This window comes from Miniphocaeibacter massiliensis, assembly GCF_900232905.1.
GTDB lineage: Bacteria > Bacillota > Clostridia > Tissierellales > Peptoniphilaceae > Miniphocaeibacter > Miniphocaeibacter massiliensis.
On the sequence record NZ_OCTQ01000006.1, the window covers coordinates 56778 to 100588 of the forward strand.

Annotated in this window: 55 protein-coding genes (1 of these 55 only partly in view); 52 read left to right on the forward strand and 3 right to left on the reverse strand. The window is 30.1% G+C overall.

What is annotated here, in order from left to right:
* The 37 genes from CS899_RS09870 to CS899_RS10050 form a co-directional block, all read left to right on the forward strand.
* A protein-coding gene (locus CS899_RS09870) for a Panacea domain-containing protein (protein ID WP_100066037.1) crosses the window boundary here: on the forward strand, positions 1-107 show its 3' portion. It extends 379 nt beyond the left edge of the window; only the last 107 of its 486 coding nucleotides appear in the window; its start codon lies off the left edge, out of view; it ends in the stop codon at positions 105-107.
* Positions 95-844: a hypothetical protein gene (locus CS899_RS09875; protein WP_100066038.1), complete on the forward strand. Its 750-nt coding sequence runs from the start codon at positions 95-97 to the stop codon at positions 842-844. Before CS899_RS09870 ends, CS899_RS09875 begins: the two co-directional genes overlap by 13 nt.
* A gap of 142 nt (positions 845-986) precedes the next feature.
* On the forward strand, positions 987-2348 hold the full coding sequence (locus CS899_RS09880; protein WP_100066039.1) for a PBSX family phage terminase large subunit: 1362 nt from the start codon (positions 987-989) through the stop codon (positions 2346-2348).
* Between the two features lie 20 nt (positions 2349-2368).
* Positions 2369-3961, forward strand: a complete 1593-nt coding sequence (locus CS899_RS09885) for a phage portal protein (RefSeq protein WP_129582300.1) — start codon at positions 2369-2371, stop codon at positions 3959-3961.
* Between the two features lie 76 nt (positions 3962-4037).
* On the forward strand, positions 4038-4331 hold the full coding sequence (locus tag CS899_RS09890; protein WP_100066041.1) for a hypothetical protein: 294 nt from the start codon (positions 4038-4040) through the stop codon (positions 4329-4331).
* Between the two features lie 188 nt (positions 4332-4519).
* A complete protein-coding gene (locus CS899_RS09895; protein ID WP_100066042.1) occupies positions 4520-5008 on the forward strand; it encodes a hypothetical protein in 489 nt (162 codons plus the stop codon).
* A 10-nt stretch (positions 5009-5018) separates the two neighbouring features.
* The gene (locus tag CS899_RS09900) at positions 5019-5810 is read left to right on the forward strand and encodes a hypothetical protein (protein WP_129582301.1); all 792 of its coding nucleotides are present in this window, start codon (positions 5019-5021) and stop codon (positions 5808-5810) included.
* Between the two features lie 125 nt (positions 5811-5935).
* On the forward strand, positions 5936-6721 hold the full coding sequence (locus CS899_RS09905; RefSeq protein WP_100066044.1) for a DUF5067 domain-containing protein: 786 nt from the start codon (positions 5936-5938) through the stop codon (positions 6719-6721).
* Positions 6722-6823: 102 nt separating this feature from the next.
* On the forward strand, positions 6824-7567 hold the full coding sequence (locus CS899_RS09910; protein WP_100066045.1) for a hypothetical protein: 744 nt from the start codon (positions 6824-6826) through the stop codon (positions 7565-7567).
* 82 nt (positions 7568-7649) lie between these two features.
* Complete coding sequence (locus CS899_RS09915; protein WP_129582302.1) at positions 7650-8261, forward strand: hypothetical protein; 612 nt, start codon at positions 7650-7652, stop codon at positions 8259-8261.
* A 112-nt stretch (positions 8262-8373) separates the two neighbouring features.
* Positions 8374-8706, forward strand: coding sequence for a hypothetical protein (locus CS899_RS09920; RefSeq protein ID WP_100066047.1), 333 nt, complete (start codon positions 8374-8376; stop codon positions 8704-8706).
* A gap of 88 nt (positions 8707-8794) precedes the next feature.
* Positions 8795-9331, forward strand: a complete 537-nt coding sequence (locus CS899_RS09925) for a hypothetical protein (RefSeq protein WP_100066048.1) — start codon at positions 8795-8797, stop codon at positions 9329-9331.
* 130 nt (positions 9332-9461) lie between these two features.
* Positions 9462-10316, forward strand: a complete 855-nt coding sequence (locus CS899_RS09930; RefSeq protein ID WP_100066049.1) for a hypothetical protein — start codon at positions 9462-9464, stop codon at positions 10314-10316.
* Between the two features lie 385 nt (positions 10317-10701).
* On the forward strand, positions 10702-11151 hold the full coding sequence (locus CS899_RS09935; protein WP_100066050.1) for a hypothetical protein: 450 nt from the start codon (positions 10702-10704) through the stop codon (positions 11149-11151).
* A gap of 411 nt (positions 11152-11562) precedes the next feature.
* A complete protein-coding gene (locus CS899_RS09940; RefSeq protein ID WP_100066051.1) occupies positions 11563-12408 on the forward strand; it encodes a hypothetical protein in 846 nt (281 codons plus the stop codon).
* Positions 12409-12705: 297 nt separating this feature from the next.
* Entirely contained in the window at positions 12706-13272 is a 567-nt protein-coding gene (locus CS899_RS09945) for a capsid assembly scaffolding protein Gp46 family protein (RefSeq protein ID WP_100066052.1), read from the forward strand.
* 22 nt (positions 13273-13294) lie between these two features.
* Positions 13295-14209, forward strand: coding sequence for a phage major capsid protein (locus CS899_RS09950; protein ID WP_242491903.1), 915 nt, complete (start codon positions 13295-13297; stop codon positions 14207-14209).
* A gap of 20 nt (positions 14210-14229) precedes the next feature.
* On the forward strand, positions 14230-14571 hold the full coding sequence (locus tag CS899_RS09955) for a phage head-tail connector protein (protein ID WP_100066054.1): 342 nt from the start codon (positions 14230-14232) through the stop codon (positions 14569-14571).
* Complete coding sequence (locus CS899_RS09960) at positions 14568-14870, forward strand: hypothetical protein (RefSeq protein WP_100066055.1); 303 nt, start codon at positions 14568-14570, stop codon at positions 14868-14870. The genes CS899_RS09955 and CS899_RS09960 overlap by 4 nt, the downstream gene beginning before the upstream one ends.
* Positions 14867-15199, forward strand: coding sequence for an HK97-gp10 family putative phage morphogenesis protein (locus tag CS899_RS09965; protein ID WP_100066056.1), 333 nt, complete (start codon positions 14867-14869; stop codon positions 15197-15199). Before CS899_RS09960 ends, CS899_RS09965 begins: the two co-directional genes overlap by 4 nt.
* Positions 15200-15208: 9 nt before the next feature.
* Positions 15209-15595, forward strand: a complete 387-nt coding sequence (locus CS899_RS09970; RefSeq protein WP_100066057.1) for a hypothetical protein — start codon at positions 15209-15211, stop codon at positions 15593-15595.
* 75 nt (positions 15596-15670) lie between these two features.
* Positions 15671-16489, forward strand: coding sequence for a DUF5067 domain-containing protein (locus CS899_RS09975; RefSeq protein ID WP_100066058.1), 819 nt, complete (start codon positions 15671-15673; stop codon positions 16487-16489).
* Positions 16490-16642: 153 nt separating this feature from the next.
* Positions 16643-17059: a hypothetical protein gene (locus tag CS899_RS09980; protein WP_100066059.1), complete on the forward strand. Its 417-nt coding sequence runs from the start codon at positions 16643-16645 to the stop codon at positions 17057-17059.
* 63 nt (positions 17060-17122) lie between these two features.
* Positions 17123-17635 carry a phage major tail protein, TP901-1 family gene (locus CS899_RS09985; RefSeq protein WP_100066060.1) on the forward strand — a complete coding sequence of 171 codons (513 nt, stop codon included), beginning with the start codon at positions 17123-17125 and terminating at the stop codon, positions 17633-17635.
* A 359-nt stretch (positions 17636-17994) separates the two neighbouring features.
* Positions 17995-18363 carry a tail assembly chaperone gene (locus CS899_RS09990; RefSeq protein ID WP_100066061.1) on the forward strand — a complete coding sequence of 123 codons (369 nt, stop codon included), beginning with the start codon at positions 17995-17997 and terminating at the stop codon, positions 18361-18363.
* Positions 18364-18407: 44 nt separating this feature from the next.
* The gene (locus CS899_RS09995) at positions 18408-18695 is read left to right on the forward strand and encodes a hypothetical protein (RefSeq protein WP_100066062.1); all 288 of its coding nucleotides are present in this window, start codon (positions 18408-18410) and stop codon (positions 18693-18695) included.
* 119 nt (positions 18696-18814) lie between these two features.
* Positions 18815-19675 (forward strand): DUF5067 domain-containing protein, encoded by an 861-nt coding sequence (locus CS899_RS10000; RefSeq protein WP_100066063.1) that lies wholly within the window; start codon positions 18815-18817, stop codon positions 19673-19675.
* A gap of 112 nt (positions 19676-19787) precedes the next feature.
* On the forward strand, positions 19788-23408 hold the full coding sequence (locus CS899_RS10005) for a phage tail protein (RefSeq protein WP_100066064.1): 3621 nt from the start codon (positions 19788-19790) through the stop codon (positions 23406-23408).
* Between the two features lie 11 nt (positions 23409-23419).
* On the forward strand, positions 23420-24256 hold the full coding sequence (locus tag CS899_RS10010; protein WP_100066065.1) for a distal tail protein Dit: 837 nt from the start codon (positions 23420-23422) through the stop codon (positions 24254-24256).
* Positions 24256-25518 (forward strand): phage tail spike protein, encoded by a 1263-nt coding sequence (locus tag CS899_RS10015; RefSeq protein WP_100066066.1) that lies wholly within the window; start codon positions 24256-24258, stop codon positions 25516-25518. Before CS899_RS10010 ends, CS899_RS10015 begins: the two co-directional genes overlap by 1 nt.
* Before the next feature lie 42 nt (positions 25519-25560).
* The gene (locus tag CS899_RS10020) at positions 25561-26634 is read left to right on the forward strand and encodes a hypothetical protein (protein WP_100066067.1); all 1074 of its coding nucleotides are present in this window, start codon (positions 25561-25563) and stop codon (positions 26632-26634) included.
* A 27-nt stretch (positions 26635-26661) separates the two neighbouring features.
* Complete coding sequence (locus tag CS899_RS10025; protein WP_100066068.1) at positions 26662-28089, forward strand: hypothetical protein; 1428 nt, start codon at positions 26662-26664, stop codon at positions 28087-28089.
* 53 nt (positions 28090-28142) lie between these two features.
* Positions 28143-28649 (forward strand): phage holin family protein, encoded by a 507-nt coding sequence (locus CS899_RS10030; RefSeq protein WP_100066069.1) that lies wholly within the window; start codon positions 28143-28145, stop codon positions 28647-28649.
* Positions 28649-30040 carry an N-acetylmuramoyl-L-alanine amidase gene (locus CS899_RS10035; protein ID WP_100066070.1) on the forward strand — a complete coding sequence of 464 codons (1392 nt, stop codon included), beginning with the start codon at positions 28649-28651 and terminating at the stop codon, positions 30038-30040. Before CS899_RS10030 ends, CS899_RS10035 begins: the two co-directional genes overlap by 1 nt.
* Position 30041: 1 nt before the next feature.
* Positions 30042-30413, forward strand: coding sequence for a hypothetical protein (locus CS899_RS10040; protein ID WP_100066071.1), 372 nt, complete (start codon positions 30042-30044; stop codon positions 30411-30413).
* Between the two features lie 73 nt (positions 30414-30486).
* Positions 30487-31197: a polysaccharide deacetylase family protein gene (locus CS899_RS10045; RefSeq protein ID WP_100066072.1), complete on the forward strand. Its 711-nt coding sequence runs from the start codon at positions 30487-30489 to the stop codon at positions 31195-31197.
* Positions 31198-31452: 255 nt separating this feature from the next.
* Entirely contained in the window at positions 31453-31653 is a 201-nt protein-coding gene (locus CS899_RS10050) for a cold-shock protein (protein ID WP_100066073.1), read from the forward strand.
* A gap of 53 nt (positions 31654-31706) precedes the next feature.
* Here the strand turns inward: CS899_RS10050 and CS899_RS10055 are convergent, their stop codons facing one another.
* Together CS899_RS10055 and CS899_RS10060 are read right to left on the reverse strand one after the other, a co-directional pair.
* Positions 31707-32255 carry a CD3073 family putative ECF transporter S component gene (locus tag CS899_RS10055; protein WP_100066074.1) on the reverse strand — a complete coding sequence of 183 codons (549 nt, stop codon included), beginning with the start codon at positions 32253-32255 and terminating at the stop codon, positions 31707-31709.
* 4 nt (positions 32256-32259) lie between these two features.
* Complete coding sequence (locus tag CS899_RS10060; protein WP_100066075.1) at positions 32260-32742, reverse strand: CD3072 family TudS-related putative desulfidase; 483 nt, start codon at positions 32740-32742, stop codon at positions 32260-32262.
* 312 nt (positions 32743-33054) lie between these two features.
* Here CS899_RS10060 and CS899_RS10065 point away from each other — a divergent pair, with 312 nt between their 5' ends.
* The 11 genes from CS899_RS10065 (at position 33055) to CS899_RS10115 (ending at position 39833) form a co-directional block, all read left to right on the forward strand.
* Complete coding sequence (locus CS899_RS10065; RefSeq protein WP_100066076.1) at positions 33055-33492, forward strand: DUF2712 domain-containing protein; 438 nt, start codon at positions 33055-33057, stop codon at positions 33490-33492.
* A 64-nt stretch (positions 33493-33556) separates the two neighbouring features.
* The gene (locus CS899_RS10070; RefSeq protein ID WP_100066077.1) at positions 33557-34231 is read left to right on the forward strand and encodes a DUF5027 family lipoprotein; all 675 of its coding nucleotides are present in this window, start codon (positions 33557-33559) and stop codon (positions 34229-34231) included.
* 7 nt (positions 34232-34238) lie between these two features.
* Positions 34239-35111, forward strand: a complete 873-nt coding sequence (locus CS899_RS10075) for a hypothetical protein (RefSeq protein ID WP_100066078.1) — start codon at positions 34239-34241, stop codon at positions 35109-35111.
* Positions 35098-35943 carry a hypothetical protein gene (locus tag CS899_RS10080; protein WP_100066079.1) on the forward strand — a complete coding sequence of 282 codons (846 nt, stop codon included), beginning with the start codon at positions 35098-35100 and terminating at the stop codon, positions 35941-35943. The genes CS899_RS10075 and CS899_RS10080 overlap by 14 nt, the downstream gene beginning before the upstream one ends.
* Positions 35944-35952: 9 nt before the next feature.
* Positions 35953-36621 (forward strand): ABC transporter ATP-binding protein, encoded by a 669-nt coding sequence (locus CS899_RS10085; protein ID WP_100066080.1) that lies wholly within the window; start codon positions 35953-35955, stop codon positions 36619-36621.
* Entirely contained in the window at positions 36622-37209 is a 588-nt protein-coding gene (locus CS899_RS10090; RefSeq protein WP_100066081.1) for a DUF5028 domain-containing protein, read from the forward strand.
* 236 nt (positions 37210-37445) lie between these two features.
* The gene (locus tag CS899_RS10095; protein ID WP_100066082.1) at positions 37446-37817 is read left to right on the forward strand and encodes a DUF5412 family protein; all 372 of its coding nucleotides are present in this window, start codon (positions 37446-37448) and stop codon (positions 37815-37817) included.
* 127 nt (positions 37818-37944) lie between these two features.
* On the forward strand, positions 37945-38202 hold the full coding sequence (locus CS899_RS10100) for a hypothetical protein (RefSeq protein WP_100066083.1): 258 nt from the start codon (positions 37945-37947) through the stop codon (positions 38200-38202).
* Between the two features lie 39 nt (positions 38203-38241).
* Complete coding sequence (locus tag CS899_RS10105; RefSeq protein WP_100066084.1) at positions 38242-38499, forward strand: hypothetical protein; 258 nt, start codon at positions 38242-38244, stop codon at positions 38497-38499.
* Positions 38500-38811: 312 nt separating this feature from the next.
* Positions 38812-39207: a hypothetical protein gene (locus tag CS899_RS10110; RefSeq protein ID WP_100066085.1), complete on the forward strand. Its 396-nt coding sequence runs from the start codon at positions 38812-38814 to the stop codon at positions 39205-39207.
* A 119-nt stretch (positions 39208-39326) separates the two neighbouring features.
* Entirely contained in the window at positions 39327-39833 is a 507-nt protein-coding gene (locus tag CS899_RS10115) for a flavin reductase family protein (protein WP_100066086.1), read from the forward strand.
* 26 nt (positions 39834-39859) lie between these two features.
* Here the strand turns inward: CS899_RS10115 and CS899_RS10120 are convergent, their stop codons facing one another.
* Positions 39860-40288 (reverse strand): hypothetical protein, encoded by a 429-nt coding sequence (locus CS899_RS10120; protein WP_100066087.1) that lies wholly within the window; start codon positions 40286-40288, stop codon positions 39860-39862.
* Between the two features lie 260 nt (positions 40289-40548).
* Here CS899_RS10120 and rpsL point away from each other — a divergent pair, with 260 nt between their 5' ends.
* The 4 genes from rpsL to CS899_RS10140 all read left to right on the forward strand — a co-directional run.
* On the forward strand, positions 40549-40959 hold the full coding sequence (rpsL, locus tag CS899_RS10125) for a 30S ribosomal protein S12 (RefSeq protein ID WP_100066088.1): 411 nt from the start codon (positions 40549-40551) through the stop codon (positions 40957-40959).
* A gap of 136 nt (positions 40960-41095) precedes the next feature.
* Positions 41096-41566 (forward strand): 30S ribosomal protein S7, encoded by a 471-nt coding sequence (gene rpsG / locus CS899_RS10130; RefSeq protein ID WP_100066089.1) that lies wholly within the window; start codon positions 41096-41098, stop codon positions 41564-41566.
* A gap of 30 nt (positions 41567-41596) precedes the next feature.
* Positions 41597-43678 (forward strand): elongation factor G, encoded by a 2082-nt coding sequence (fusA, locus tag CS899_RS10135; RefSeq protein WP_100066090.1) that lies wholly within the window; start codon positions 41597-41599, stop codon positions 43676-43678.
* Between the two features lie 18 nt (positions 43679-43696).
* On the forward strand, positions 43697-43811 hold a 115-nt coding region (locus CS899_RS10140; protein WP_129582303.1), incomplete at its 3' end, for a GTP-binding protein.

Sequence of the window (43811 nt, forward strand, 5' to 3'; positions counted from 1 at the left end):
AAACTCATAATGAAGCTCCTTGGGAAAGTACTAAAAGAAGTGATATTATTGAAAAATGTAAAATAAGAGAATATTTTAAGGATGAAATATCGCTATGGGAGTATTAATATATAAAGAAGGAATTGGTGAGAAATTAAAACTTACAGATAGCGATGAATTTAGAGAAGACGAAGAGTATAAAAATCAATGTAAAAGAGAGATAATTTTATTTTATTGGGGTATAGATAAAATTAAGTATAAACATTATTACTCAGAGATATCTGATTTTGTTTATGAAGCTAAAAGTGAGAGTGTAGAATATTTAATAGAATGGTTAGGAGAAATAAAGGATAAGAATGAACAGAAACTACAAGCATTAAATAAGTTATATGATCATTTAATATTAGAAAAAACAAGGAAAGAAAGAACAGATAAAGAATTTCGTGAGTATGAAAAAAAGTTAATAATGGCAGAAAATAAACTGAAAGAAACTATTAGTAAAAATAAGATAGCTCAATCAGAAATAGAGAATAAATACAAAAAAATAGAAAAAAATTTGGAGAAACATAGTATAGATGTTATAGGTGTAACAACCTTAATATTTACAGCATTTACAATAATCTCAGTTAATGCATCAATATTTGCAGGATCATATGAAAAATTTGAAACTATTTATAATGTTATAGGTGTAATGGCTGCTACTAATATTATATTAATAATTAGTGTATATACTATATATAGCATAATGAGAAAAATTCATGGAGATATAGAAGAAAATAGACTTAAAAAGATATTGGATTTTTCAATATTTAGTTTAATTATGGTACTAATAACAACTTATATACTATCTATTATTATTGGATAAAACAACCTACAATGGTAGGTTGTTTTTTTAATGACCTAACACGACTTGAATATTTTGCAAGGCGATGTAGGTCAGATACAGCGAAGTCCAAATCTTTGATTTGGTTAACGAAGCTGTGAATTATAAAAGTGAGGTGATATGAATGCATAATATTAAGAAGCGTAAGACGTTGGATTTTATTTTTTCTGACAAGCACAAAAATTACATAAGAAATTGCAGGGGAAATACTTACAATATTGCTGAGGGTGCTGTTAGGGCGGGTAAGACTGTTGACAATGTTTTTGCTTTTGCTAATGATATTATGCGGTCAAGTCAGCGTATTCACCTTGCTACTGGTTCTACTGTGGGTAATGCCAAGTTAAATATTGGTGATTGTAACGGTTTTGGTTTGGAGAGTATTTTTCGTGGACAATGTAACTGGAGCAAGTACAAGAACAACGAGGCTCTTATTATTAAGGGGGCTTCTACTGGTTTCAAGGAAAAGATTGTGGTTTTTGCTGGTGGTGCTAAGGCTGACAGTTACAAGCGTATTAGGGGAAATACTTACGAGAAGGTTATTTCTACGGAAGTGAATTTACACCACAAGGATTCTATTAAGGAGATGATTGCTCGTACTTTGGTGTCTAAGGAGAGAAGGTTTTTTTGGGATTTAAACCCTGACCATCCTAAGCACTGGATTTATGAGGACTATATTGACAGGTTTTTGGATTTACAGAAACGTGGGGAGTTTCCTAGTGGTATTAATTATGAACATTTTACTATTAGGGATAACAACACTTTGACTCCAGAGCGGGTTTTGGAGATTGAGTCGGAGTATGATTCTAATAGTATTTGGTATAAAAGGGATATTTTAGGTTTAAGGGTTATTGCTGAAGGTCTTATTTACAGGTCTTTTGCTGATAGTCCTGACGATTTTACAGTTAGTGAATGTAACAATTTAATGTCTATTAATATTGGCGTGGATTTTGGCGGGGACAAGTCGAAACACGCTTTTGTTGCGTCTGGCATTACCAAGGGGTTTAGGAATTTGGTTGTTCTTGACAGTGTTCGTGTTGAACCTGGTTCTCCTGAGGATTTAAACAGGGATTTTATTGATTTTGTTAGAAAGATTTTAAATTGTTATGGGTTTATTTCTTCTATTAAGGCTGATAATGTTGAGTCTGTTTTGATTAGGGGAATGAATAACGCTTTGGCTCGTGAGGGGTTTAGGCTTGTTGTTGAACTTGCGAGAAAGTCTAGTGTTATTGGTAGGATTAGGGCGGTTAATTCTTTAATTGCTCAAGGTAGATTTTTTGTTGTTAAGGGGTCGGACAGTTTGGTGGAGGCTTTGTGTATGGCGAGTTGGGATCCTAAAAGATTGGAGGATTCTAGGCTGGACGATTTTTCTTCTGATATTGATACTCTGGATGCTTTTGAGTATTCTTTTGAGGATTTTATTGGTAGGCTTTTACCTACTTCGGACGGTTTAGGCAATGAGATTAAGTTAAGAAATATTTTTGGATAGAGGGTGAAGTTTTGTATAAAGTGAATGAATGGGAAAGAAATATGAATATTCCAAAGAGCTTGTTTACTAATGTGTATATTCCTGAGGGTAGTAACGAGCTTTTTTTATATTCTAATGTTGAGGATTTGTTAAGTAATACTAAGGATATTGAAACGTTTGTTGAGAGGTTTTTAAATGTTGAGGTTCCAAGGTTAAAGATTTTGGAAAGTTATGCTAATGGTAAGAATTACGGTATTATGCACAGGCTTTCGAGAAAGAACAGGGAAAGGGCAGATTATAGGGTTGCTCACAATTTTGGTGGTTATATTTCTAAGATTAACACTGGTTATTTGTTTGGTATTCCTGTTAAGGTTACTAACAAGAAGGTTGGCTCTTTGGAGGATGAGGAGAAAGACGGTAATATTAACGATGAAGAGGCTGATGTTTTAAAGGAGGTTTCTGAGGTTAATAATATTGACGAGTTAAATTCTTCTTTAGGGTACGACTGTTCTGTGTATGGCAGGGCTTTTGAACTGCATTATAGAAATGAAGATGACGAGGACAAAATTTCTAAGTCTTCTGTTTTTGAAACTTTTATGATTTATGACAATACTGTTGAAAGACGTCCTATTATGGCGGTTCGTTGTCCTAGGTATGTTAAGGACGAAAAGGAAATTATTAATATTGAACTTTACACTAAGGACGCGGTTTACTATTGTAAGGAAACTACGACTGATAATGTTGAGGTTTTTATTGACGAGGAAAAGACTCAGGAAAATATTAGGGAAGAGATTCAAATTATCGACTGGTTTAATAATGAAACTAGGACTGGGGACTTTGAGGAAGTTTTAACTTTAATTGATTTGTATGATTTTGCACAGGCTGATACTGCTAATTATATGACTGATTTTAATGAGGCTCTTCTTGTTATTAGTGGGGACTTGGACAGTACTGGTCTTAAGTATGACAAGGACGCTAATATGTTAATTTTAAAGAGTGGTGTTTCTGTTGGCGGTGGCGGTAACAAGATTGACGCTAATTATATTTACAAACAGTATGATGTTGCTGGAACGGAAGCTTACAAGAAAAGGCTTGAAACGGATATTCACAAGTACACTTTAACTCCTTCTTTGGACGACGAGAGCTTTTCTCAGGTGGCAAGTGGTGAGGCTCAAAAGTACAAGCTTTGGGGTGTTGAGCAGTTAAGGTCTACTAAGGAGAGTTATTACAAGAAGGCTATTAAAAAGAGGTATGGTCTTATTAATGCTGTTAAGTCTAAGGTGAGTGAGTTTTTTGTTGACCCTAAGGATTTACAGATTGAGTTTACGGAGAATGTTCCTAAGGACTACTGGAGTGAGGTTAAGTCTTTTGTTGATTCTGGTGGTGAGCTTTCTAAGTCTACTTTAATTTCTCTACTTTCTTGGGTTGATGATGTTAAGGACGAGTTGGACAAGTTGGAGTTTGAGAAAAACGGTGAAGAGGAAGAACTTGTTGTCGAAGAAGTGAAAAATGAAGGTGAAGAAGTAGAAAATGTAGAGGTAAAGGCTAAAGAAGAGCCTATTAATAAGGAAGTAAAAGAGGAAAAGGCAGTGGATAATTCTAAGGATATTAAAAAAGAAAAGGTTAAAAAATAGTTAAGACTGTAAAATAGTATTTATTTTAAAAAGGTATTTGGATATAATTACTAGGAAGTAAAGTTTAGGAGGAAGCATGGTTTTTTTAGCGATTTTAACTGGACTTTTAAGTCTTGGTAATTTTTACATTAATGCAAACTGGAATTTGTCAGAGAGTGCTGTTTTCTTAACTCTTATTGCTCAAGTTGTGTTAACTATTTTAACTATTTTTGCAGCTTTTGGCTACAAGGGTAGGCGAGAAGTAAATGGATATAAGGGATATAAGATTTGGACTTTTAGGTTTGCTATTATTATGGTTTCGGTACTTGGAAACATTTGTGTTTTAGCGACTATAGGTCTAAACAAGTTTGGTATTATTAATATGTTTTAAAGAAGGGTTGGATTTATTTTCCGACCTTTTTTAGATATAAGTTAAAGGTTGTTTTAGAATTTAATATGATTTATGAAAAAATACTTTTAAATAATAGTATAATTAGGTGCAGCGATGAGGTTAATAAATTATTTTTATGTTAGAATAAGCTGTTGAAGGTTATATTTTAATTTAAGCAGAGGTATTTTATGGATATATATAAGGGGTTTTTAACGAAATTATTTAAGAAGATTTTAGTGCTAATTATTGTTGTGTTTTCTTATTTGTATGTTCCGTTTTTTCTTTTTACAGTAGCAACTATGTTAACTATTTATACTATTTGCAAATATATCTATATAATAAGGAAGGATAATTTAGTAGAGTGTAAGGTTGTTGGCTTGGAAAGTAAAGGTAGTTTGAGATATGGAAGGCAACATTACGCTTATGTAAAGAGAGAAGGAATCGACAAAGTTGACAAAATTTCTTTTAAGACTAGAAGAGGTGCTGTAAAATTTTATAATAACAAAGAGAATTTATTGTATTTTTATGCTGGTAAGAAGAGGGATTCAATTATACCTAAATGTAAAGTTTTAAGTGATATTTTATTTTTGACTTTTATTATTATTCCATTACTAATTATTATAATGGTTATTACATTTTCTTATTCTGTAGGTAATATTGAGAAATTATTTTATTAAGGGAGTTTTTATGAAGAAAAGATTGTTATTTTTAATATTTATGATGGTATTTGTGCTTTCTTTTTGTAATAAAGATGCTAAAAAACAAGGTACATCTAATAGTACAGAGTCTAGGACTGAATCTTTGGAAAGTTACAAAAGAGAGTATACTGCTGCAAAAAACGACGAACTTTATGCAAAGTTTTTGGAGCTGAAAATAGATGAAATGAGCAAAGAAGATGTTGATAAAATTTTGGGTGTAAAACCAGAAGAATATGGTTATGATGAAGATACAGTTTATTTTACTTATGAATGGAATATAGATGTAGGATTTAAGTACGACAAACTCTTTGAAAAGAACAAACTTTACAATCAAATTCAAGGAGAGGATATTTTTTCTAAAAAATTTGATGATTTAAAAGAGGGAATGTCTAAAGACGAAGTTGATGAAATATTGGGAAGAGAGGGAGAAGGTAGAAATTACAAATGGAGTATTACGGTTTGTTTTGATGCAAATGGAAAATTATTCTATAAATCACAAGATGGTTTTCACCAGTATCCTAAAAATGATATTTCGAAAGAAAAGTTTGACAAAGTAGAGATTGGAATGACCAAAGAAGAAGTTGAAGGTATTTTAGGTGAAGGAGTTCTAGTTATTCAGGATTCTTACAGAGATAGTGAGTTAAAGGATAGTTCACATCATATTAGTAGTGGTTATGACTATTATAGTAATGACGGTTCTAAAACTGAAGATAAACTTTACTATGGCCATGTTATTTATGGAGATGGAAAAGTTATAGATGTTAGTAATTTTATGGAATAGCTACCTTAAAGGGTAGCTTTTTTTATGAAAATTATTATTGAATATATATGTGAATTCTAAAGATGAAAATATTTTCCTGATATGTTATATTATAATTGTAGAAAAAATATCGAGGAGGTTTACATATGAAGAAGAAATTATTGATTTTAGGATTAATAATGATGATGGCACTTACTGCTTGTGGTGGTAAGAAAGCTACGGATGAAGAAAAAAAGAAATTAAACGAGTATGCTGAAAAATTAGAGAAGGATGCAGATGGAATTTTTAAGTTTAAGTTTGACGAAGAAAAAGGAACTTTTGATATGATTATTCCAGAAACTACCCAAATAATTAACTTGGATTCTCTTAGAGAGAATGTTGAAACATATAGTAATCACATTTCAGAGAAGATAGGGGAAGATTTTGAAGTTACCGTTTATTATGAAGATTTAAAAGATTCTATTATAGTATCTGGAAAAAACGGTAAAATTGAAAAAGATAATACAGAAGACTTCTTTAAAGAACACAAAGATAGATATAAGCCAAATTCTTATGAAACAGATGATTCTTATTATAAATTTGAAGGTGCAGAAATTTCTAGAGAAAAATATACTGGAGATAAGATAGTGGTATTGAAGATGACATATAAAAATAAAAGTAATGAAGCCATGAATCCTTGGATTTCTTTTATTACTGACTTAAATGTTGTTCAAGATGATGGTTCTACTGTTGTTAATTTGCAAGATGCTAGCGGAAGTTTACCTAGTTCTTACGGAGTAAGTGCTTCAGATATTCTTTCTAAAAAAATTAAACCAGGAGCGGAGATAGACCTTATTGTAGGATATAAATTATCTGATGATACTTCTGATGTGAAGATTATTGATTTGTGGTCAGAAGGAGATAAGTTTGAAAAAATTTATACAATAAATTAAATTTTAAGCTACCAATTAAGGTAGCTTTTTTTATACAATTTTATAGAAATTATATTTGCCTTTTCTGATATAATAGTATTTATTATACAGGAGGGGTTATTTTTGAATAGAAAATTTTTAACCTTAGGTTTAATTTTAATAATGAGTTTAACTGCTTGTAGTAGCGGTAAAGATAGTAGTGAGCCTTCAGAAACTTCAAAAAGTACTGAACAAGTATTAAATAAGGAAAGTGAAATTTCAGAAAATCAGCTAAAGGTTGCTAAGGAGTATTTAAGCGAGTACAGTTCTTCTTCTAATGGTTTAATTAAGACAAAGTTAGATGAAAAGAACAAGGTTGTTGAAGTTGTTATACAGCGTGTTGCTGCTATAGAAAACCCTGATGATGTAAGAAATGGAATTAAGAGTATTAGTGAATTTTTCAAAGGTGCTGTTGGTGAAGGTTTTACTATAAGAATGTATTATTTAGACGATTCTAATAGTAATTTAGTTGTGGCTAAAGATGGAGAGATAGTAGAGGATAATTTAGAGGAGTATTTAAAAAACAATCCTTCTAAAAAATCTGATGCTAATACTTTTCTTAAGCAGTATGTTGAGGGAGCTAATTCAACTAGTATAGATTTTGTTAAGACTGAGTATGACGAGAACTCTAATACGTTTTTTATTGTTGTTGAAGAAGGTAAGAATGTCGATAGTGAGATGTTAAGACAAGCTGTAACTGTTTCTACAAATGATATTTTTAATTATGTTGGAGAGGGGTATTTTGTAAAACTTGTTTATAAGAACAAAAAAGATAATCCTTTGATTCTTGCAAAAGATGGCAAAATTGTACAGGACATATTGAAGTAGACTCATTAATAGAGTATATTTTTTTGCTAAAGTATTATACAATATGAAGTATAGTTTGATTAATATGGTTGGAGGTATTCTTTTGAAGAAGTATCTGTTAATTTTGGCAATGACAATGTCTATGGTGTTTGTCGTTACAGCTTGTAAAGGCAAAGATGACAATGATAATATAAAAGAAACTTTAGGGGTAAAAGAAACTAAAACTAGTGAATCTAGTGTAGTAGATAGTACTGAGAGTTTGGAAGATATTAAAGAGAGAGAAAAATATCATGATATATGTAGTAAGTTTCTTTATTTGAAAAAAGACATGAAAAAAGAAGAGGTTGATTCTATTCTTGGTGAAAAAGGCAAGGAAACACTTAAATCAAAACGCTCTACTATTTATGAGTACTATGGAAAGGTTCAAGTTACTTTTAGAGATGATAAATTGTGTGGGAAGAATCAATCTGATTTAATTACTAGTTTTGTAAATGCCAGTAACCACCTTAGTTTAAAGATGTTTGAACAAGTTAAAGAAGGTATGTCTGTTGATGAAGTTAAAGATATTTTAGGTGATGGAGTTTTAACTTCTGAAGATTATTTAAATAATTTTACTACTTCTGCTTATGTGTATTATGGTGAAGATAATACTAATATAAGAATTTCCTTTAATGATGGAGTTGTTGCTATTAAGACACAACTTGGATTAGAGTAATTTATAGAAAACAGTAAATTTAATTTGATATTAAGCTACTTTTGAGTAGCTTTTTTAGTAAAAAGAGTTTTAATTGTTTTATGATTATGGATATTATGTAAGGGAGAGTTTTATGAAAAAAGTTTTTAGAATATTATTACTTACTACTATAATAGCAGTTGTTTTTAGCGGATGTGGTGACAAGGTAAAAAGAAGCAAGGGAGATGTTCCTACCGAAGATGAAGTTGAAGTTGCAGAGTATTATTCAGAAATTTTAGAAAATGCAAAAAATGAGTATATAGATAAAGGTTATAGCGAGAGTTCTTCAGATGAAACGGCTAATATACTTGAAAAGATTTCAAATGATGCTCAAGAAAAAGTTGGTAAGAAATACGATTTAGAACCTAAGGAAGTGGAAGAAATATTCTTGAAAGTATTTAGCCATAAATATAAAGAAGGTAAGTAGTAAGGACTATGGCATATATTTTGTTTCATGTAAATATAGAAAAGATATGGTATAGTAGTGATATATAACAATTATTGGAGGTTAATACATGAAGAAGAAATTATTGATTTTAGGATTAATTATGGTTATGGCTTTTACAGCATGTGGCGACAATAAGTCCAAAGATGAAGATCCTACTAAAGTTGCTGAAAACAAGAAGGAAGATGGTAAAAAAACTTCAAAAAAAGAACTTAAAGCAGGAGAAACTTGGGAGGTTGAAGGTCAGTGGAAAGTAACAGTTGATTCAGTTACAGTTACAAAAGAAAGAAATGAATATTCTGATAAAAAACCTGAAGAAGTTGTAATAGTTAAGTACACATATGAAAATTTAGGGTACGAAAGTGATATTCAAGATTTGTTTATTACACCTAGTGGAGTTATAGACGGTAAAGGTGAGATGGGTGAAATATACCCAGCTAATATTAGTGTATACCCTAAGCCAACTCCAGTTGGAGCAAAGACAGTAGATGCAGAAGAGGCTTTTGGTATAAACAATGCTAGTGATACTGTAAAAGTAATATTTGAAATATATGATGTTAATTCTACACAACATAAAGCTACTTTTGAATGTCCAGTAACTAAATAAATTTTAAAAGCTACTATTTATAGTAGCTTTTTTATTGCAGAATTGTTAACCAAGCGATAAAATATATAATGTAAATATTTATTTTATATGATATAGTGATATAATAGAGTAATTATTGGGAGGTTAATATATGAAAAAGAAGTTGTTGTTTTTAGGGTTAATTATGATGTTCGTTTTAACTGCGTGTGGAAAGGATATAGAAGGTTATAAGAAAGAGATTTACACACCTATAAAAGAAAATGTTGAAAAATTAGATAAATCATTAGGCGATTACATAGCAAAAGTAGAAGAGCTTAGAAATTCAGCAGACAGCATAACATTATTAGATACTGATGAATTTTCGACAGACTTAAAAAAGATTGAAGAAAATGTCAATAAAATTAAAGATTTAGAATCTTTTGAGGATGAACAGAAAAAACAGCTTAAGGAAATTAAAAGTGATTTTAAAACGGTTGTAGATGACATTTCTACAGCAAGGTTGGATGCAAAAGAAATATATCAAACAGTAAATTCAGAAGCAATGAAACCTGAATATAATAAAAAAATTAAGTCTATAAATGAAAATTTAGATAAATTGTTAGAAAAATTTACTAAGCTTAACAAAGAATATGAAATTACAGATAAAATTGAGATAAAAAATAAAATTGGAGAATTTAAGGAACCAGACAAAGTTGCTGGACAGTTAACTGCAAGAGAAGATAAAATAATGGAAAATTATCTAACTATCTTAAATTCCGAAAAAAATTCTCAAAAAGGTCTAAAAACAGAACTTGATAAGGATACTAAAACATTATCAATTGTTTTTGCAAATAATTATTATATAGCAGATAAAGGTGCGGCAAAAACTTCTGCTGAAAGTATGTCTAAAACTTTGTCTACTCTAGTAGGTAAGGGATTTACTGTACAAATAGTACAGGATAATAAAAGAGATAATCCATTTATAGCAATTAAAGATGGAGAAATTGTAGTAGATAATTTAAAATAATAGATTAAGCAATTACCAAAAGGTAGTTGCTTTTTTTATGACCTAACAGAAATCTATGATTTCGTGGTAGGTCAGCAGACTGTTAAAACCAAATCAAGATTTGGAAAACAGGTTGCATCAGTTCTATAAACAAAATCGTAGATTTTGATAGAACTAGAAAACACAAAGCTTTCCAAAGAGCAAAGCGATTTGAAGAAAGCGACTGCGTCTTGTGGTGAGTTATTACATAGAATGTATCAAGGGTATATCTTAAGTTATGACCTAATCCATTTTATGAAATAGACTATTAAAATCAAAGATTTTTATTTATTTGAAGGTATGTAAATATAAAAAATTACATTAATGTGGTATATTAATACTATATATAATCGTAGGGGGATAACTAATGAAAAAGAAATTTTTGATTTTAGGGTTAATAATGGTTATGGCATTTACAGCTTGTGGAGATAAAAAAGACAAAGAAACTGAAAATCCTTCAGGCGTTAATGAAATAACTAGTGAAGAAGAAAAAGATATTAATGAATTTTTAGAAGGATTCAACAAAGATCCAAATACTTTATTTTCAGCAGAATTAGTAAAAGAAGATAGAACTATAAATATTGAGATTTTAAGTCAAAAAACAAAGCTTAATGTAGAAGTACTAAGAAACTCAATTAATAATATTAGCAAGGCTTTTGTAGGAGAAATTTCAAAGGGCTTTACAATAAAACTTTACTATAAAGGAGAAGAAAATACTCCATTAATGATTGTCAAAGACGAAAAAGTTATAGAAGACAATTTTGAAGAATATCTTAGAAATAATCCAGATAAAGAAGATAAAACAAAAAAAGAATAGTTATTACAAAGCAGTTACCAAAAGGTAGTTGCTTTTTTTATGATCTAACAGAAATCTATGATTTCGTGGTAGGACAGCAGACTGTTAAAACCAAATCGAGATTTGGAAAACAGGTTGCATCAGTTCTATAAACAAAATCGTAGATTTTGATAGAACTAGAAAACACAAAGCTTTCCAAAGAGCAGAGCGATTTGAAGAAAGCGACTGCGTCTTGAGGTAAGTTGTTACATAGAATGTGATAAAAAGGTGGTTTAGTAAATAAAAATTTTTAACTTTGTAGTAGGGTAAGCATAAAAAACTTTATTAAACGAACAATGTATTTTATAAATTTTATAAAAAAGTATAAGAATGTAAAAATATATCAGTATGGTATAGTAATGTTGTATATAAAAATACTGAGGAGGTTTACATATGAAAAAAAAGTTGTTAATCTTAGGTCTAATTATGATGATGGCTTTTACAGGATGTGGCAAAAACACAGAAGAGTATAAGGAAAAGATTTATACTCCAGTAAAAGAAAACGTTGAAAAATTAAATGATATTATGGGTGATTATCTTACAAGAACTGAGGAAATGAGAAAAGGTAATGATAATACTGAAGAAACTACACTAAAAGGATTTTTTGAAGAACTTGAAGCAATTGAAAAAGATATGTCCAAAATAAAACCGATAGATTCTTTCAAAGACGAAGAGAAAAAAGAATTTGAAGAAATACTAAGTGAATTTAAAAATGGAGCTGAAAGTATTAATGAAACAGCAGGAGATTTAATTTCATTATATGTACTTGGTGGAACAGATAAACGAATAGAAGAATACGAAGAAAAGAGCAAGGCTGCAAATGACTCTTTAGATAAATTTTCAAAGAAATTCAATGAATTAAATAAAAAATTTGATATTAAAGAAGAAATAAAAATAGAGAATAGAACTACTGAGTATAAAGAAAAGGAAATTACAAAAGTACCATTAACTGCAAAAGAAGAACTTTTAATGGGAGCATATTTAGAAGGAATGAACGAATCTAAAGATAAAGGAATTAGTGCGGAATTTGACAAGGAGAATAGAACATTTTATGTTGTATTTAGAGATGACCTTAATATCACCGATGCAGAAATTATAAGAAAAACCACTAGAACAACATCTAGCACTATATCAAATCAGATAGCAAAAGAAGTTACTGTTAAAATAGTGTATGATGGTAAGAGAGATGAGCCATTACTGACGGCATTAGATGGATTAATAATAGAAGATAATATATAGTAAAAATATAGATTAAGCAATTACCAAAAGGTAGTTGCTTTTTTATTTTCAAATTCTTTGTAACAAATTACTACAAGTACGCAGTAGACTTATACAAAATCAGAGATTTTGGAAGTCTTTGCGTTTGACCTACCTGTAAAATCATAGATTTTGGGTTAGGTCATAAGCCCAAAACTACTGTATGGCTATAAAAGAATGTAGGAATTACAGTCAAACAAGACTTATGCGTACATGCATCTGACCTACTTTTGTTTTCTTTACAAACAAAGTTAGGTCAAGAAAAAAGGAGGAATTATTATGAATAATTTTTTACCAATGGATTTACAGCTTTTTGCTGAAAGCACAGAGGGGGCTGCAGAACCTGAAGTAGCTAAGGCAGAAACGACTGAAGATGTCATTGAGGGAAAAACTTTCACTCAAGACGATGTTAATGGCATTGTCAAAGGTAGGGTTGAAAGGGCAACAAGAGATTTGGAAAGACAAGTTAACGATTTGAAAGCTAAGTTAGGTATTCAAGAAGGGTCAGAAGAATTTAAAGAAAATATTTTACAAGAGAGTGACAGCGAACTTGAAACTTTGAGGCAGGAAAATCTACAACTTAAGTTAACTAATGTTGCAACTAAGGCTTTAGAAGAAAAGGGTTTTGACGTGGATGAGAAAATACTCGGCATTGTCGTAAGAGAAGACGAGGAATCTACAAAGGAAGCGGTTAAGACTATGAATAGTCTTGTTGAAAGTTTAGTTAACAAAAAAATCAAAGAAAGCGCTAGGGAGTCTACTCCAAAGGCTGGTAGTGGTACTTCTGGTGGTGCAAGAAAATTTAGTATGAGCGACTTTGCAAGCAAACAAAGAATAGCAAAGTAGCTTAAAAAAGGAGAGATGAATTTTGACAATACAAACTTTTAATCCTGACCATACTTTGGTCAGCGATTTTAGAGAGGGAAGAATTCCTTCTGCACAAGGGGAGTTAATTTTAAAAGACGTAATAAGCAATTCTGTTATTATGCAATTAGGTAAGTACGAAGAAATGAAAGATGCAGCAGGTAAGCCTGTTATGAAAAAGACTTTCAGTTATTTAGCTGAAGGGCCAGGAGCTTACTGGGTTAATGAAACTGAGAAGATTAAAACTTCAACTGCTAAGTGGTTACATGTTGATATGGTGGCTAAAAAGTTAGCTGTTATTATTCCTATTTCTAAGGAGTTTTTATATTATACTGTAACTGACTTTTTCAACGAAATGCAACCAAAGATAGCTGAGGCTTTTTATAAGAAATTTGATGAGGCGGGTATTTTAGGAATTAATAATCCATTTGCTCAGTCTATTGAAAAGTCTGTGGCTAGTTCTTCAAATAAATTAGTTGGTGACATTTCTTATGACAATGTTTTAGCTTTGGGAGATTTAGTTTTAGAAGATGACATTGAGCCAAATGCTTTTATTTCTAAGGCACAAAATAGAACTGCTTTAAGAGGGGCAGCATTAGTTGAAAATGGAGTTATTCAAGAAATTTATGACAAAACAACTGACACTATTGACGGACTTCCTTCTGTAAACTTAAAGTCTGCTGAAATGAAGAAAGGTACACTTTACACAGGAGATTTTGACCATTTATACTATGGTATTCCTTGGGAATTAGAGTATACAATTTCAGAAGAAGCTCAGCTTTCTACTATAACTAACGAAGATGGTACTCCTGTTAACTTATTTGAACAAGATATGGTTGCTTTAAAAGCGACAATGCACGTTGGGTTAACTATCGTTAAAGATGAGGCGTTTGCTAAGTTAGAGCCAAAAGCTGAATAAGAAGAAATAGAGGTAGTAACATGAACCAAATAGGTGAAAGAATAAAGGTACTACTGGGAGATGTTGACGAAAATCAGGTTAATGTTTTAGTTGAACTGGTTGAAAGTCAACTTGTTAATAAATTAAAAGTCTATAACGAAGAGATTAAAGCTATTCCACTTTGTCTAGAGTATATAGTTGTAGAAACTGTCATAGCTAGGTTTAACTACTTGGGAAGTGAAGGCATGAGTTCAGAGTCTGTTGAGGGACATTCTATGAGTTTTTACGAAAACTATCTCAATAGATTTGACGATGATATAAAACTATGGGCAGAAGTAGAAGGTCTTACAGATAATGGTAAGGGAAAAGTGATGTTTCTATGAGATGTGATAAATTAATATACCTTTGTATAAATGGTGAAGAAGTTTACGATGAAACAACTGGTGATTATGTTACAAAAGAGCCTGTAAAGTACAAAAGATATGCAAATATTAACGATATGGGCGATGAAAAAATGGATATGTTACTTGGTAAAATCACAGTAGGAGCTTTGACTATTAGACTGAATAATGCTTTTGATGAAGACATAGACTACATTGAGTACAACGGTGAAAATTACGAAATTAAACAAAGGAAGAAACTTGGAAACAAAGAGAGTTTTCAAGTGGTAAAAAAGGCGTGAAAATTACAGGTTTAGACAAACTATTAGAGGGGATTTCTAACAGGCAAAAAATAGATGAAAAAGTAAAGAGTGTCGTTAGTAGAAATACTTCTGAAATGAAACAAAAAGCTGTAAACTATGCACCAGTTGACACTGGAGAACTTCAAAGAAACATAACAGAAGAAAGCATAAACAGTGGTTTTACTGGAATAGTTTCAAGCAATGTAGAATATGCAAAAGCACAAGAGTATGGTACTAGGTTTCAAACTGGAACACCACATATTGGACCAGCATTTCACAACCAAAAAGACAAATTTATTAATGATTTGAAAAATGTTATAAAAGAATAGAGGTGGTTTATGTATTCACCACAACAAGAAATATTTACGCTTTGCAGGCAAAAAGCTATTGAAGTAATAGGGAAGGACAACGTCTACGATTATCTACCAGGTACAGTTAACTATCCTTTCTTTTTTATTGGAGAGGCATTTAGCCAAGACAAAGCAAACAAAACTGCCGTGTTTGGTAAAGTTCAACAAACAATACACTTGTACCACAACGACTACAAAAAGCGTGGTACTTTTGAAAAATTAATAGTAGAATTAAAAACTAAGTTGAGGGAAGTAAAAAATACACCTCATTTTTTTGTGTCAATTTTAGATATAACAAGTAGAATTTTACCAGATAACTCGGCAAGTTCTCCACTTTTACACGGAGTGATAGAAGTGGAGTTTAGGTTTTACTAGATTTAAATTATTAAAATTCAAATAATCTTCTATGTTATAATATAATGGAAAATATATTATACATAGGAGGATGTTGTGAAAAAGAAAGTATTGATTTTATGTTTAGCGATTGTGATGTTATTTACGGCTTGTGGAGGAAAGGACAAGACTAAAGAAACAGAGGGAATTAAAGAAACAGAGGTAAATGCAAGTGAAGATGAAGAAATCGTAGCATATTTTAAAAAGCTAAATGATGAAATAAATGCAGATGAAGAGTCTTTAATAATCTTTAGTTATGATAGTTCTACAAAGACTGAGATAGTAAAAGAGAAAGATAATGTTGATGTTCCTTTAACAGAGAAATTGAAGAATAGTATTGTTGGAATGTCTGAAGCCTACATGTCTGAAATAGGTAAAGGATATAAAGTAGAGTACAGAAATAAAAAAGATGAAGTTTTACTACAAGTGTTAGATGGGAAGATAACAAAAGAAACTAAGACTAAGGAAACTTCTAATAAATCTGAAAATACCGAATTAGTAACTAATGACTATAAATTTGAATTTAAAGATTTTGAAGTATTAGATAGTAAGTTTGGTGACGGTAAAAAAATGCTAGTAATTACCTTAAATTATACTAATAATAGTTCAGAACCTCAAGATCCTTGGACAGCTTTAGTATATTCCGCAGTTGCTGAGCAGGAGACAGATATATCTGTTGAAAGTTTAAATGGAGGAAACTCATATATACCAGATAGCTATAAACCAGAAGCTGTTGATTTATGGATGACCAAAATTAAACCCAATACAACAGTTGAAGTGGTGTTATCATTTGAACTTGTAAATACTAATCCTGTGAAAATAATGGATAGAACAACTAAAGGAAGTAAATTTATAAAAGAAGTAGCAGTTCAATAAAACAAAGATTATTTTAAAGGATACTTTTATTACAATAAAATAAGTTAAAAAAACAATTGCTTTAAGCAGTTGTTTTTTATTATATACTATCAAACATAAAAATATTAATTCATATGATATAATTAGTATAATATATTATACTAGGGGGAATTTATGAAGAAAAAAATATTGGTTTTATGTTTGGCTATAATGATGTTATTCACAGCTTGTGGTAACGGAGATGAAAAAAAAGAAACTAAAGAAAAGACGACAGCAGAGGCTACAACTAAGACGACAGAAATTGCAACAAATGAAATGGAGCCTTCTACAGAAGTAGATAAGCCAACAGAAGAAGAAATAAAAATTTTCGATTATTACAGAGGAAAACATAGCGAATTATCTGAAACCTTGGCAAAGAAATACGCTCAAAAAGGAGCTTCAGCAGATGTCCTTAAACAAATGCAAGAAGAAGTAATAAAAGAAGAAGAAGTTTTAATGGAGCAAGTAGCAAAAGAATATGGTAAAACAATAGATGAAATTAAAGATATTTTATTTAAAGTTGGAAGATACCAAACAATTAGCGAAGAATAAATATGAGAAACTATCCGAAAGGGTAGTTTTTTTAATACAAAAAATTAAAGGAGAGATAAAATTATGGCAATAGTAGCAAAACAAGGTAAAAATCAAGTATTATTATGGAGATTATTAGAAGAGGCAAGCACAAAAGTAGCTGCTAAATTAGCGTTCCAAGAGGAACATTCAAAAGAAGGTTCTGTTGAAGGTGGAGATACAAAAGTAACAAAAGATGGTCCAATAGCTGGAGAAGGAACAATAACAGAAGAAGTACCTTTTACTTCAACTATGGGAAAAGGAGACCCAACAGCAGAAATGTTAGAAGAAGCATTTTACAGCCAAAAATTGTTAGAGCTTTGGGAAGTAGATGTAACTGAAAAAGACGCTGAAGGAAAATACCCAGCAGAATATAGACAAGGAAGATTAAATTCATTAACAATATCTGCATCTGTAGAAGACACAGTAATGTTAGAAGGAACTTTCATAACAAATGGAACAAGACAAAAAGGTGGAGTAACACTATCTTTAGACCAAGAAGAAGCAATACAATACGCTTTCAGAGATACTGATAAACTTGGTGGAACTGAAGCCTAAAAGAAATAAGAGAATAGGGAAGAATTAAAAGGCAATTACTTTTTGGTAATTGCCTTTTTAATACAAAAAATGAGTAATAGGTACAGCAGCTTCCTAGCTAAATAAAGCTTGGGGAAGCCTTGCAAATTCTTGTTCCATCAAAATCTTTGGTTTTGTTTATGGAACAGATGCAACTTGTTGCCCAAATTTTAATTTGGTTGCAACAGTCTGCTAACCTATCTACTATTTACTTTGTGAATAGGATTAGATTAATAACAGTAGCTTCCTAGCCAAGTAAAACTTGGGGAAGCCTTGCATATAACCTACCTACTATTTACTTCATAAATAGGGTTAGGTCAATAATAGGAGAGTGTAATTTTATGATTTTAAATATAAATGGAAAAGACTATGAAATAAGATTTGGATTTGCAGCAATAGACTATTTAGATAAACAGTATTTTGTTGAAGCTTCAGGAATAAAACTAGGACAAGGTATAGGTATGGCGTACACTTACCTAAACGCACAAAGTCCAGTAGCTATTTTGCATGTAATAAGAGCAGGTACAATAACAGAAAAACAACAACCATCAACAGCAGACATAGAAAAATTTGTAGAAGAAACAGCAGAAAAAGATGGAATAAGTAAACTATTTAAAGAATTGGCAGCGGAGCTAAAAAAGCAACCTCTTACCAAAGCAACCGTAGCAGCGTACGACAAAAACATGAAAGAAGCAGCGAAGAAGGCTTAACCTATTTCGAGGCGTTGGTAAGTGTCCTTAGGTATTACCCAAACATGACAGTTTTAGAAGCAAGACGAGTTACACTTGCGGAGTTTGAAGTAATGACCGAAGCTCACATGCTACGGAGAGTGGACAATCAGTTTGACATTCATTTACAAGCTTGGGCAAATGCGCAAGCACAAGCAACAGATAAACGAGGGAGAGCTTATTTCAAAACCTTTGATAAGTTCTTTGACTATGAAAAAATGTTGAAAAAAGTAAAAGGAGAAGACGAAGTATTTGAAATTAATAAAATAAATACAGACTTTTATAAAAAATTAAGTGAAATAAACAAGAAATAATATTCTAAAGTAAGATAATAAATGTTTTATATACCTTAATTAAAAGTTTGTACATATGGTTTTTCCTTCAATGTGATATGATAATATTATATCATTTTAAAATAGGAGGAAGATTACATATGAAAAAGAAACTTTTGATTTTAGGTTTAATTATGACTTTTGCACTTACAGCTTGTGGTGGAAAAGATAAAGAGGATATAAAAACTTCAGCAGAAGTTACCGAAAAAAAAGAAAAATTAACAAAAGAAGAGATAGAATACATTAATTATTGTATAGAGGTATATAATGAAAAAGAAACAGGACAAGTTGTAAAACTTGATGAAAAAAATAGAACTGTTAATTTTATATTAGATTCTTCTTTAGTAATTACAGATGCTGAAGGTTTAAAAGAATCTTACACTAATTTAGCTAAAGTCTTCTCAGCAGACATAAAGGACTTTAATATAAAATTTTACTTTGAAGATGATGTGAAAAATCCTTTATTAGTGTTCAAAGATGGAAAAATATATAAGGATGATTTTGATAAATACTTAAAAGAACATCCTGAGAAAAAAGAAGAAAATCAACTAGGATTAAATGGAAAAGATAAAAATAAATATGAAACAAAATTTGCCAACTTTGAATTTATATCTTTTGATGTTATGGAAAGTAATTTAACAAACAAAGCTCCATTAATAGTTTTAACTATAAATATTACAAATAACCAAGATGAAGAAATGACTCCGGTTATTTTGATGAGTGTGGTCTTTGACTTATATCAAAAAGATTCTAATCTAGATAATGCAGAATTATTCGCTGGAAGTCCAGAAATTCCTAAAAGTTTTAAGCCGGAATTGCATAAATATAATGAAAAAATAAAACCAGGAGAAACTTTTGAAACTGTTGTTGCCTATAGCTTATTTAATACAGAAAGAGTAGTTAAAATTATAGATTCAAAAACTAGTGGAAAGGATTTTAATATGGCAGTTAAAATTAAATAAAACAAAGAAACAATTACCGAAAGGTAGTTGTTTTTTTATTGCAAAAATAAGGGAAGTGAAAATATGAAAAATAAAAGAAAACTTGCCCAAGTAAAAAAGGAGGTGAAAAAATATGTCAGATTATAGTGTAGAGGCTATATTAACTGCTGATGTAAGTAGTTTTGCAAAAGGTTTTAAAGAGGCAGGGAAAACTATAAAATTATTTGATAAAATTTTTTCTAATAGTTTAAAAAACCTAGAAAATATAGAGAAAACTATAAATAAAAACTTAATTACACCTATTAGAGCTGTTGATATAAATGTAAAAAAATTATCAGGGAATTTTAATAACTATATGACAAGTATAAGTGGGAGCATAGGAAAGGTTAGCAGTAGTTTTAGTATGCTTAGAATTAATGTTATTAGAGAAGTTGACACTATGAAATCAAAAGTAGGAGAATTATCTAATACTTTAGAAAATCTAGGAGTTGATACAGAAGTTTCAGGAGGAACTATAAATCTTATATTTGTAGGTATTGGAACAACTACAAAAGATGCTACAAAGATAATAGGAGATTCTACGACTAATATGGCTTCTTATATAGGAGGAAAACCAGTTGATGCTTTGGGAAATTTAGATGGAGGATTTTTAGATGTTTTAAATACGTCAGGAGATGTAGCGGGTTCTTTAGGTAATATTCTAGGTCTTATTAAAAATTTTCTTCCAGAAGGAATGAGTTTTACAGAAATAATAAAAAAGATACCAACATTATTAAGCAAAATTCCACCACAAGCAATTTTGGGGGTAGTTGCAATTGCTGCATTAATGGCAGTATTTACAAAAGCTTACGAAGATGGAAAAAATAAAGTTATAAGTTCATCAGATATCATTAGTGATAAAGTATCGGAAACAAGTAAATTGGCAACAGAAGATTTTTTACTTATGTCTAGTACAGCTAGAGAATCGTTTAACTACTTAGCTAAAGATAGTGAAGGATTTTCTGAAAGTATGAAAAATAGCGTTATGGATAATTTTACCACAATGAAAGAAGGAGTATTAACAACTTTAGATGAGCAACTAAATAAGTCATTAGAGCTTGAGAAAAAATCACTTGAAAAACAAAAAGGATTAACTAACGAGGAAAAGGCGAATAGACTTGCAAGCATAATAGATACTTACGAACAGGAAAAATCTATAGTAGAAAGCGGAAGTAGTACAATAAATAGCATTTTAGAAAAAGCTAGTCAAGAACATAGACAACTTACAGAAGAAGAAAAAGAAAATGTAAATGCTATTCAAGAAGAAATGTATGAGGCAGGTGTAATTAGTTTAGCAGATAGTGTTAAAGATGCAGATAATATTAGGAAAGATGCTAATAAAAAATCGGAAGAAACAACGGCATTAGGTTTGGAGAAAATTCTTGAACTAGAAAAAAGCAAAAGAGATGAGACTGTTTCACTTGCCAAAGAAAGTTATGAACAAAAGTTAAAGGAAGCAGAAATAGGATTAAATTCAGAAAATGAAAGCATAAGGAAAGCTGCTGAAAATAAGAAAAAATCTGCAAAAGAAACAAAAGATACCATAATAAATGCAGCAAAAGATGAATATACAAATTTACTTAACTATGCACGAAGAAAAACTGATGGTTTAATTAATGAAGATGGGAAAATTATGACAAGCCATGAAAAGATGCAACAATCTTTTGCAGAAAGCATGGAAATTTCTAAAAGAACACAAACAGTAGATGTTACAAATCGTAAGAAAGCAGCAGATTTTATAAAGGAAACTACTAGAGATGTAGTAGAAGAAGTAAGATTTGGAAATGAAAAAATGGCAGATTCTACTATAGATTCAAATGAAAAAATATTAAATTCTTATAAAAAAGAATTTCCTGCAATTGCTGAAGTTACTGATGAATCTTTAGAAAAAGCAGAAGCAGTTATGAAAGGAAAAGATTACTCTTCATCAATGCAAAATTTAATGAATACAGCGGTAACGGGTGGAGAGATAGGAATAGAAGATTTGGGAGATATAGCAGATATTCCACTAGATGAATTAATGAATACCATTTTAGGCTCAGATTATTCATCATCATCAAGTGAGATGACAGGGAAAATAGTTACTGGAGCAGAAGATGGCATTTCAGATTTAAACCCTATTATTATGGATGAGATTAGCAATGTTGAAACTAGTCTACAAGGAAAAGATTTAACTGATTCAGGGACTCAAACAGCTACTTCTTTTGTTGATGCATTTATCCAAAAGTTAGGTGAACTACCTAATAAAATTGCAGAGGAACTTAATAAAGTAACTGAAGATATTAAATCTAAGGCTGAGTCTTTTAAAAGTGCAGGTACTTCTATTATTGAAGCAATAGTTAGTGGAATTGCTTCTAGTGATTCTTCTTTAGGAACTGTTGGAAATAAAATTGTTCAAACTATTTCCAAATCTATTATTTCTAATTCTTTAGCATTAATGATTGTAGGAGTTAGTATTATTACTGCGATTTTAACGGGAATTACAATGAGTGTTCCACTTTTAATGACATCTGGGGTTACTATTATTACAGCGATTATAAGTTCTATTACTTCTCAAACTGAACTTCTTACATCAACGGGAATTTCTATTATAAGTTCTATTATTACAGGTATTATAACAGCGACACCTATGCTAATGGTTGTAGGTGCTAGTATTGCTACAGTTATTTCTACTGCTATTATTTCACAGTTAGGTTTGCTTTCTACTGTTGGGGTTTCCATTGGTCAAACTTTAGTTAGTAGTATTATGAATGGTCTTACTACTTTACCTATTATTGGGATTTACGTTGCATCTGCAATTTCTACTGCTATTTCTTCAGCAAAGGCTGTCGCTATGAGCGGTGGTATTAGTGTTGGACTTACTACTAGTAAGGGTATTTCCACAGGAATTACTAGCGGAAGTGGAATGATTGTTGGAGCTATGAATTCTTTAAATTCTAAGATTACTTCAACTATGACTAGAACTGCAAGTCAGGTTAAATCTCAGTCTAGTCAAATGATGAACGGAATGGCTCAAGCTGTTAGTCAAGGAGCAAGTAAAGCTACAACTGAGTTTACTAAACTTTCTAGCAAGAGTATTCAACAAATAAACCAAATGTCTAAAAATATTACTCAACAAGTTAAGACTATGATGTTACAGTTTAATAATAATATTAAGTCAGGTATGAGTTCGGCGGTTTCAAATATTTCTTCAGGAGTTAATAATATGGTTAGTAAGGTAAGGTCTTACTATTCAAGTTTTAGTTCCGCTGGAAGTTATTTAATGAGTGGTTTAGCAAATGGTATTAGTAGTGGAAGAAGTAAAGTTATATCTGCTGCAGTAAATGTTATGAACCAAGCTGTTGCAAGAGCAAAGGCTGCAGCGGAGATTCATTCTCCTTCTAGAGTTATGATGGAAGTTGGTAAGTTCTTTGATATGGGTCTTGAAAAAGGTATTGATAAAAATGGAAAAGGTGTAGTTGGTGCTGCAGAAAGTTTAATGGACAGTCTTGTTAGGGTTTACAGCGGAGAAGATTTTGATTTTGCTGGTAAACTTGGTAATTTAAATACCGACTTTAACAAAGATATTACTCATAGACTTGCTGACAATAGAACTAGTCCTCAACCACTTGAATTTGTTTTACAAATGGGAAGTAAGGCTTACAAGGGGTTTGTTAAGGATATTAAGAAAACAAGTGACGATATTGTTCACTTAGAAGAAGTTTACGGATATTAGGAGGTGGTAAATTGTATAAATTTGTAGATATTGACGAAGCAGCTAATAATAGTGATATGTCTATTCAGACGATAGTAAATGGTTTTAACTTGGATAAGACTATTAATGGGTTTACCACTCTCAAGGTAAACGGAAGAGAGTTAATTGGTAGAAATATTTCTACTCAAGATTTTAAAGCTGTTTCTGGTGGAGGAAAAAGAGAAACTTCTAGAAATTACAAAAGTGGTTCTTTTGGAACTAACAGATTTCTAGGTAGTTCTCTACCTTCTAGAACTATAGAAGTTGAATTTATGTTAAGGGCTGAGAGTAACAAGGAATTTAGACAAGTTTGCGAAATGTTGAATTTCTACCTTCACAATGAACAAATGTCTGTTCAGTTTACAGACGACTTGGCTTATGAATATATAGGTACTTTGACTGCTGTGTCAGATATTGACGCTGTTAGTAATAGTATTGTTGGTAGTTTTTCTATTGAATGTTCAGAACCGTTTAAATATTCGGCGAATGAGAAGGTATTTGAATTTGATACTACAGGTAAATTTAATTACAAATCATTATATCCTGTTATTATAAATAAGATAATTGTTGAAGTAGAAGGAGAGAGTGAGTATTTTAGAATAATTAACTATACAACTGAAAGTAGTGTAGTTATAGATACACCAATAAAAAAAGGTGATGTCGTTGAAGTAGATATGAAAGATCAAACTGTTCTATTGAATTCTGAAGATGTTATTTCAAAACTTGCTTTAGACAGCCAGTTAGAAGATTTTCTCATTTTAGGAGAAGATAATATCGTTTGTGATTCACCTTGTAAAGCTAAGATTTTCTTTGTGGAAAGGAGATTGTAATGCTTTATCTATTTGACAGAAAAGAAGTGTTAAGGGTCAAACTAAAAAGAGATGACTTGTTGGAGTGTATTCAAGTAGAGGGGATTAACGAAACTACAACATTATCTTTTTCTATAAGGTTAGATGCTTTATACAAAATGGAAAATATTGAAATAGTTGGTCACGAAGATGTAAATAACAATGGAACATACCAATTATACAAGATAATTGAAAGTAAGATTATAGAAAACAGGGTTGACTATCAAGGTATATTATTACCTTTTTATGAATTGACAGGATATGGATATGTGGCAGATAAAAAAGCGGATAATATTAAGATAGAAGATGCTATGGAAATGGTGTTAGCCGGTTCAAGATGGGAAGTTGGGATAGTAAAAACAGAAGAAAAAGGTGCAATTAATTTTTATCGTACAACTAGATTAGAAGCAATATCTAAAATACTTGAAACATGGGAAATAGAACTTAATTATAGGGTTTCAATAGAAGGTAGTAAGATAGTTAATAGATATGTAGATATATATAAAGAACGAGGTCGAGAGACAAATAAAAGGTTTGTTGAGGGACATAAAGCATTAGAAATTGTTAAAGAAATTACAGATGTTGATTTGTATACTGCAATTTTGCCAAGAGGTAAAACTTTAGACTCTGGTAGTGATAAATCTGACAAAAGAATAGAAATAGGAAGTGTTTCTTGGAGCACTGAAAATAAAGATCCATTAAATAAACCTGTTGGACAAATATGGTTGGAAGATTATGAAATGACAGAGAAGTATGGGTATTCCGACAATACTCCTAGGTTTAAAATTGTAGAATATAATGATATTGAAGATGCTACTGAACTAATAAATGCTGCATATAGAGATTTAAAGCTAAATAGTAGTCCGAAGGTTCAATTTAGACTTAAAGCTATGGGAGCAGAAGGTTTAGAAATAGGAGATAAAGTAGGAGTAATTAGAAGATCTGTAAATATTGTTTACACAACTAGAGTATTTAGAGTTACAAGAGATTTAATAGGTGGAGAAGTAACAGAAATTGAATTTGGAGACAATATTGACTACTCTCAGTCAGTAAAAAACAAAAGATTATTAAACAAAATAAATAAAGCAGCTTCTATATCACAAATAAGTTCTATTAGAGCTATGTTAGAAACTAATAATGTTGAAATAAGCAATAATATTGAAACAATAGAATTTATTCAAGGGGAAGTTGGTAAATTAAAAACAGAATTAGAGGAAATTAAGAATAAGATTAGTGATGATTAAACACCTTTAAGGTGTTTTTTTATTACAAAGGAGGTTTTAAATATGGGAGTAATGCCAGAATTTAAAAGAACTATATACGAAGTGAGGTTTGATGATAGTTACACACAACCCTTATATGCTATACAGGGAGAAACAGGAAGAACATATCAATTTATACCTGTCGGATTAAATGATTTTACTATAGATATAGAAAATATTGGACTTAAAATGGCTATAAAAGTTGAAGATGTAGAGGTTGGATTAATAGATGGAAAACCTGACGGTAAAGGTAGCTTTGAAGTTAAAATACCAAGAGGCTATTTGAATAAATCTGATATGCATGCCAAATATCAATTATTTTTGATAAATCTTTATGAGAAAGGCGAAACTTTAGGATCTGTTGCAGGAGATTTTAGAATATACCCTAATGAATACTACACAGGTAGTGGCATTAACACTTTAACAAACTTGGAAGAAGTAGTAGCTATATATGAAAATGTTATGAATATTGGAGAAAATCTAGAATCTGTAGAAGATATATCTGGTAAAGCTAAGGAAATAGACGCTTTAATAGTATTACTTAAAGATATGTATAACAACAGCGATATAACGGCTATCAATAATAGATTTGACGAAGTTTATCGCCAAGTACAAGAGGTTAAAGGTATAGCTAATTCTTTTACAGAGGGGATAAATGAAGAAATACAAGAATTAAAAACATCTATAGATGGTGCTTTAAAAGTAGTGAAGTATGAACAAATTCCAAGAAAGAATGGATATTCAGGATACTATATTGTTTATAGTAATGGATATTGTAAAGCTTTGATTAAAAGAAAAGAAAAGAGAGCTTTTAATGTAACCGCAACCAACTCTGGGACAACAACAACTATTTATACTGGAGATTATATTTTAAAATTTCCAGTTATTTTTAGAGAATATCCTTTTACAAGTCTAGCTCGTTCTAAATGGGGAACTGGAAATAGTTGGGGGTTTGTACAAGATAGCAATAGTAAATCACAAGTTGAAATAAGAGCTATAGAAAACTTTAAAAGAACAGCTGATACAGATATGAGTTTAGAAATAATGGTTGAAGGATTTGTGGATTTAAACACAAATTATATAAATACAAATTTTTAAATAGAATACTGAGAAAAAGGAGGAAGAATGATAAAACTTAAAGTCAATCACGAAGGAAAACTTACAAATGAAATAAAAACCTCAGGGCTTCAGCAAGGTGAACAGCTTTTTAGAACTATACAAATAACCACTCCTAAATTTATACAAGGAGTAGATATTAGTGGGTACGATGTAAAATTAATAATGAGGTTAAATGGAGAAAAATATACTTTTGACTTAGAACTTCAAAAAGAAAAAACTGACTCATTAAAATACAAATACGATGTTTTTCCAGGACTTACAAGTAGTGTTGAAGAATTTGAAATATGTGTACTTTGGGTTTACGGAGGATATCAATATATTTCTAATATACTAAAAATTAAAGTTAATAAAACTCTACTTTCTGGAGAAATAAAAGACATTAATGAATACCTAAAAGATTATAAATTTGAGATTGAAAATATAATGAATATTTCAAAAATAGTAAAGGAAGAAGAAGGTAAAAGAAAAATTACATTTGATTCATGGACTGAAGAATTTGATGGTTTTGTAGAAAGAGATAAAGAATACAAAAACAATGAAATTCTGAGAATAGAAAATGAATATAAAAGAATATTAGATGAAAATAAAAGAATAGCTGAAGAGAATACAAGAGTTTCATCTGAAAAAAATAGGGTTTCAAATTTCGATACTTGGACGACAAAATTTAATGAATTTGTAGAGAAAAACAAGGGCTATGAAAATAACGAAACTCAAAGAGTAGCAAATGAAAACTATAGGGTTTCAGCGGAAAATACAAGACTTGGTTCTGAAGAGAACAGAATATCTAATTTTAAATCTTGGGCATTACAATTCCAAGATTTTATTACTAATGATGCAAATCATACTTATAACGAATCTCGAAGAATTGAAAAAATGAAAGAGATTATAACTATTTGGGAAGAGATTAAAAGTGAATTATCAGGTGGAGATTTAGGAGATATAGTATTAGAACTTAGCAAGATAAAAAACACTATTTCAAACCATGTAAAAACAATGGCTGTTAATAATATAGACAATACTATAGAAGTTTTTTTGGAAAAAGACACCGCTACACCGACCTTTAAATTGAATTTACCAAAAGGGTTTAGTGGTAGTTATAATGATTTGATAGACAAGCCAGTTTCGTCAATATATGAAGGACCAAATTCAACTATGCATAGATTTGGTAATTTAGTAAATTTAACAGTAAGATCAGGTACAGATATAGCAACGTTAAGAACATATGTGTTTCCAATAATTTATAGACCTTCTATAAACAAGTATGCTTCCGTTAGTTATCATAATACAACAACATCTATAGCTATATATAATTTTGAAATAACGACAGCAGGAAAAATAAATGTTGATTTTACAACAATTGAAAATACTGGTGTTCAAACTAATAGAACAACTGGACAAATATGGAAGAATTTGTCAGTAACATATTCAATTTAGCAAGATATTAATATTTTATTAAATACGATTTATAGAAAGGAGGAAACAAGGTTATGATAAATTTTACAGAAATGTTTAAAAATATATGGTTACAAGTAATACTTGCGTTAATCTTATTAGATATATTTACAGGAGTATTTAAAGCAGTTAAGTATAAAAAGTTAAACAGCAGTTTTGGAATACAAGGGCTAGGTAAACACCTAGCCTTTTTCTTTGTAGTAATTTTTGCAACATATGTACTTAAAGTTACAAAACTGGAGATTTGGTTATATGCAATTTACATTATATATGCTGTATTTTATTCAACATCAATTTGTGAAAATGCATATGAGGCAGGCTGGAAAATACCAAAGTTTGTATTAAAAAATTTATTAGTTTATCAAAAAGCAATAGACGAAGGAGATTTAAGTATAGTATTAAACGTTGTAAACAAGACAAACAAAGGTATTATTACAGAAAAAGATATAGAAAAGAAAACAACCTTAACAGAAGAAGAAAGTAAAAAGCTAAAAGAATTACTAGAAAAAGCAAAGCTTGTAGAGTCAGAGGTGAAAAATTAATGACATACACACCACCATATAATGTATGGACAGATGGAAAAATAAAAGTACTACTAGACCCAGGACACGGTAATGACGATAGAGGTTATATTGATGGACTGTACAAAACAGAGGGAGAAAGTAACTTAGCCTTTGCAAAAAAATTAAAATCAGAACTAGAAAAGTACGGAATAGTAGTTGGAATGACTAGGACAACTCTTAAAGAAGACCCTAGTCTTGCAAAGCGTGGTCAAATGGGTAAAGGATATGACTTACTTCTATCAATACACACTAACGCTTTTAATGGTACTGCAAATGGAACAGAAACCTATGATGATACAAACTCAAAGTTTTCTAACAAAGAATTAGCAACACTTATTAACAACACAATAGTTAAAGTGTTAGGAACTAAAGACAGAGGAGTAAAGTATTGGAAACTATCTAATGGTAAGAATTATTTTGGTGTACTTAGAAACAATTCAGCTATTAATGGAATGTTAATAGAACACGCTTTTCACGACAATAAGTCAGATGTTAAAAAATGGGAATCCAACCAAAATAAACTAGCTAGTGAACTAGCTAAATCACTTGCTAGTTACTATGGTTTAACAGTTACAACAACACCAAGTCCTACAACAGCGGACATTAACATAATAGGTAAAACATCACTTACTAAATACCAAATGTTAACCTACTGCAATTCTAAAAATACAGCTCCTAAGTTAAATACTAATTTAGACAATCTAATAGACCTATACATTAAAGAAGGAGAAGTTGAGGGAGTAGATGGAGCGGTAGCATTTGTACAAGCGATGCACGAAACAGGGTACTTTAAATTCGGTGGAGACGTAGACTGGAAACAAAACAATTACGCTGGAATAGGAGCAACAGGAAACGGTGCAAAAGGAAATACTTTCTCTAATCCACAAATAGGAGTAAGAGCACAAATACAACATTTAAAAGCATATGCAAGTACAGAGTCTTTAAAACAAGAATGTGTAGACCCTAGATTTAAGTATGTAACTAGAGGAACATCTCCTACAATATTTGGACTTGCTGGAACATGGGCTGCAGATAAAGACTATGGAACAAAGCTACTAAGTATATACAACCATACAAAAGCAGTAGAAACAGTAGACAATCAACCAATACCAGAAGAAGAAAGGTTGAAGGGCAGAGTATTTGTAACTTACGACAATACAGTTGATAAAGTTCAAGCAGATAGAATGCAAGCTCAACTAGGATACTATCCAGTAGACTTAAATAGTCCAAATGATTTAGTAAATGCCGACTATATTATTCACGTTGGAGGGGGAACTTCTCATAGTGCAGATATTACATTAACAGGAGTTAATAGACTTGAAACTGAAAACAAAGTAACAGAATTTATAAAGAAACAAAAAGGAGCATAGTATGGATATATTTATGGATATATTTGGCGGAACAATATTTTTAGCGACAATTCTTTTTATATTATTCTTGTATAAGACAATTAAAAATGAAGGTGTTAGAATTAATAACGAAATAGCAAGTAATGTACTAGATGATACAGTAGAAATAGCTTTTAGAGTAGTAGTGAATTTAACGCAAACAACAGTAGAAGAGCTTAAAGAAAATGACCGTTGGGACACAGGAATGGCAAGGGGAATATTTAAACAAGCGCTTCAAGAAGTAAAGTATCAACTTGGAGAATATAAATTAAAATTACTAGGAGAAAAGGTAGTGGATACAGATGCATATTTGAGCTCGCTAATAGAGTCAATTGTATATGAAACTAAAGTTTAAAATAATAATGTAATAAATTTAGTTTTTCTGTAAACTAAAATATTAAAATAATATACTATATGCTGACTACATTATGAAAAATAGATTTGAAGAATATTACAAATTATTAGAAGACTTTCTTAAAAATGATTTTGAATTTATTACAGTACAAGATTTTTACAGAAAAAACTACAATGTAGACAGTAAAATAATTATACTAAGACACGACATAGACTCTGACATAAAAATAGCTAAGAGAATGTTCGAAATAGAAAAAGCATTTGGTATTAAATCAACATATTATTTTAGACTAAAAACTGTAAATAAAGAATTTATGAAAGAAATCTACAATAATTCTAGCGAGGTAGGATATCATTTTGAAGAAATAGCTACATTTGCTAAAAACAATAATTTAAATACTAGAAAAGATGTAGAAAATAATAGAAAAAATATACTTGCTGAATTTAGGAAAAACATAGAATACTTTAAAGAGTTAGGATTTCCGTTAAGTTCAATCTCATCACACGGTGACTGGAAAAACAGAGAACTTGGTATTCGTAATTTAGAGTTAATAAACGATGATTTATTAGCTGAGTTAAATATTATAGAAGCCTATAGTGTAGAAGAAGATTTAGATTATAGAATAGCAGACAATATCTATCCAGTGTTTTGGACAGGTGGAAAACCTGAAGAGATTATACAAAAAGATATTAAAAAAAGCTTAATACTCTTGCATCCTAGAAATTGGGGAAGTTGTATCCCGACAAGACTGGCAGAAGACTTTGGGCGTTTAATGAAAAAATAAGTTGTAATTTATTTGTGATAGAATATAAACTATTTCAAAATAACGTGATAATTAGTTAGATATACTTAAAGATATGGGAAATAAATTGGAATATTATTTACATTTATTAAATAAAGTTATAATAATTGTTGTTTTATATTTATATATGTGATATGCTTAAGCAAGTGATTTTTATGGAATTTAATAATGTGAGTATTTGAATACCCCTTTATGAATTTATGATTGTTGCAATATTTTAATAAGGAGGTATTTTAAATGAACACAGGTACAGTTAAATGGTTTAATGCTACTAAAGGTTTTGGATTCATTACTCAAGATAATGGTGAAGATGTTTTTGCACATTTCTCACAAATTCAAGGAGATGGATTTAAAACATTAGAAGAAGGCGAAAAAGTTACATTCGACACTGAAAATGGTGCTCGTGGCTTACAAGCTACAAACATTAATAGAATATAGTTAATCGAATATTAAAAGCGATAGGGTAAACCTATCGCTTTTTTTTTATTTGTTTAATTCACAGATAAAGCTTTGTTTATTTCAGGTTTTTTAAGTAGCCAAGCAACTAATAGGCAAGATATTAATTTATCTACCAAATTACCAGCAACAGCCCCCCAATACACAGAAGTTAGCATTTCCTTTCCTGCTGATTTTAAGGCTATAATGACTAAGTCTGTACCAGAGCCTGTGAAACCTCCAAATAGTACAAGTCTTATAGGTGCACCAATCATTGGAGCGACAAAAGCAAGTATCAAACCAGCTATAATAGCTTTTTTGTAAGTGAAATCTTTTCTTGAAATTAACGCTACAACTATAGCTATTGCAACATTTACAAAAGCAAATGGAATTGCTGTTGGTCCAGAAGTTACACCCATTAAAAGATTTGTAGACGCTCCTGTCAAAATACCATAAAACATTCCGAACTTCGCAGCGATTAGAATAGTACCCACTGTGTCTAAGAAGAGTAAAGGGATTTTAGTAGCAGATACCAAAGTTCCTACAACTACATTTATAACTACAGCTATTGCACAATAAACAAGAATTTTAGTTTTATTGTTCATAAAATTACCTTCTTTCAATAAATTTTATTAAATTTTCTAGACTTTCATCTTTACTGCCCTCGTTGTACCAAGTAGGTATTTCCGAATAGTCAGTATTAATTGAATATTCTTTACATAATTTAAAGTATTCCTCCATAAAAACTCCACGTTTTCCAGAAATAGAGCAGTTTGGACTTTCATTAATTCCAATCACCCCTAAAAAATCATAACCATTGTCTATGTATGACTTAATTTGTTTAATTATTGTTATTAAAATAGAATTGCAAAAATTTCGATAATCTGGAATTTTATCATAGTCGTCATAGTCCATAGGTGGACGGTTAATACCCAAGTAAAGAAATTCTGGACAGGGGAGTTGAATTATTCCTATCTCCTTTTCAATAATAAACTTGCTAATAGGAAAAGCACCTTTAGCACGCTCCCAGTCGTTAATTACTGAACTTTGATTAAGTATACAATGAGATAAAAGAATTATTTTTTTCCTCAATTAAACTTACCTCCTCGACTATATATTAATGGATAACTTTTAAAAAATTAAAAGTTAAAACTTTGTTATTTATTATACTAACGATAGGTATAATAAATAAATTGAATATAAAAAATTATGATAAAACAGGAATAAATTGATATTAAATATAGAAATACAACATAGTTTTTAATTTTATTATTTTTTTGTAACAAAAACTGCTCTATATTTGTATATATTTATGGGGCATTAAATATTGTCTAAAATTATGAAAGGAGTATAAAGATATAAGTTGTTGTAAAAAATAAATAATAGAAAACTTGGAGGAAAAATATGAAAAGAAAATTAATAGCATTATCACTATCGATGGTAACAGTACTTACAATGGGAACAACATCACTAGCTAAAAATAATTCAGATTCAAATTTACCGGGTCAAATTATACGTGATTTACCAACGGCGTTTGTTACAATGAAAGGAACTGCTCAAACAAAGACAAGAGCAAAAGAAGATAAATCAGGACATTATATTAATAATACTTCTGGAATGGTTCTCAGAGTTTCATCTCATGCTAGTAGTGGACAAAACACAACAGGGGGTGGAGACTCTACCAAGGTAAGCACAGGTAAATGGCGTATAAGTAATTATGTGAAAGAGAGAGGTTATAGTAAATGTTATCTTAAGATTAATACTTATAATTTTGGAGTAAGAGGAATGTTAAGTGGCAAGTGGAGTCCAGATAGTGCTGGTTCTTATCCTTATGCAAAATAATAAAATATACATAGTAGTAGTTTGTATTTATCAACTTACTACTATAATCTCAAAGAGGTGAGTAATGTATAATATAAAACATATAAAATTAAAAGATGTAATTTTTTTTGTTTTATTAATATCAATAATAACGATATTTACAGGGTGTAGTCTAAAAGATGTTGTTATGGGAAATAATACAAAAGAAGAAATATATGAAATAGGAAAAAGTAAAGTATATAAATTAGGAGAAGAGATAGAAGTTAAAAGTCCTACAAAGGATGGAGAACTTACAGTTGGATACAAATTTAAAATTAATTCTGCAAAAGTTTATAATACTCCAGAAGAAGCTGGAATAGAAAAAGATAAATTAGTATCATCTGACTACTATGGAGTTAAAAAAGAACCGGTAATTAAAACTATAGATGAAATAGCAAAGGGCAAAACACTACTTTGTGATATAGATATTACAAATATTAATGAAGAAAGTGAAAATAATATAACTTTTTTAGATTTAGTTCTTGAAAAGGGCGATAAGGAGTTAAATAGTGTTGGTCTTCCTATCTATTTATCAAATAGTATAGCAGTAAGTCCAGAAGATTCAAATCAATACCATTTTAAGCTAGAAAAAGGAAAGAGTACAAACTTACAGGTGGCATTTCCTGTAGATGAGGAAGTATTAAAATCTGGGAAATTATATTTAGCAGATGGTTTTATGGGGGACGAAGAAACTGTGTCCTATATAGATTTAGGGTTGTAGGTGAAAAATGAAAAATATATTAAAAATGGAATTAAACAAAGGTATAAAGAATAAGTTTTTTGTTTTATCTATAGCTATAGGAGTTTTTATTGCAGTATGGGGGTTTTTATATAATTACTACTCTTATACCGACCAGATTGAATTAATGGAAAGTTTAAAGCTGAAAGACCCAAGTTTTCTTAAAGATTTTGTAGCAGAAAGGACAGTGTTTAACAGCTGGATTGGAGGAGAAGCTTTTTCTCTAGCTTCAGTAATTTACTTTTTTGTATTTCCAATTTTAATAGCGATACCTTACGGCTGGTCTTATGCAGAGGAAAAAAATAGTGGTTATGTAAAGAATATTGTTGTAAAGACTGGTAAAAAAAATTATTTTTTTGCTAAATACATATCTGTTTTTATAACAGGAGGACTTGCTATGGTTTTACCCTTAATTTTAAATTTTTTAATGATTATGTTATTTATTCCGTCAATTACTCCGCTTCCAGAGTATTTAACAAGTTATGGTGTAGTAGGAGGGGATATAATGGCAAAACTATATTATACAAAACCGTTTTTGTATGTGTTTTTGTATCTTTGTGTAGATTTTTTATACTGTGGAATACTTGCATGTATAAGTTTAGCAGCAACATCATTTATAAAACAAAAATGGGCAGTAGTTATAATTCCATTTTTTTACTGTTTAGCAATTGAATTTTCCACGAAATTTGTATATACAAACTTAGAGACTTCTTACAAAGAAATATCACCTTTTTATTTTTTAAAACCAGTAACTGGAAGATATCAAGGTTCTTGGATTATTATTTTAGTTTCGGGATTTTTAATTTTAACAGCTACTTTAGGTATTACTATGGTATTGGAGAGAAAACGTGAAATTTATTAAAAATGTAATTTTCGATATAAAATATGGCACTTTAAAAAATGTAAAATTATTTTTAATGCCAATTATTATAGCTGTTTTAATTTTTGTAGATATATTTAATAACTCTAAAATGGTTAGTGAAATAGCTGAATTTAGCTCTAAAATATCTTTAGGAGATTTCATTTTCTATACTTATGGAGGTATAGAAGAATACATTCCTTCACCAGATAATCCATTTGTATTTCCTGTTGTTTGGATGGTGATTTACTTGAGCATATCTTTTATATTGTTAAATTATCCAGTAAAGGATATGCATAGTGTAGGTTCGCAAATTTTATTAAGGTCAAATTCCAGAGTAAATTGGTGGTTGTCTAAATGTATGTGGAATGTATTAAGCACAATTATTTATCATGGTATTATACTTTTCATTTTTATATTATTGTGTTCAATAAAAAAGATACCTTTAATTAATGAAGTAAATCTAGACTTACAGTGGGTGTTATTAAAATTTAGGTCAGATGTTATAATGAACAACTTAGTAATAATACCTATTAAAATATTTGTGAATATACTATTATTATCAATTTTCATAAATTTATTACAAATGACAATGTCGTTATTTATAAAGCCAGTTTTTAGCTTTTTAGCAGTAGCAATAATAATGTTATCATCTTCATATTTACTATCTCCAGTAATGGTAGGTAATTATGGAATGTTTCTTAGGTATAACTGGATTTATGAAGGAGGAGTTTCCTTCAATACAGGAGTAATTGTTTTAGTTTGTTTGATTTTTACAACTGTAGTAATAGGTTTAATTCGCTTTAAAAAATATGATATTTTAGACAAGGACTAGGAGAGTACGATGACAGAAATAATTATAGATAATTTATCTAAGACTATAAAAAATAATGTGGTTTTAAAAGATATATCATTAGAAATGAAGTCAGGTTTAATTTATGGACTTCAGGGAATTAACGGTTCAGGAAAGACTATGTTAATGCGTTCAATTCTAGGTCTAATTAGGGCGACAAAAGGAACTGTAAAAATCAATAGAAAAGTAATTGGAAAAGATATAGAATTTCCAGAAGATGTAGGATTTTTATTAGAGAGTCCAACATTTTTAAACAGATACTCAGGCTTTAAAAATCTTAAAATGTTAAATTCAATAAAAAATAAAATTTCGGATGATGAAATTAAAGATGTTCTTAAACTCGTGGGACTTAGTGAAGATGCTTGGAACAAAAAATATGGGAAATATTCATTAGGAATGAAACAACGTCTAGGAATAGCTGCTTCCATTATGGAAAAACCGGATATTGTAATTATGGACGAACCCACAAATGCTTTAGATAGTAGCGGAGTAGAACTTGTAAAAAATATTTTACAAGAACAAAAGAAAAGAGGGGCATTAGTTATAGTTTCTTGTCATGATACAGCTATTTTAGAAAAACTTTCAGACGAAATCATAAAAATGGAAATGGGAAGTATTATAGATCATTTATATTTAAATAATAATGAGGAGTTAATGTAAATGAAAAAGAAAATTATAATTTTAGTAATCGGAGTACTTTTAATTTCATTATTTTCAGTAAGAGTTTACGCCATAAACAAATACTTGGACATTCCCAAAACTGTAGAATATGAAAAGGGAGAAGTTGTTCCTTATGGTAAAGACGGAACACCTATAGATGGAGATGTTAAGGACGGGTATACTGTTAAAGTTTTAGAATCAGAGATAGTATCTAAACAAGATTTAATAAAGAAATATAAAATTGAAGAAGAAGGAATAGAAAATATCTTAGGAGAATATTTTTATAATGTAAGAATTATTTTTAAAAATGAAAGCAACAAAGAAGGGCAAGAAAACGGAATAGGATTATTACAACTTAATTTAACGGGAATAAATTATTATGCAATGATGGATAGCTTAGTTTTTGAATTTATGAACCCAGACATGCCAGGAGATTCTTTTTCTATAAAAGAAGGCGAAGAAGTAGAAGTTGTAGTACCGTTTGGTATTATTCCAAGTTCTCATGATACCTACGAAGGGTTATTAAAAAATCCACCTAAATTACAAATTACAGGCTATCCAAATAGAAAACTTATATCTGTAAATTAATAATTTACAAAAGCTGAAATAATGAAGTGTTAAATCAGCTTTTTTTATTTTGAAATTAAAATCTATAACTATAGTACAGTACCAAAAATAGCGTAACGATTTTTAATAATACATACTCAACAACTGGTATTAAAGAAAATTCAATAAGGAGAAATTTTTGTATTATATTTGTAACAAATATTTATAAAACATTGTGTATAATAAACAAAACGAAATCACAAGGTAGGAGAAAATAAATGAAAAAGACATATCTTTATATTTTTACAATATTATTGTTATTTACACTAGTTGGTTGTTACAATACACAGAGGTTAAAACCAGGAGAGTTGAAAAGTAGTAAAGAGTCTTCTAATGGAAAATATACAGTTAAACTTTATCGAAATAATGGTGGTTCATTATCTCATGATGCAATGCTTGGAGTGCTTACAAATAATGAAACTAAAGAAAACAAGAACATATACTGGATGTACAAAGAGTATGATTTTGACATTGAATGGGTGGATGATGTTACGGTGAAAATAAACGGTATGGAGCTTAACGTAGAAAGGGATGTTTACGACTGGAGAAAAGATGATGAGTGGGAAGAAAAATATAATAAAGAATATTAAAATTAGTAGTAATTTTTAATAAGAAATACTTTAAATCGTAGAAAACTTGTAACTATATTAGTGTAGCAAACATAGTATAATAATTTTTAATAATATATATTTAGAAGTTTACTAGCAAGGGGATTTTATGAAAGAGAAAAACGAAAAAATTTTTTACATATTGTTTTTTGTTGTATTTTTAGTAGTTAATTATTTTATAAGAGATGAATTTTGGATGTTTGTAGGAGGATTTGAAGTAGTTCCAGCAACTGCAATAGTATATCTTTTATTTAATTTAATTATAGATTCAAATTCTTCAGAAGAGAAAGTATTAATAACAATAACATTCTTGTCTGTATTCTATTTATTTCTACTATCTTTTTTATATTCGATAGGAATATATTAATGCTAGACTTTTAAAGTGAATAAGCCATTAGGAGAAAATATGAAAAATAAAAAAAGTTTATATCTTATAATTTTTACTGCTGTTTTAATAATATTTAATTATCTTTTTATTTTAATTCCTTTAGAAGTACAGTCTGCTACTTACACTGCTCTTGCATTTGTTGTAGCTCATTTTATAATAAGTTCTAAATTAAGCAATTTATCTAAATTACTACTTGTTATATTAACTTTGGTAGGATATGTTTTACTATACTATGTTCCAGTTGGAAATCTTTTTGGAGATGGTAATTTTTGTTAATAAATGATTTTACTACTATAAATTATATAATTAATTTGTACTACTTATAGTTATAATATTAAGCACGGGTATGAAATTAAGGAGAATATGTTTTATGAAAAACTAATTGATATTTTTAGTGAAGTTGGAGGCATGAAGAGTTTCAAAAGCATATAAAAGAAAAAATAGATAAAAGACTAGTCTTTTTTTGTTTAAGAGTATTGTTCTAAATAGAAGGGTAAAATAAATATACAAGGAAGGCATTAGAAAATCAAAGAAAACTTTAATTAGAAGTAACACAAAATAGTTTGGGTAAAACCAAAGGAGTTAGTTATGAATAAAAAATTAAATAACATATTATTAGCACTTTTCCCACCAGTAGCTTTAATAGTTCATGGATACTATAACAGTATTATGAAAGAAAATATGGCTAGAATGTACAAATTTAATCCAGTATTTTTAATAGGAATATTTTTGTACTTTATAGTATTTGGAATTTTTATGTATAATTTTTTAGTAAAGGATAAAGACTTTAACTTGGTAGCTTTAATAGTAGGGGTGTTATTTATAGTAACAATTTTAGAACCTAGATTATTCTTTTTTATACTATCAAAAAAAATATTGCCAGGAAGTTTTGCTAAGATTTATTCTGAGAATACATTTTATATGGGCATGGTGATTTTTACAATTTACGTTTTAATTGGAATAAAGAAATTCAAGAAGAATTAAAAAGATAGTGTTTAAATATTAATTAAAGTTTTTATATTTCTAAATCTTTAATATTTAAGTCTAAGTTCATTAGAGTAAATCTAGTGATATAATTAGCTATATATTAAGGAGGGGAAATTATGAGCTTTAAAGAAATCGACATAAAGGAAATGAGTTTTAATCCATTTAATATGATAGGTGATGAGTGGACTTTAATTACAGCGGGAAACAATGAAAAGTATAACACTATGACAGCAAGCTGGGGGAATATTGGTGTAACTTGGAACAAGAATACTTTAGTTAGTTACATTAGACCTCAAAGATACACTAGGGAGTTTGTAGAAGATAATGAACTTTACACTGTGTCTATATATAATGAAGAGTTCAAAAAAGACTTGGAGTATTTGGGAACAGTTTCTGGTAGAGACGAAGAAAAAGTTTCTAAAACTTCGCTAACCCCATTTTTTACAAATGATACAGTAGCCTTTAACGAAGCAAACACTATTTTCATATGTAGAAAGTTGTATTGTGGGAAAATAACTCCAGAAGGTTTTATAGATAAAAATATAATAGAAGAATCTTACCCTGACAAAGATTTTCACTATGTATATATTGGTGAAATAGTAAAAGTTTTGGTAAAAGAATAAAAATAGACCTATCACTAGGTCTATTTTTATGTATTAAGTTCATCGTTAAGTTTGCTTTTTACAAATAGTACAATAAATAATGCGATAATAAAGAGTATATAAGGAAGTATAAACATTAAAAAGTACTCTATTGCCTCCTGCTTTGTATGTACAGCCATACCTGCAACAATATGGAAAGGAAAGGCTATTCCCAGAGAAAGACATAATAGAATTTTCAGTAAATAATATTTGTAGAAAAATAATACTACAAATAAAATACTAATAGGTATAAAAATTGGAAATATAAAAAATAACATATCTAGTAATACACTTTGTAATGAACTAGGTATATTAATATCCAAAAAGGCTGTAATAAGTGGTGGATATATTATAAAAATCAATAATGCAGATACCAATGTTTTGAATTTACTATTTGAATTAATCTTTCTATAAAGTTCTAAATATTTATTTTTCATAAACAACCTCCAAATATAGTTAAGCTTTATTTAGTTTAAGTATAGCATGTAAATAATTGAAAATAGTTACTAAAATATTAAATAAATATATGAATAAAACATTAAAATAATTGAATGTTAATAATACATAGTCATACAGCTATAAAATGTTGAAATTAGTTGACTTTTTAATATTCTAGTGGTAAAATGAGTTGGTGCAAAAAAGAAGGCGGTTTTCCGTCTATTTGTTGTGCTTATTAAAAATTTGAGGAGGTGGAATAATGCCAACAATAAACCAATTAATTAAACAAGGTAGAAAGTCTAGAACTTACAAGTCTAAATCTCCAGCTTTAAGCGTGAATTACAATACTTTAAACAAGAAAACAACTGAAGTAAATTCACCACAAAGAAGAGGTGTTTGTACATCTGTAAGAACTGTAACACCTAAAAAACCTAACTCAGCACTTCGTAAAGTTGCTAAGGTTCGTTTAACAAACGGAATGGAAGTTACTGCTTATATACCTGGAATAGGACACAACCTACAAGAACATAGTGTTGTACTTATTAGAGGTGGTAGAGTAAAAGACTTACCAGGGGTTCGTTACCATATTGTAAGGGGAGCACTTGACACTGCAGGAGTTGCAGACAGAAAGCAAGGACGTTCTAAATATGGAGCAAAAAGACCTAAATAATTAAATTAACGATGCTTTAATGTAATAGAATTAATATGATAAATACAGTAATTTATACTTTAATATATACATTCGAGCACAGCGGCGAAAGTCGAGTACCAATGAAATTACTAAAAATGGTAAGGAGGGAAGTAAAGTGCCAAGAAAAGGACATGTGCCTAAAAGAGAAGTAATGCCTGATCCAATTTACAACGATAAGGTGGTTACTAAACTTATAAACAATATAATGCTAGACGGTAAAAAAGGAACTGCACAAGCAATTGTGTACGGAGCTTTTTCACAAGTAGCAGAAAAATCTGGCGAGGATGCTTTAGAAGTATTCTACAGAGGCTTAAATAATATAATGCCAGTATTAGAGGTTAAATCAAGAAGAATTGGTGGAGCAAACTATCAAGTTCCTATTGAAGTAAGACCTGAAAGAAGACAAACTCTAGGCTTAAGATGGTTAACAAAATATTCAAGAGCTAGAGGAGAAAAAACTATGGTTGATAGATTAGCAAAAGAAATTTTAGACGCTTCAAACAACACTGGTGCAAGTGTTAAGAAAAGAGAAGACGTTCATAAGATGGCTGAAGCTAACAAAGCATTTGCTCACTATAGATTCTAGTTCATAGCAAGGAAGGAGTAATTTAAATTTATGGGAAGAGAATATTCTTTAGCTAATACCAGAAATATCGGTATAATGGCTCATATTGATGCAGGTAAGACTACAACAACTGAGCGTATTTTATACTATACTGGTAAAATCCATAAAATTGGTGATACTCACGATGGAGCTGCTCAAATGGACTGGATGGTTCAAGAGCAAGAAAGAGGTATCACAATAACTTCAGCTGCTACAACTTGTATATGGAATGGTACTAGAATTAACATTATAGATACTCCAGGACACGTTGACTTTACAGTAGAAGTTGAAAGATCTTTAAGAGTTTTAGATAGTGCAATAGCTTTATTTGACGCTAAAAGTGGTGTTGAGCCTCAATCTGAAACTGTTTGGAGACAAGCTGATAAATATGGAGTTCCTAGAATCTGTTTTATAAATAAAATGGATGCTACAGGAGCAGATTATTTTGAATCAATAAAAACAATTAAAGATAAATTAGGAGCTAATCCAGTACCTATAGAAATTCCTATTGGTGCAGAAGATAAATTTGTAGGAGTAGTTGACTTAATAACTATGAAAGCTACAGTTTATAAAAATGATTTGGGAACAGAAATAGATGTTACTGATATTCCAGATGATTTAAAAGAATTAGCAGATGAATATAGAAATAACCTTCTAGAAAATATAGCAGACCATGACGAGGACGTTATGATGAAATATTTAGAAGGAGAAGAAATCACTGAAGAAGAAATTAAGAAAGCAATAAGAACTGCTACTATTAATTTATCTATAAATCCAGTATTATGTGGTTCAGCGTACAAAAACAAAGGTGTTCAGCCTCTACTTGATGCAATAATCGAGTTTATGCCATCACCATTAGATGTACCAGCTATAACAGGAACTAATCCTGACAATGAAGAACCAATGGAAAGACAATCTTCAGATGAAGAACCATTCTCAGCTTTAGCATTTAAAGTAGTTGCAGATCCATATGTTGGAAAATTAACTTACTTTAGAGTGTACTCAGGAAAACTTGAGTCAGGTAGTTATGTATATAACTCAACAAAAGGCAAAAGAGAAAGAATGGGTCGTATCTTAATGATGCATGCTAACAAGAGAGAAGAAGTTGAAGCAGTTTACGCTGGAGATATAGCAGCGGCTGTAGGACTTAAAGACACAGGAACAGGGGATACACTTTGTGACTCAGATAATCAAATTATCTTAGAAAAAATGGAATTCCCAGAACCAGTAATCTCTGTAGCAATAGAACCAAAAACTAAAGCTTCTCAAGAAAAAATGAGTGTTGCTTTACAAAAATTAGCAGAAGAAGATCCTACATTTACAACTCGTACAGATGAAGAAACAGGTCAAACTATAATTTCAGGTATGGGTGAATTACACTTAGAGATAATCGTAGATAGACTTTTAAGAGAGTTCAAAGTAGAAGCTAATATAGGTAATCCTCAAGTATCTTACAGAGAATCAATTACAAAAGAAGCTGACGCTGAAGGTAAATACATTAAACAATCTGGTGGTCGTGGACAATACGGTCATGTTAAGATTAAAGTTGCACCTCAAGAGCCTGGTAAAGGATTTGAGTTTGTTAATGCAATTGTTGGTGGAGCTATTCCAAAAGAATACATTAACTCTGTAAACCAAGGAATAGAAGAAGCTTGCCAATCAGGTATACTTGGTGGATATCCAGTACTTGATATAAAAGTTACATTATATGATGGATCTTACCATGATGTAGACTCATCAGAAATGGCTTATAAAATAGCAGGTTCAATGGCACTAAGAGCAGCACTTGCAAAAGCAGGTCCAACACTATTAGAGCCAATGGAAAAAGTAGAAATAACTACTCCAGACGAATATCTTGGGGACGTTATGGGTGATATAAACTCTAGAAGAGGAAAAATTCAAGGAATGGATCCTAAAAATGGAGTTCATATACTAGATGCTTATGTACCATTATCAGAAATGTTTGGATATGCAACAGACTTACGTTCAAATACACAAGGTCGTGCAACATATTCAATGCAATTCGATCATTACGAACCAGTACCAAATTCCATAGCAGAAGAAGTGCTAGGAAATAAAAATAAAACTAATTAGTTAGGGGGCCAAAATAAAATGGGAAAAGAAAAATTTGAAAGAACGAAACCACACGTTAATATAGGAACAATAGGTCACGTAGACCATGGAAAAACAACAACAACAGCAGCGATAACACTAGTATTAAACAAAA

What these genes read in the sequence shown, in the direction of transcription:
- CS899_RS09875 (WP_100066038.1), top strand. Translation starts at nt 95, where the DNA reads ATGGGAGTATTAATATATAAAGAAGGAATTGGTGAGAAATTAAAACTT.
- CS899_RS09880 (WP_100066039.1), top strand. Translation starts at nt 987, where the DNA reads ATGCATAATATTAAGAAGCGTAAGACGTTGGATTTTATTTTTTCTGAC.
- CS899_RS09890 (WP_100066041.1), top strand. Translation starts at nt 4,038, where the DNA reads ATGGTTTTTTTAGCGATTTTAACTGGACTTTTAAGTCTTGGTAATTTT.
- CS899_RS09895 (WP_100066042.1), top strand. Translation starts at nt 4,520, where the DNA reads ATGGATATATATAAGGGGTTTTTAACGAAATTATTTAAGAAGATTTTA.
- CS899_RS09900 (WP_129582301.1), top strand. Translation starts at nt 5,019, where the DNA reads ATGAAGAAAAGATTGTTATTTTTAATATTTATGATGGTATTTGTGCTT.
- CS899_RS09905 (WP_100066044.1), top strand. Translation starts at nt 5,936, where the DNA reads ATGAAGAAGAAATTATTGATTTTAGGATTAATAATGATGATGGCACTT.
- CS899_RS09920 (WP_100066047.1), top strand. Translation starts at nt 8,374, where the DNA reads ATGAAAAAAGTTTTTAGAATATTATTACTTACTACTATAATAGCAGTT.
- CS899_RS09925 (WP_100066048.1), top strand. Translation starts at nt 8,795, where the DNA reads ATGAAGAAGAAATTATTGATTTTAGGATTAATTATGGTTATGGCTTTT.
- CS899_RS09930 (WP_100066049.1), top strand. Translation starts at nt 9,462, where the DNA reads ATGAAAAAGAAGTTGTTGTTTTTAGGGTTAATTATGATGTTCGTTTTA.
- CS899_RS09935 (WP_100066050.1), top strand. Translation starts at nt 10,702, where the DNA reads ATGAAAAAGAAATTTTTGATTTTAGGGTTAATAATGGTTATGGCATTT.
- CS899_RS09940 (WP_100066051.1), top strand. Translation starts at nt 11,563, where the DNA reads ATGAAAAAAAAGTTGTTAATCTTAGGTCTAATTATGATGATGGCTTTT.
- CS899_RS09945 (WP_100066052.1), top strand. Translation starts at nt 12,706, where the DNA reads ATGAATAATTTTTTACCAATGGATTTACAGCTTTTTGCTGAAAGCACA.
- CS899_RS09955 (WP_100066054.1), top strand. Translation starts at nt 14,230, where the DNA reads ATGAACCAAATAGGTGAAAGAATAAAGGTACTACTGGGAGATGTTGAC.
- CS899_RS09960 (WP_100066055.1), top strand. Translation starts at nt 14,568, where the DNA reads ATGAGATGTGATAAATTAATATACCTTTGTATAAATGGTGAAGAAGTT.
- CS899_RS09970 (WP_100066057.1), top strand. Translation starts at nt 15,209, where the DNA reads ATGTATTCACCACAACAAGAAATATTTACGCTTTGCAGGCAAAAAGCT.
- CS899_RS09980 (WP_100066059.1), top strand. Translation starts at nt 16,643, where the DNA reads ATGAAGAAAAAAATATTGGTTTTATGTTTGGCTATAATGATGTTATTC.
- CS899_RS09985 (WP_100066060.1), top strand. Translation starts at nt 17,123, where the DNA reads ATGGCAATAGTAGCAAAACAAGGTAAAAATCAAGTATTATTATGGAGA.
- CS899_RS09990 (WP_100066061.1), top strand. Translation starts at nt 17,995, where the DNA reads ATGATTTTAAATATAAATGGAAAAGACTATGAAATAAGATTTGGATTT.
- CS899_RS09995 (WP_100066062.1), top strand. Translation starts at nt 18,408, where the DNA reads ATGACAGTTTTAGAAGCAAGACGAGTTACACTTGCGGAGTTTGAAGTA.
- CS899_RS10000 (WP_100066063.1), top strand. Translation starts at nt 18,815, where the DNA reads ATGAAAAAGAAACTTTTGATTTTAGGTTTAATTATGACTTTTGCACTT.
- CS899_RS10005 (WP_100066064.1), top strand. Translation starts at nt 19,788, where the DNA reads ATGTCAGATTATAGTGTAGAGGCTATATTAACTGCTGATGTAAGTAGT.
- CS899_RS10015 (WP_100066066.1), top strand. Translation starts at nt 24,256, where the DNA reads ATGCTTTATCTATTTGACAGAAAAGAAGTGTTAAGGGTCAAACTAAAA.
- CS899_RS10020 (WP_100066067.1), top strand. Translation starts at nt 25,561, where the DNA reads ATGGGAGTAATGCCAGAATTTAAAAGAACTATATACGAAGTGAGGTTT.
- CS899_RS10025 (WP_100066068.1), top strand. Translation starts at nt 26,662, where the DNA reads ATGATAAAACTTAAAGTCAATCACGAAGGAAAACTTACAAATGAAATA.
- CS899_RS10030 (WP_100066069.1), top strand. Translation starts at nt 28,143, where the DNA reads ATGATAAATTTTACAGAAATGTTTAAAAATATATGGTTACAAGTAATA.
- CS899_RS10035 (WP_100066070.1), top strand. Translation starts at nt 28,649, where the DNA reads ATGACATACACACCACCATATAATGTATGGACAGATGGAAAAATAAAA.
- CS899_RS10040 (WP_100066071.1), top strand. Translation starts at nt 30,042, where the DNA reads ATGGATATATTTATGGATATATTTGGCGGAACAATATTTTTAGCGACA.
- CS899_RS10045 (WP_100066072.1), top strand. Translation starts at nt 30,487, where the DNA reads ATGAAAAATAGATTTGAAGAATATTACAAATTATTAGAAGACTTTCTT.
- CS899_RS10050 (WP_100066073.1), top strand. Translation starts at nt 31,453, where the DNA reads ATGAACACAGGTACAGTTAAATGGTTTAATGCTACTAAAGGTTTTGGA.
- CS899_RS10055 (WP_100066074.1), bottom strand. Translation starts at nt 32,255, where the DNA reads ATGAACAATAAAACTAAAATTCTTGTTTATTGTGCAATAGCTGTAGTT.
- CS899_RS10065 (WP_100066076.1), top strand. Translation starts at nt 33,055, where the DNA reads ATGAAAAGAAAATTAATAGCATTATCACTATCGATGGTAACAGTACTT.
- CS899_RS10070 (WP_100066077.1), top strand. Translation starts at nt 33,557, where the DNA reads ATGTATAATATAAAACATATAAAATTAAAAGATGTAATTTTTTTTGTT.
- CS899_RS10075 (WP_100066078.1), top strand. Translation starts at nt 34,239, where the DNA reads ATGAAAAATATATTAAAAATGGAATTAAACAAAGGTATAAAGAATAAG.
- CS899_RS10085 (WP_100066080.1), top strand. Translation starts at nt 35,953, where the DNA reads ATGACAGAAATAATTATAGATAATTTATCTAAGACTATAAAAAATAAT.
- CS899_RS10090 (WP_100066081.1), top strand. Translation starts at nt 36,622, where the DNA reads ATGAAAAAGAAAATTATAATTTTAGTAATCGGAGTACTTTTAATTTCA.
- CS899_RS10095 (WP_100066082.1), top strand. Translation starts at nt 37,446, where the DNA reads ATGAAAAAGACATATCTTTATATTTTTACAATATTATTGTTATTTACA.
- CS899_RS10100 (WP_100066083.1), top strand. Translation starts at nt 37,945, where the DNA reads ATGAAAGAGAAAAACGAAAAAATTTTTTACATATTGTTTTTTGTTGTA.
- CS899_RS10105 (WP_100066084.1), top strand. Translation starts at nt 38,242, where the DNA reads ATGAAAAATAAAAAAAGTTTATATCTTATAATTTTTACTGCTGTTTTA.
- CS899_RS10110 (WP_100066085.1), top strand. Translation starts at nt 38,812, where the DNA reads ATGAATAAAAAATTAAATAACATATTATTAGCACTTTTCCCACCAGTA.
- CS899_RS10115 (WP_100066086.1), top strand. Translation starts at nt 39,327, where the DNA reads ATGAGCTTTAAAGAAATCGACATAAAGGAAATGAGTTTTAATCCATTT.
- CS899_RS10120 (WP_100066087.1), bottom strand. Translation starts at nt 40,288, where the DNA reads ATGAAAAATAAATATTTAGAACTTTATAGAAAGATTAATTCAAATAGT.
- rpsL (WP_100066088.1), top strand. Translation starts at nt 40,549, where the DNA reads ATGCCAACAATAAACCAATTAATTAAACAAGGTAGAAAGTCTAGAACT.
- fusA (WP_100066090.1), top strand. Translation starts at nt 41,597, where the DNA reads ATGGGAAGAGAATATTCTTTAGCTAATACCAGAAATATCGGTATAATG.